The sequence below is a fragment of the Verrucomicrobiota bacterium JB022 genome, from assembly GCA_030673845.1.
Classification (GTDB): Bacteria; Verrucomicrobiota; Verrucomicrobiia; order Opitutales; family Oceanipulchritudinaceae; genus WOUP01.
Genome location: JAUTCQ010000015.1, coordinates 342481 through 400151 on the forward strand (window position 1 = coordinate 342481; position 57671 = coordinate 400151).

The 57671-nt window shown below is 63.7% G+C and carries 30 protein-coding genes (2 of these 30 only partly in view); 21 read left to right on the forward strand and 9 right to left on the reverse strand.

From position 1 onward, the window contains the following. From pdxA to Q7P63_12060, 6 genes are all read right to left on the reverse strand, one after another. Positions 1-204 carry the 5' portion of a 4-hydroxythreonine-4-phosphate dehydrogenase PdxA gene (gene pdxA / locus Q7P63_12035; protein ID MDP0500816.1) on the reverse strand. The gene continues 792 nt to the left of window position 1, outside the view, so 204 of the gene's 996 nt are visible here — the first part of the coding sequence; its start codon is at positions 202-204; its stop codon lies beyond the left edge, outside the window. Continuing rightward, positions 201-1349: a four-carbon acid sugar kinase family protein gene (locus Q7P63_12040; GenBank protein ID MDP0500817.1), complete on the reverse strand. Its 1149-nt coding sequence runs from the start codon at positions 1347-1349 to the stop codon at positions 201-203. The genes pdxA and Q7P63_12040 overlap by 4 nt, the downstream gene beginning before the upstream one ends. Then, entirely contained in the window at positions 1346-2260 is a 915-nt protein-coding gene (locus Q7P63_12045) for a dihydrodipicolinate synthase family protein (GenBank protein ID MDP0500818.1), read from the reverse strand. The genes Q7P63_12040 and Q7P63_12045 overlap by 4 nt, the downstream gene beginning before the upstream one ends. Next, positions 2257-3414 (reverse strand): iron-containing alcohol dehydrogenase, encoded by a 1158-nt coding sequence (locus Q7P63_12050; GenBank protein ID MDP0500819.1) that lies wholly within the window; start codon positions 3412-3414, stop codon positions 2257-2259. Before Q7P63_12050 ends, Q7P63_12045 begins: the two co-directional genes overlap by 4 nt. Positions 3415-3420: 6 nt before the next feature. Then, positions 3421-4974 carry a sodium/solute symporter gene (locus tag Q7P63_12055; protein MDP0500820.1) on the reverse strand — a complete coding sequence of 518 codons (1554 nt, stop codon included), beginning with the start codon at positions 4972-4974 and terminating at the stop codon, positions 3421-3423. Between the two features lie 171 nt (positions 4975-5145). Next, positions 5146-6228, reverse strand: a complete 1083-nt coding sequence (locus Q7P63_12060) for a LacI family DNA-binding transcriptional regulator (protein ID MDP0500821.1) — start codon at positions 6226-6228, stop codon at positions 5146-5148. Between the two features lie 402 nt (positions 6229-6630). Here Q7P63_12060 and Q7P63_12065 point away from each other — a divergent pair, with 402 nt between their 5' ends. The 16 genes from Q7P63_12065 to Q7P63_12140 all read left to right on the forward strand — a co-directional run bounded on the left by Q7P63_12065 (position 6631) and on the right by Q7P63_12140 (position 38253). Continuing rightward, positions 6631-8073 (forward strand): polysaccharide lyase, encoded by a 1443-nt coding sequence (locus Q7P63_12065; protein ID MDP0500822.1) that lies wholly within the window; start codon positions 6631-6633, stop codon positions 8071-8073. Continuing rightward, positions 8070-9626, forward strand: coding sequence for a trehalase family glycosidase (locus Q7P63_12070; protein MDP0500823.1), 1557 nt, complete (start codon positions 8070-8072; stop codon positions 9624-9626). The genes Q7P63_12065 and Q7P63_12070 overlap by 4 nt, the downstream gene beginning before the upstream one ends. After that, the gene (locus Q7P63_12075; protein ID MDP0500824.1) at positions 9623-12580 is read left to right on the forward strand and encodes a DUF6298 domain-containing protein; all 2958 of its coding nucleotides are present in this window, start codon (positions 9623-9625) and stop codon (positions 12578-12580) included. Before Q7P63_12070 ends, Q7P63_12075 begins: the two co-directional genes overlap by 4 nt. A gap of 13 nt (positions 12581-12593) precedes the next feature. After that, positions 12594-14198, forward strand: coding sequence for a DUF5060 domain-containing protein (locus Q7P63_12080; protein ID MDP0500825.1), 1605 nt, complete (start codon positions 12594-12596; stop codon positions 14196-14198). 22 nt (positions 14199-14220) lie between these two features. Next, on the forward strand, positions 14221-15141 hold the full coding sequence (locus Q7P63_12085) for a dihydrodipicolinate synthase family protein (GenBank protein ID MDP0500826.1): 921 nt from the start codon (positions 14221-14223) through the stop codon (positions 15139-15141). Positions 15142-15162: 21 nt separating this feature from the next. Further along, the gene (locus Q7P63_12090) at positions 15163-16662 is read left to right on the forward strand and encodes a sodium:solute symporter (protein ID MDP0500827.1); all 1500 of its coding nucleotides are present in this window, start codon (positions 15163-15165) and stop codon (positions 16660-16662) included. Between the two features lie 236 nt (positions 16663-16898). Continuing rightward, complete coding sequence (locus tag Q7P63_12095) at positions 16899-18164, forward strand: acetylxylan esterase (GenBank protein ID MDP0500828.1); 1266 nt, start codon at positions 16899-16901, stop codon at positions 18162-18164. 13 nt (positions 18165-18177) lie between these two features. Next, positions 18178-21381, forward strand: a complete 3204-nt coding sequence (locus Q7P63_12100; protein ID MDP0500829.1) for a family 78 glycoside hydrolase catalytic domain — start codon at positions 18178-18180, stop codon at positions 21379-21381. Positions 21382-21390: 9 nt separating this feature from the next. Beyond that, positions 21391-24912, forward strand: coding sequence for a glycoside hydrolase family 88 protein (locus Q7P63_12105; GenBank protein ID MDP0500830.1), 3522 nt, complete (start codon positions 21391-21393; stop codon positions 24910-24912). A 10-nt stretch (positions 24913-24922) separates the two neighbouring features. Further along, positions 24923-28918 (forward strand): exo-alpha-sialidase, encoded by a 3996-nt coding sequence (locus Q7P63_12110; GenBank protein ID MDP0500831.1) that lies wholly within the window; start codon positions 24923-24925, stop codon positions 28916-28918. An 82-nt stretch (positions 28919-29000) separates the two neighbouring features. Continuing rightward, complete coding sequence (locus Q7P63_12115) at positions 29001-30077, forward strand: Gfo/Idh/MocA family oxidoreductase (GenBank protein MDP0500832.1); 1077 nt, start codon at positions 29001-29003, stop codon at positions 30075-30077. Positions 30078-30194: 117 nt separating this feature from the next. Then, positions 30195-30974: an L-rhamnose mutarotase gene (locus Q7P63_12120; GenBank protein ID MDP0500833.1), complete on the forward strand. Its 780-nt coding sequence runs from the start codon at positions 30195-30197 to the stop codon at positions 30972-30974. A gap of 1 nt (position 30975) precedes the next feature. After that, on the forward strand, positions 30976-32634 hold the full coding sequence (locus tag Q7P63_12125; protein MDP0500834.1) for a sodium/solute symporter: 1659 nt from the start codon (positions 30976-30978) through the stop codon (positions 32632-32634). Positions 32635-32825: 191 nt separating this feature from the next. Continuing rightward, positions 32826-34088 (forward strand): hypothetical protein, encoded by a 1263-nt coding sequence (locus Q7P63_12130; protein ID MDP0500835.1) that lies wholly within the window; start codon positions 32826-32828, stop codon positions 34086-34088. Between the two features lie 341 nt (positions 34089-34429). Further along, positions 34430-35983 carry a family 43 glycosylhydrolase gene (locus Q7P63_12135; GenBank protein ID MDP0500836.1) on the forward strand — a complete coding sequence of 518 codons (1554 nt, stop codon included), beginning with the start codon at positions 34430-34432 and terminating at the stop codon, positions 35981-35983. A gap of 14 nt (positions 35984-35997) precedes the next feature. Next, positions 35998-38253 (forward strand): sodium:solute symporter family protein, encoded by a 2256-nt coding sequence (locus Q7P63_12140; protein MDP0500837.1) that lies wholly within the window; start codon positions 35998-36000, stop codon positions 38251-38253. A 62-nt stretch (positions 38254-38315) separates the two neighbouring features. Here the strand turns inward: Q7P63_12140 and Q7P63_12145 are convergent, their stop codons facing one another. The 3 genes from Q7P63_12145 to Q7P63_12155 form a co-directional block, all read right to left on the reverse strand. Continuing rightward, entirely contained in the window at positions 38316-39692 is a 1377-nt protein-coding gene (locus tag Q7P63_12145) for a VWA domain-containing protein (GenBank protein ID MDP0500838.1), read from the reverse strand. Positions 39693-39837: 145 nt separating this feature from the next. Further along, positions 39838-42618, reverse strand: a complete 2781-nt coding sequence (locus tag Q7P63_12150) for a sialate O-acetylesterase (protein MDP0500839.1) — start codon at positions 42616-42618, stop codon at positions 39838-39840. A 27-nt stretch (positions 42619-42645) separates the two neighbouring features. Continuing rightward, positions 42646-45051, reverse strand: coding sequence for a glycoside hydrolase family 2 TIM barrel-domain containing protein (locus Q7P63_12155; GenBank protein ID MDP0500840.1), 2406 nt, complete (start codon positions 45049-45051; stop codon positions 42646-42648). A 303-nt stretch (positions 45052-45354) separates the two neighbouring features. Here Q7P63_12155 and Q7P63_12160 point away from each other — a divergent pair, with 303 nt between their 5' ends. The 5 genes in view from Q7P63_12160 to Q7P63_12180 are tightly spaced (at most 22 nt apart) and all read left to right on the forward strand, a layout consistent with a single transcriptional unit that may run on beyond the window. Beyond that, entirely contained in the window at positions 45355-49752 is a 4398-nt protein-coding gene (locus tag Q7P63_12160) for a glycosyl hydrolase (GenBank protein ID MDP0500841.1), read from the forward strand. Positions 49753-49771: 19 nt separating this feature from the next. After that, the gene (locus tag Q7P63_12165) at positions 49772-52165 is read left to right on the forward strand and encodes a glycoside hydrolase family 95 protein (GenBank protein ID MDP0500842.1); all 2394 of its coding nucleotides are present in this window, start codon (positions 49772-49774) and stop codon (positions 52163-52165) included. Beyond that, the gene (locus Q7P63_12170; GenBank protein MDP0500843.1) at positions 52162-55569 is read left to right on the forward strand and encodes a glycoside hydrolase family 2 TIM barrel-domain containing protein; all 3408 of its coding nucleotides are present in this window, start codon (positions 52162-52164) and stop codon (positions 55567-55569) included. Before Q7P63_12165 ends, Q7P63_12170 begins: the two co-directional genes overlap by 4 nt. 18 nt (positions 55570-55587) lie before the next feature. After that, positions 55588-57258, forward strand: a complete 1671-nt coding sequence (locus Q7P63_12175) for a DUF5060 domain-containing protein (protein MDP0500844.1) — start codon at positions 55588-55590, stop codon at positions 57256-57258. 22 nt (positions 57259-57280) lie between these two features. Further along, positions 57281-57671 carry the start of a hypothetical protein gene (locus tag Q7P63_12180; protein MDP0500845.1) on the forward strand. Its footprint extends 1733 nt past the window's final position, so the window shows 391 of its 2124 coding nt (coding positions 1-391); its start codon is at positions 57281-57283; its stop codon lies beyond the right edge, outside the window.

The following is a 57671-nucleotide window of genomic DNA, read 5'->3' on the forward strand; positions in this document are numbered from 1 at the left end:
GCTGAAGTCGGTAATGGCGCGGATCTCGGCCTTGCAGCCGGTATAGCCGGCGGCGGCGCGCAGGGTCTGGGCATCGCCCACCACCACCGGGCGGCAGATGGCGAGGATCTCGGGATCCACGAGGGCTTTGGTGATCAATTCGGGACCGGTGCCGGCGGGGTCTCCCATCGTCACGGCCAGGATCGGCTTGTTTTCAGGCTTCATGCGCGTAGCAGCTGGGTATTTAACGTCTCAGGCCAGGCATAGCTGCCCGGCTTGAGGGTTACAATAAAATGGGAAGCGGATTTCGGGGCGAGGCTGACGACGCCCGGCGCCCAGCTGCCCGCCATTTCGAGCTGGTGCCACTGGAGGCGGTCGAGAATCGCGGCCGCCGTCGAGCCTCCGGCGATCACGAGGTGCTGGAAGGCCCACTCGCGGTAAAGGTGCGCCACGGCCCCGCTGAGGACTTCCGCCGCGCGTTGGGCGAGGGAATCGGAGGCAACCCCGCGAGCGTCGGCGGCGATCACCACTGTCTGTCGCTTTTCGAGCAGGGAGGCGATACCTGCCAGAATCGGCGGTGCGGGGTCTGCACCCACGGGCAGCGGGAAAAACTTCGCGCCCCGGCTGATCGCCAGCTCGCGCCACGCATGCGTCGCATCCGCAATCGAGCCCAGCACGATGAGGGCAGGGGAGGGCACGGTGGGGGGCGGTACGACGACCGGAGGCCGGCAGCCCTGTTGGCGCAGCAGTGCGGCAAAAAACTCGGCCCCGCCTGCCGCCAGCGTCTGGGCGTCGACTTCGCGAGCCCACGCGGTCACGTCGGCACTCGTGGCGGTTTCGCCCACGACGAGGCCCTCGCGCGCGGCGCGGCCTGGTTGCCCGAGGTGGACCGGGTGCGGGCCGAAGCGCTGCAGCAGCTCCGTCACCTGGGCTGTCGTCGCCGGGTGGCGCGGGTCACGGGCAAAAGGCGTCTGGTGCAGCGGCACGCCGTCGACCAGGTAGGTGCCGTCGATGATCTGGCGGCGCAGTCCCGGGTTGGCGGGCACCAGCAAGGTGCGCTCGCGGCCCAGCCACGCGGCCATGGCCGCACACTCTTCGGCCACCGCGCCGCGCAGCACGGAGTCGGTCTTTTTATACCAGAGCGCTCCGGGGTGCGGGCTCAAGCCATCGAGCATCGCCCCCAGGCGTCGGGTGGCCTCGTCCGGAGCGTCGAGGCGGGTATCGGTGTCGCCCACCACCAGGTCGGCAGTGGGGTCGAGGCGGGGCTCCGGACCCCGCACGACGAGGGATCGCAGGCCATGCGCCTGCCCGATCGCGGCGATTTCGGCCGCGCCGGTCAAGTCGTCGGCCACGGCGATCACGCGGCTCATACAGGGTTCGGGCACTGGCGGCGGGCGGCAAGGGCCTGCACGACAGTGTCACGCTCGGCTCCTTCGAGGGTCAGGAGCGGCGGCAAAACGTAGGGTTGGCACAGGCCGTCGACGCACATGGCTGCCTTGAGGGCGGCGAGCGACTGGCCGAGGGTGCGGTTTTCCTGATAGACGAGGCTCAGGTGGTCGAGCTGGTCCTGGCAGGCCTTGGCGCCTTCCCAGTCGCCCTGGGCGGCGAGCGTCTCCAACTGGTGCCACAGGGCCGGCTCAAGATTGCCGGAGCTGGGGACCAGGCCGTCGAATCCGGCCTTGAGGGCCTCGACGGAAAGACGCGCGGCGCCCATGAAGACCGAGAAGTCGTCACGTTGAGCCAACGGTGCCACCAGCTCCAGGCGCCCGGGCGTCGCCTCGGAGTCCTTGAAGCCGATGATGCACTTTTCGGAGGCGAGCGCCTCGACCACCTCGACGGGGATCGACATGCGCGTGGCCTGCGGGATGTTGTAGATCATGATCGGCCCGTCGATCTCCTGGCAGAGCAGGCGGAAGTAGGCGATCATCTCGTCTGGCTTCAGCAGGTAATAGGACGGCAGGTGCGCCACGACCGCGTCGACCCCTTGCTTGAGGTATTCGCGGGCGGCAGCGATCGACTCGAGCACGCAGTTTTCGCCGATCCCGGCAAAGACGGGCACGCGGCCTTCGGCGGCCTGCACGGCGATCGCCACCAGCTCGCGGCGCATCCGGCCGGGGATCGAGGCGGCTTCGCCCGTCGTGCCGAGCACAAAAGCGCCGAGCTTGTTCTGGGCCAGGCGGTCGACCAGGCGGGCGGCGGCTTCGCCGTCGAGTTCGCGGTCGGCCGTGAATGGGCTGATCATGGGCACCACGGTGCCTCGGATTTTTTCGGAACGGGTCATTCCATGGCCTTTTGGTAAATCATGGCAGCGTCCTCCACCGTCAGCGGGCGGGGGTTGTTGCGGAGTAAGCGGGTAACGGTCATCGCGGATTCGGCCATGCGAGGGATGGCGTCGGCCGGGACACCGATTTCGGAAAGGCGACGGGGTATCTGGCAGGCTGCGCACAGCTCTTCGAGCGCCACGATGCCGGCTTCGGCGGTGGCGGCGTCGCTGCCCTGGTCTTCCACGCCGAGCGCGCGGGCGATGTCCGCATAGCGTTTGGGGGCCGCCGGGAGGTTGAAGCGCAGCACGTGCGGCAGCAGGAACGCGTTGGAGAGGCCGTGTGCGATGTGGAACTCGCCGCCCAACGGGTAGGCGAGGGCGTGCACGGCGGCGGTATTGACCGGGCCGAGGCACATGCCGCCGTAGAGGCTGCCGAGCGAGACGGCGGTGCGGGCGGCGAGGTCGTCCCCTTGCTCAAAGGCGCGGCGGATGTTGGCCCCGATCAGGCGCACGCCCTCCAGCGCGTAGATGTCGACCATCGGGTGCGCGTGCAGGTTGGCGTAGGCTTCGATACAGTGGACCAGGGCGTCGATGCCGGTGGTGGCGGTCAACGCGGGCGGCAGGCTCAGCGTCAGCTCCGGGTCGACGAAGGCGGCGTCGGGCACGAGCCAGGGGCTCACGACGCCCTTTTTCAGGTGCTCGCTCTCGTCGAGCAGGATGGCGTTGGGCGAGACTTCGCTGCCGGTGCCGGAAGTGGTGGGCAGGCACACGAGGCGCTTGTTGCGGCCCTTGAGGTTGCCGATGCCGAAGGCTTCCTTCACCGGTTGCGGGTTGTCGGCCATCGCTGCGATCAGCTTGGCGATGTCGAGTACGCTGCCGCCGCCGAGGCCGACCACCGTATCGGCATGGCTCTCCTGGGCGCGCTGGCGCAGGCGTTCAAAGGTGGCGACGTCGGGCTCCGGGGGGGCATCTTCGATCACCGTCACGCTCATCCCGGCGGCTTCGAGGGCTTCCTTCACGGGATCGGCCAGGGAGCGGATGAACGAGTTGGTGATAAGGAGGACGGAGCGCGTCTGGTGTCGCTGGAGGTAGGCTGGCAAGTCTTTGCGGCAGCCCGCCCCGAAGGCGAGGTGGCCGACTTGCAACAGCGTGAGAGGAGAGATCGTTTCCATAGGAAATCAGGCCGCCGTTTCGCTTTGGGGGCGTCGACGGAAGGTGTATTGCTCGATGTCGTCGGGGCGGTAGCCGCCCGCAATGAGGCTGACGATGTAGCCCACCCCGAAGAGGATGATGTGCCCGAAAATGCCGATCAGGATCGGGTTCCAGGTAAAGTTGAGGCCGAGGTCCATAATGCGGCTCTCACCGCCCTGCGTCAGGATGCCCCAGCCGGTAAAGATCATGCAGGCCACGATGCCGGCGTAGCAGCCCGTGCGGGTCGCCTTGCGGGTGAGGAAGCCGAGCAGGAAGAGCCCCAGCGTGCCGCCGGAGAGGATCGCAGCGATGACGACCCCGCGCTCCATGATGGAGGCGATGCCTTCCTTGGGCACCAGCAGCAGGGCGACGCCGGCGGAGATGAGGCCCGCGATGGCCACCATCAGGCGCCCGTAGAGCAGTTGCTCGCGGTCCGACATCTCTTTGCGGAAAAAGCCGATGTAATCGCTCGTGATCACGGTCGCGATGCTGTTGAGGTCGGCGCTGATGGACGACATCGAGGCGGCGAGGATCGCGGCGAGGATCAGGCCCACGATGCCTGCCGTCATCTCGGTAACGATGAAGTAGGGCACCACGTCGTCGGCCAAGGCAGGGGCCGGGTGCCCGGTGAGGTGGTAATAGCCCCACAGGCAGGCGCCGATAAACATGAAGACCGCCCAGACGGGGATGCAGAGGAAGGCGTTCCAAAGCGCGCCACGGCTGGCCTCGCGGTCGGTCGATGCGATGAGGTAGCGCTGCACCATATGCTGGTCGGCAATGTAGCGTCGGCCCCAGTTGATCGCGTAGGCGAGCATGAAGAGCCACTGCGTCGTCAGCGCCGGATCGGTCAGAGACTGGAGGGTAAAGCTGAAGTCGCCCAGGTTGAGCTTGCCGCCTTCCCAGGCCGCCTGCACCACTGCGCCGGGAGGCCCGGCCTCGGGGGCCAACAGGAGGCGCGCGAGGATCAGCACCGCTGCGCCGATAAAGATGCCGCCCTGCAGCACGCTCGTCCACACCACTGCCTTCATGCCGCCGATCATGGTGTAGAGGATCGTGAAGATACCGATGCTCAGGATCACGTAGCGAATGTCCCAGCCGGTCATCACGCGCACGGCTACGGCGGTCGTGACCAGCGTCAGGCCCAGATCGAAGATCCGGTCGCAAAGAAAGCCGAAAGAGGAGTAGAACTTGCCGCCCAGCCCGAAGCGTTTGCCGATGTATTCGTAGGCGCTCAGGCCCACGGTGTGCCGGTAGAAGGGCACGATGTATTTGGCCACCACGATGAGCACCAGCGGCAGCATCATGTTGCCGAGCAGGAGGATCAGGCCCTTCTGGAAGGTGGTGCCGGGCAGGCCGACGATGGTGCCGCTGCCGATGATCGTCGCCATCAACGTCATGGCCACGGCCCAGGCGGGCATGGTGCGCCCGGCGATAAAATAATCCGCAGAGCTTTTGGAGCCGCGGGAGGCCCACAGGCTCAGGCCGGCTACGATAATCGCGTAGCCGATGATGACAAGATAGTCTAGGGTTCCGAGGGACACAGGTGGATTGGGGGCTTAAGGGGTAACGCTGACAGGGGGTAACACAGATCCTGTGCAGCTCTCATGCAATGTTATTTCATGAAAAGATAAAGACAAAATCCTGTATTTCATGAAAAAATAAGGCCCGCGCGAAGGCGGACCTGAAGCGGGGCTGACGGGCGCAAATGAACCCTACAACTGCGCGACGGACTCGCGTTCTACCAATGAAGGTGAAACCAGAATGCGAAAACTGAGGTTTTCCTGAGGGTGACGTATCCGCCACAGCAACTGATCGACTGCGCGCTGCCCGACGACTTCGGGGTGCACGTCGATCGTCGTCAACCCGGGGCGCAGGTCCATCAGCAGCGGCATCTCGTTGTTGCAGGAGATCACGCTCACGTCTTTACCCACCTGCAGGCTCCGGCGCTCGAGGGCGGAGTAAAGCTGCACCGCGGTGCGGTCCGACGGGACGAAAATGGCGGTGGCGCGACGCTCGGCGGGCACGTTCATCCACTGGTCGACCAAGGTCTCCACGTGCTCCTGCGAAGTGGTCGCCGGCAGGGGCCAGGAGATGAGCGGCGGCGGCTCGACTTCGAGGGCGCTGGTCTCGAGGCTCAGCCGCTCGGCGGCCACGAAAAAGCTTTGCTTCAGTTTCTCGAATTGCGACTGCCCCGGCTTGGGGTTGAGGAAGCAGACGCGGCGGTGCCCCTTGGCGTGCAAGTGCCTCGCTACCAAGCGGCCGGCGGCATCGGTGTCGAAGTTGCAATGGTCGCCCCGGGCGTTGGGCAGGCGGCCCATCAGCCACACGTGAGGGTAGCTGTAGACGTGCCGCAGCAGGTCGTTTTCTTCAGGGTTGGGCAGGGCACCCTGGTTGGGCCCCTTGATGATGACCCCTTCGACGCGATTTTCGGCCAGAAAGGGCGGGATACGGTCCCCTTCCGGGATGTTGCTGAGCATCAGATTGCGGCCGATTTCGGAGAGGGCGACTTCGATGCCGTGTACGGCAGAGCTCACGACCGGGAGCTGTGCCAGGGTGTCTTGCATGCCGAAGAAAATCACACCGATGTTGCCCACCTCGCTATGGTGAGCGCTGCGGGTGCGTTTGCGCTGCCGCACATAACCCAATTTGGCGGCAGCCTCGTTGACGCGACGCCGGATGTCGATGTTGACGTCGGGGTGCTTGTTAAAGACTCGAGAGACTGTTCCGGTAGCGACGCCGGCGGCCTTTGCAACCTCTGTAATGGTCGCCCGCGGCTTGGAGTTGGGTTTGTTCATCGTGTGAAAGCAGAGGGGCGGGGTTGGCCCCGGATTATGGTTGACAAGGGAGTTAAATGAAAAAGGCTGAAATCTCTGTTATTTCATATGAAATTATAATCCCTGTTATCAGCGAGTTCGGCTACTTTTGGTCGATGCACAATCGTTCTTGGGGCAGAGGGGGTAAAGGAGCGATTCCTGACGTGGGCGATGCAACATGATCACGAAGTCGTTGTCAATTGCGCGCCTAGGGTTATTTCAACCTTCTCTTTTATAGATACTTAGGGCGATGGCAAGCTCCAGTTTCATCAGATTTCATCAGACAGTCCGTTATCCCCTCGACCTGTGCCGCTTTCTCTGTAAAGTGCCGGATTCCCCTTGAGGGCCGCGCTTTTCTGGCCCATTTCTAACCAACTGGTTTTCATGAAGTTCACCCCAATCTCCCAACTATCGCCCCGACGTTTCATCCCCTGGGCGCTTTGCGGCCTGCTGGGGCCGGTCGCCTGCTATGCCCTGCCTGCCTTCCCCGGTGCGGAAGGTGCCGGTGCGGAGACCATCGGCGGGCGTTGGGGTCGCGTCGTCTACGTGACCAACCTTCAGGACAGCGGTCCTGGCAGCCTCCGCGCGGCCCTCGAGATGGGTGGCGAGCGTACCATCCTCTTCAAGGTGGGTGGCCGCATCCACCTCGAATCCCCGATCGAAGTCGTCAACCCTTACGTGACTATCGCCGGACAGACGGCTCCGGGCGACGGCATCACGATCAGCGGCGAGACGATCCACATCAACACCGAGGAAGTGATCATCCGCTACCTGCGCTTTCGGCGCGGGACGCTTGAGCGTCGCGACGACAACCTCGGCGGCTACCCGATCCGCAACATCATCATCGACCATTGCTCCTTCAGCTGGGGCCTCGATGAAAACGTCTCGTTTTACCGCTACACGCGCGAAAACGAAGACGGCACCCGCGAAAAGCTGCCGACCGAAAACGTGACCATCCAGTGGTCCATCTCCAGCGAGGCGCTCGACGAGTTCAACCACGCCTTCGGGGCCACCTGGGGCGGCAAGAACGCCTCCTTCCACCACAACCTCTTTGCCAGCAACACCGCGCGCAACCCGAGCATCGGGTGGGGGCAGAACGTGGACATCCGCAACAACGTGCTTTTCAACTGGCGCCATCGCTCGATCGACGGCGGCAGCGGCGCAGCCACGGTCAACGTGGTCAACAACTACTTCAAGCCCGGCCCCGCCACCGGCGACGGCCCGATCCAATACCGGGTCGCTCGCCCGCAGCACCTCGACAAGCATTACGAGACGAATGAGCCCGGCGGCTGGTTCGTCGACGGCAACCATGTCGTCGGCTACCCGGAGGTGACGGCCGACAACTGGGCCGGTGGGGTGCAGCTCGACGACGACGAGCTGGGCGGCAAGACGCTCGAAGACGTGCGCGCCAGCCAGCCCTACGACATCGCTCCGGTGACGACCCACTCGGCCGAAGAGGCCTACGAGCTCGTCCTCGCCCACGCGGGAGCCACACTGCCGCGGCGCGACGTAGTCGACCGGCGCATCGCCCAGGAAGTGCGCGCTGGCCAGCCCACCCACGGCAACGGCATCATCAAGCGCATCGACGACGTCGGCGGCTGGCCGGAGTTCCGGGGTGGCCTGCCCCCGGTCGATACCGACCTCGACGGCATGCCCGACGCCTGGGAACGCCGTTACGGCCTCGACCCCGAAGACCCCGCCGACGGCGTCCGCGATGCCGATGGCGACGGTTACACCAACCTCGAAGAATACCTCAACGGCACCAACCCCCTGGAAGCGGTCGACTACAGCGACCCTGCCAACAACGTATCCAGCCTGCCCCGATGAAGCTCCGCCCCCTCACTTTGACCGCCGCTGCCTGCGCCACCCTGCCGGCAGCCTCCTGGGCCAACGACCGCCTCGCCGTGCTCGAAGCGGACGATTACGCCCGCCACGTGGAATTCTTTAACCAGATGGAGCCGGAGCGGGTCGTGAACCTCATCCCCAACTCCGAGTCGTGGGAATGGATGGAGGCGGAGATCCCGTTCTTCACCTGCCCCGATGCCGATCTGGAAGAGATCTACTACTTCCGCTGGTGGGCCCTGCGCAAGCACCTCAAGGAAGTCGGCCCCTACAAGGCCTACACCGAATTCATCGAGCTGGAGACCAATGCCTGGTTCATCCCGCCGGAGCGCACCATCGCCAGCGCGCTCGGCCACCACTTCATGGAGACCCGCTGGCTGCAGAACCAGGAAAACGACGACAGCTATCTCGATTACTGGATGCAGGGTAAGGACGGCGAGCCGCAGGGCCACTTCCACCGCTACAGCAGCTGGTTGATGGACGCCCTTTGGCAGCGTGCCGAGGCCACCGGCGATTTCGAGTTCCTGCTCGACCGTTTCGACCTGCTCAACGCCGATTATGCGCGCTGGGAAGAGGAGAAGCGCCGTCCCGACGGGCTCTTCTGGCAGTACGATGTGTGGGACGCGATGGAGGAATCCATCAGCGGCAGCCGCCACCAGCAAAACGTGCGCCCGACCATCAACAGCTACATGTTCGGCAATGCCGTCGCCATGGAAAAGCTCTCGAAGCTGGCAGGCGACAACGAGCAGGCCGAGGTCTACGCCGCCAAAGCCCGCGAGCTGCGCAACCTCGTGCAGGAACATCTCTGGAATCCGGAGAACAAGTTCTTCGAAGTCGTCTACCCCGATGGTGAATTCGCCGACGCACGCGAGGCCATCGGTTTCATCCCCTGGTATTTCAACCTCCCCGAGCCCGGCCAAGGCTATGAAGTGGCTTGGGAGCAACTGACCGATCCGCTCGGCTTCTGGGCTCCCTACGGCCTCACTACTGCCGAACGCCGCCACCCGCGCTTCCGCTCCTACGCCATCGGCACCTGCGAGTGGGACGGCGCGTTGTGGCCCTACGCGACCAGCCAGACGCTCGTCGCACTGGCCAACGTGCTCCGCAACTACCCGGATACGCCCGTCTCGGCTCACGACTACTACGACGCCTTCGTCACCTACACCCGCTCCCAGCGTTATGCCGGGCTGCCCTACATCGGCGAGTATCAGGACGAGACTTCCGGGCAGTGGCTGAAGGGCCGTGCGCCGCGCAGCTATTACTACCACCACTCGACCTACGCCGATCTGCTGATCACGGGCCTCGTGGGCATGCAACCGCAGGCCGATGGCTCGCTCGTGGTCGATCCGCTCCTGCCCGAAGGCACGTGGAACTGGTTTGCGCTCGACGGCGTGCCTTACCACGACCACCAGGTCACCATCATTTGGGACGCCGACGGCAGCCAGTTCGGCCAAGGCGCCGGCTTCCAGGTGCTTATCGACGGCGAACAGGTCGCCCACGCAGAGGAATTGCAACGTTTGGAAATCAAGCTTCCATGAATCGAACGCTCGCCATATTCGCCTCCCTCGCCGCCGCCGTCTCCTTGACGGCCAAGCAGGTCGACGAGGTTATCCATATGGCGCCGGAAGGCCACTTGACCTACGACGCCGATGAACAGGGAAATCGGGTGCCCGATTTCTCCCATGCCGGCTATCAGGGTGGGGGTGTGCCCTTGCCACAGGTCGAGACGGTCTACGTGATCGAGCCACAGGAAGGGGACGACGGGGCGCGGATCCAGGCCGCCCTCGATGCGCTGGCCCAGCGTGAGCCTCAAAAAAGCGGCTTACGGGGGGCCGTCCAGCTGGCGAATGGCGAGTTTCAGGTTTCCGGGCAGCTCCGCATCGAAGCCAGCGGCATCGTGCTGCGCGGCTCTGGCGATACCACGATCGTGGCCGCCGGTGACGACCGGCGCACGCTGATCACCGCCATCGGCGGCAAGGACCGTCAGCTGCAAGGCGAGGCGGTTCAGATTGTGGACGACTACGTGCCCGTCGGCAGCTACCGCGTCACGCTTCCGGCTGGCACCGGGCTGCAGGTGGGCGACCGCGTCGTCCTGACGCGCCCGAGCACGAAGGCGTGGATCGAAGCCGTCGAGATGCACGAGCCGCCCGCCCGCTTGCCCTACCAGTGGCGGCCGGGCGAGTGGGACATGTGGTGGGACCGCACCGTGGTTCAGATCGAGGGCAATACTGCGACTTTCGACGCGCCCATTACCACCGCGCTCGAGCAGCGCTTCGGCGGCGCCACCGTGCAACGCTACACATGGCCGACCCGCCTCGAAAATGTGGGCGTGGAACACCTCAACCTCGTCTCCGAGTTCGACGCCTCCAACCCCCACGACGAGGAACACGCCTGGATCGCGATCGAGCTGGACAACGTCGAAAACGCCTGGGTGGCAGGCATCTCCGCGCGGCACTTTGTCAGCTCGCTGGTCGAAATCGGCTTCGGCGCGCGCGCGATCACGGTGCAGGATTGCGTGTCGTACGATCCGGTGTCGGAGCTGGCCGGTTATCGCCGGCTGACGTACCACACCAGCGGCCAACAGACGCTTTTCCTGCGTTGCGAGGCCCACGAGGGCATTCACGATTTTACGGCTGGCTACCTGAATACCGGCCCCAACGCCTTTGTGGACTCTACCGCGCACCATGCGGAGGGCTTTAGCGGCTCGGTCGGCAGCTGGGCCTCCGGCGTGCTCTTCGAGAACGTGATCGTCGACGGCAACGCCCTCCGCCTGTCCAACCTCGGCATCTGGAATCAGGGGGTCGGGTGGGCGCTGGCCAACTCCATGGCCTGGCGTTCGCGCGCCTCTGTGATGGACATCAGCTCGCCCCCCACCGCCACCAACTGGGGCCTGGGCGTCTGGGGCCAATTTGAAGGCAATGGCGTCTGGATGAGCACGAGCGAGGTGACGGCCAACCCGATGAGCCTCTACCGCGCGCAGCTCAACGACCGTATTGGCAAGGCCGCCTTGCATGCGCTGAGGCCGCTGCCGGTGTATCCTGTTCCCGCCCGCTTTGAAACCGCGCCCGCCCCGCAACCGGAGGCTCCCATCGCCACTCCCGGGATGCAGCTCAACGATCAGGGTTGGTTGACTGTGGACGGCCAGCTGTTGACCGGGCGCGAGCAGGGCCTGCAGTGGTGGCGCGGCAGCCTCGTGCCACAACGTGCGAAGAAGATTTCGCAGCCTTCCATCACGCGCTTTGCCCCCGGTCGCACCGGGCTGGGGTTGACGGACGACCTTTCCGCCGTCGCTGCCCAGATGCAGGAGCGCGGCCTCGTCGTGGCCCGCCATCACTACGGCCTGTGGTACGACCGCCGTCGTGACGATCACGAGATGACGCGCCGCATCAATGCTGAAGTCTGGCCGCCTTTCTACGAGCTGCCTTGGGCTCGTACCGGCACCGGAGAGTCGTGGAACCGCATTTCGCAGTACGACCTCACGAAGTTCAACCCGTGGTATTTCCGCCGCCTGCGCGAGTTTGCCCAAGAGGCGCAACGGCACGAGCTGGTCCTGATCAGCGAGATGTATTTCCAGCACAACCTCATCGAATCGGGCGCCCACTGGGTCGACTTCCCGTGGCGCGAGGTCAACTCCGTGCAGGAGACCGGCTGGCCTGAACCGCCGCCCTACGATGGCGACACCCTCGTCAGCGCTCCCCGCTTTTACGACACGAGCATCCCCGAGATCGCCGAGTGGCACCGCCTCTACATCCGCAAGTGCCTCGACAACCTCGCGGACCAGCCCAACGTCATTCACACCGTCAGCGCCGAATACACCGGCCCGCTGCACTTCGTGGAGTTCTGGCTGGATGTGATTGCAGAGTGGGAAGCGGAGACGGGCAAGCACCCGCTCATCGCGCTCTCGACGCCCAAGGACGTGCAGGACGCTATCCTCGAAGACCCGAAGCGCAGCCCGTTGATCGACCTCGTCGACTTCACCTACTGGTTTGTGGACCGCAACGGCGACCTCTTCGCGCCCGATGGCGGGCAAAACCTCGCGCCGCGCCAGCACCTGCGCCAGTGGGACGGCAGCCGCGCCGACGGCAAGTCGATTGCCCGCATGGTGGCCGATTACCGCGCGCGCTACCCGCACCTCGGTATCATCACCGGGCACGGCGAGTACGAAGGCTGGTCGTTTGTGGCCGCCGGGGGCTCGCTGGCTCCGCTGCCCAGGCAGACCTCGCCGGAGCTTCTTGCAAGCCTCGCCATGATGAAACCGCTGAAGGCCGAAAAGGTCGCCTGGACGCTCAGCGAGGGGCAGAACGCCTTCTTTTATTACACTACGGGCGATGAACCAGCCGTGATTGACTTGCGCAATGCTTCAGGGAACTTCACCGTCCATTTCATGGATTTGCAGACCGGGCAGCCAAAGTCGGAAACCGAGCAAGTGAAGGGCGGCAAGCTGTACAAGCCCCGCTCCAACGGCCCCGCCGCCTTCTGGATCACCCGCTAACGATCATTTTCCCATGCGCAGTTGCTTCTTCTTCCTCGCCCTGTTGGGCAGCCACCTGACGGCCTGGGCGGTCACGGCTCCATCTTCCGTGGAGCAGTGGGACGTCTACGAGATCGAGCTGGAGGGGCCGTCCGACGGCAACCCCTTCGCCGAAGTCCGCCTCACCGGCACCTTTTCCGACGGCGAACAATCGACCGAAGTGGCCGGCTTTTACGACGGCGACGGCGTCTACCGCATCCGCTTCATGCCGCCCAAGCCGGGTAACTGGACTTTCCAGACTCGCAGCAATCGGACCGATTTGACCAACCAGCAGGGTGCCTTTGAGGTAACGCCTGCGCAGGGCGACAATCACGGGCCGATCCACGTCGCCTACACCTACCACTTTGCCTACGCCGACGGCACGCCCTACAAGCCCATCGGCACCACCAGCTACAGCTGGACGCACCGCACCGAAGAGATGCAGGAGCGCACGCTGAAGACCCTCGCCGAGGCGCCCTTCAACAAGCTGCGCATGGGTGTGTTCCCGCAGGCCCACGGGGCGGATTACATGCCGCCGACGCGCTTCCCCTTTGCGGGCGAGCCGCACAACTGGGACTTCGAGCGCCCCAACCCGGAGTTTTTCCAGCATCTGGAGCAGCGCATCGGTCAGCTGCGCGACATGGGCATCGTGTGCGACCTGATCCTCTTTTACCCCTACGGTGAAGGTCGCTGGGGGCTGGATCGCCTCGAAAAGCCCGAAGACGAGCAGTTCCTGCGCTACCTCGTGGCCCGCCTCGCCGCTTACCGCAACATTTGGTGGTCGATCGGCAACGAATACGATTTCTTCCGCACCAAGACGATGGAAGACTGGGATCGCTACTTCCAGGTCGTCATGGCCGCCGACCCCTACGGGCACCCGCGCTCCATCCACAACGGCTTTGTGCTCTACGATAACAACAAGCCGTGGGTGACGCACGCCAGCATCCAGAACGGCGCGGCCGTCGAGCACTCCCGCAGCGCGCAGCTCTACCGCGACGTGTGGCGCAAGCCCATCGTGTACGATGAGGTGAAATACGAGGGCGACCACGACAAGCGCTGGGCCCAGCTTTCCGGCGAAGAGCTCGTACATCGCTTCTGGTCGGGCACCGTGGCGGGCACCTATGTCGGCCACAGCGAGTATTTTCAGGCCCCGCACGACATCGTGTGGCTGGGGCAGGGCGGCGAACTGAAGGGCACCAGCCCCGAGCGCATCACCTTCCTCCGCCAGATCCTCGAAGACAGCCCCAAGGAGGGCATCAACCCGGCCGACAAGTGGCAGGATTCGCGCATCGGCGGCAAGGCGGGCGAATACTACCTCGTCTACTTCGGCAAGGAAACGCCCACCGAATGGGCCTTCCAGCTGCCCAAGAACGGCCTGACCGACGGCATGGAGTTCCAGGTGGAGGTGATCGATACCTGGGGGATGACCATCAAGCCCGTCGATAAGCCCTTTGTGACCAAGAAGAACGGCATGTATTCCTACGTGGCCGAAGGCAACCGCAAGGTGAAGCTGCCTGGGAAGGAACACATGGCCCTGCGCATCCGCTACGTCGGCGGCGCCGAATCTCCCGGTGCCAACCTCGCACCGCTCGAGCCCTAACCCCTTTTAGTCCCCTGTATCCATGAAACCCAACTTTCCCTCCGAAGGTATTCTCGTCGCGTTGGCGCTGCCGACCGACGCCCAAGGCGCGTTGTGCGCCGACGCCATCCGGCAGCACTTGCAGTGGCTGCGTGGCGTCGGCATCCACGGCGCGTTGGCGCTCGGCAGCACCGGCGAGTTCTCCTTCTTCAGCCTGGAAGAGCGCAAGCGCATCCTCGCCTTTACCGCCGAGGCGGCCGCGCCCCTGCCGGTGATCGCCAATGTGAGCGACATCAACCCGAAAGTCGCTTGCGAGCTGGCCAAGACGGCTCGTGACGAAGGCCTGGCGGGCGTCGCCGTGATGCCGCCGTCGTTCTACCCCGTCTCCGCTGCCGACCAACTGGCGTTCTTCCTCAAGGTGGCCGAAGCCGCCGCCCCGCTGCCGGTGATGCTCTACAACTTCCCGGAGCTGGCCTGCAACCGCATCGCCATCGAGACGGTGGAAGCCTTTGCCGACCGCGCCAACATGAAGGGCTACAAGCAAAGCGGCCGTGAGTTCAGCTACCACAGCGAGCTGATCGCGATGGGCAAGGAAAAGGGCTTCGGCGTCTTCTCCGGGGCCGATACGCGCCTGCCCGAGGTCTTCCAGCTCGGCGCCGCCGGCTGCATCGGCGGTCTCGTCAACATGGTGCCCGAGCTGATGCTGGAGCAGTTCCGCGTCTACAAGCAAGGCCAGCCCGGCGAACTCGAACCGACCGCCTCCCGCATGAAGGAAGTCGGCCAGATCATCGACCGCCTCACGTTCCCGATCAACGTGCCCGCCGGCCTCGCCGCGCGCGGTTTCGAGCCGGGCGTGCCCAAGTCGATCGTTTCGGCCCAGTCGCAGGAAATCTTCGACGGCATCGTCAAAGACCTGCGCGCCAAGTTCGTCGAGTGGGGCCTGCCGCTCTACCAAGCCAAGTAATCCCCGCTCCTGCTCCTGCCCATGGGTTCCCATTTCACATTCCTCGATCTCGGCGTTCTGGTGGTCTATTTTGCGGCCATCATGGGCGTCGGCCTGTTCTTCATGTTCCGCGAGCGTTCGGTGGAGAGTTACACCGCCGCCAGTCGCAGCATGTCGGGCTGGCTCACGGGGCTGTCGATCCTGGGGACCTATGTCAGCAGCATCAGCTTCCTCGCGCTGCCGGGCAAAGCGTTCGCCGAAAACTGGAACCCTTACGTTTTCAGTCTGTCGCTGTTCATCGCGACGCCCATTGCGGTCTGGTTTTTCCTGCCGTATTACCGCCGCTCGCACTACGTCTCGGCCTACCATCACCTGGAAGACCGTTTCGGGGCCTGGGCGCGCGTCTACGCCAGCATTTGCTATCTCCTTACCCAGCTCGCCCGCATGGGCACGGTCATGTATCTCATGGCCCTGCCGCTGAAGGAGCTGCTGGGTTGGGACATCTACACCGTGATCGTCGTGACGGGCGTGGCCGTGACGGCCTACACCTTCATGGGCGGTATCACAGCGGTCATCTGGACCGATGCGATACAGACGGTGATCCTGATTGTGGGCGCGCTCGCCTGTGCCGCCGTCATGGTGTTCAGCCTGCCGGATGGCCCGGGCCAGGTCTTCACGCTTGCGGCAGAGCACGACAAGTTCAGCCTCGGCGACTACGGCCCCGGCCTTACGACTACCACCTTCTGGGTCACGCTGATCTACGGGTTCTTCATCAACCTGAACAACTTCGGCATCGACCAAAGCTACGTGCAGCGCTACATCGCCGCGAAGTCGGACAAGGAAGCGCGCCGCAGTATCTGGCTGGGTGGCCTGATGTATATTCCCGTTTCGGCCATCTTTTTCTTCATCGGCACCGCCCTCTTTGCCTACTACACGGCTTTTCCAGAGGCGCTGCCAGGCGACTACCAGGGCAACCCCGACCGGGTCTTCCCTTGGTTCATCGTGTCGGCCCTGCCGCCCGGCATCACCGGCCTGTTGATCGCCGCGATTTTCGCCGCCGCCATGAGCACGCTCTCCACGAGCCTCAATTCGGCCGCCACCATCGTGCTCAGCGACTACTACCAGCGCTTCTTTAACCGCGAGGCCAATGAGCGCCAGTCGATGCGCTTTGTGCTCATCACCACCATCGTGTTCGGCGCCGCCGGCACGCTCATGGCCTTGAGCATGACGCAGGTGAAGAACGCCCTCGATGCCTGGTGGGGCTACGCCAGCATCTTCAGTGGCGGCATGCTCGGGCTCTTCCTGCTCAGCATCCTAGCCCGGCGCGCCAACGCCACGGCGGCACTCGTCGGCACCATCGTGGGCCTGATCCTGATCCTGTGGATGAGCCTGTCGCCCAAGATGGGCTGGCTCGGCGAAGGCCTGCAAAGCCCGTTCCACAACTACCTGGTGATCGTCTTCGGCACCACCACGATCCTGCTGGTCGGCTTCCTCTGCGCCCAGTTCGCCTTCGGCCGTCGCCAAACCCCGCACCAGCCGTAACGCCCCATCCCCCTTTCATGTATTCGCGCCTGCCAGCCCAACTTCGATCCAGCTTACGTAATCGCCCAGCACGCTCTGGAGTGCGGCGCTTTGCGCCGATTTCATTCCTGAAGCAGGCTACTTTTGGTTGTCGCGGATTGGATTCACCGGCCGGAGCCCGCCCGCAAACCAGATCGGCGCGAAGCGCCGCACTCCCAGAACGCGCTAGGCAGATGTGCGTTGTTTCTTTTAGTTCGGTGCTAGCCCTGACTTCCCTTGCCGTTCTTGCCGGTTGCTCGCGTTCGGAAACGCCGAACGCCGAGCCCGAGACCCTCACTTGGGCACCGACGGAGCTGCTCCCGCCCGCTCCCGGGAACGGCCCGATGCTGGCCCAACGCACTTATCTGACCCCGGAGCAGGGCGCGGTGGTGCTCGATGCTGCGATTGCCGAATTTCCGAACCGCGAACGTTGGAGCGCCTATGCCGCGCACGTGCGCCAGCGCATCCAGGAGGGCGCGAACCTCAGCCCATTGCCCGAGCGCACGCCCTTGAATCCGATCCGTCGCGACCGCCGCGAATACGACGGCTACGCGGTGGAAAACGTGGCCTTCGAGTCGATTCCCGGCTACTGGGTCACGGGTAATCTTTATCTGCCGCTCGATCGCGAACCGCCCTACGCGGCGGTCGTCAACCCGCACGGCCACTCCAGCCCGCCCGACGGTCCCGAAGGCTGGATCAAGCATGGCCGCTTCAAGGAAGACGTGCAGCGCCGCGCCGCCTCGCTGGCCAAGATGGGGGCGGTGGCCTTCACCATCGACATGGTGGGCTATGGCGATTCGACCCTCTTTCTCGGCCCCGACGGCCACCGCCACGGCGTCTCCATGACCCTGCAGGCCTGGAACGGCATGCGTGCGATCGACTTCCTCACGTCGCTGCCCGAGGTGGACCCCCAGCGCATCGGCGTCACCGGCCACTCCGGCGGTGGCACGCAGACTTTTGTGCTCACCGCGCTGGACGAGCGGGTGGCGGTATCGGTGCCGGTCGCAATGGTGTCGTCGTATTTCTTCGGCGGTTGCCCCTGTGAGAGCGGTTTGCCCATCCACCGCAGCGCAGACCACTTTGCCAGCAACGCGATGATTGCCGCCCTGGCTGCGCCACGCCCGCTGAAGCTGATCTCCGACGGCGGCGACTGGTCGCAATACACCCCGCTGGTCGAGTATCCCTTTGCCCGCACCATCTACAGCTACTATGATGCGGCCGATCAGGTGGCCTACCACCACCTGCCCGACGAGGGGCATAATTACAACTTTTCCAAGCGCCTGGCGATGTATCCCTTTATGGCCGAGCATCTCCAGCTCGACCTCAGCGCCATTCAGGCCCCCGACGGCTCGATCGACGAATCGTTCGTGACCGTGGAAGATCCCGCCCTCATGCACGCTCTACATGAGGACGATGCGTTCCTCGAGCGTGCGCTACGGACGCCCGAGGCCATCCAGCAAGAGTTAGAATCCCTTCAGCGTTAAGCATCTCCCCGACATGAAACTCCCCTTTCTGATCCCCGCGTCTGCCGCGGCGAGCGTGGTCTTCCTCGCGTCGCCTGCTCTGGCCCTGGAGCCGTATGCCCTGACTGCCGAAGCGATGCGCAACCCGCTCGGCCTCGATGCCTCGCCTACGCTCAGCTGGAAGCTGAAGAGCGATACCCGTGGTGATCGCCAGACCGCTTACCAGGTGCTCGTCGCCTCCAGTGCCGACAAGCTGGCCGCCGACGAAGGCGATTTGTGGGACTCGGGCCAGAAGGAAGGCGAAGACCAGATTTTTGTGCGCTACCGTGGGTCCAGCATCGGCAGCGGTCAGGAAGCATTCTGGAAAGTGCGTGTGTGGGATGCCGACGGCGAACCCGGCGACTGGAGCGAAACGGCCACCTGGACGATGGGCCTCAAGTCGCAAAACGATTGGGAAGCCTCCTGGATCGCCAGCCCCGAGTGGCTGAAATACGACCGCCCGCACCTGGGCTACCGCTCGCAACCGGCGGACGACGTCAACACGCCCAAGTGGATCCAGCTCGACCTGGGCAAGACCTACACGATCGACCAGATCAAGCTGCACGGCCTGCGCCACACCGTCTCCGAGCGTCTCGGCCTGCCGCAGGCATACGTGATCGAGCTGGCGAACAAGCCCGATTTTTCCGACGCCAAGGTGGTTGCGGACACCCGCGACGCGCCCATCAACATGTGGATTTCGCGCCACACCATCCCGGTGGAGCAGGTCAAGGGGCGTTACTTCCGCCTCAAGGCCCCCGTGCTGCGTGAGTTGAACGACGAAATCTGCCTCGCCTTCAGCCAGATCGAAGTCAATTCCAAGGGCCAGAACGTCGCCATCGGGGCCAAGGTCACGGCCTCCGACAGCCTTGAAGAAGGCCCGTGGAGCGCTTCGGCAGTGGTCGACGGCAAGGGCCTCTCCAGCGCCTTCCCGCTGGCGACCGAAACGGTGATCGCGCGCGAAGACTTCCAGGTGCGCCCGCAGCTCAAGCGTGCCGTCGTTTTCGTCTCCGGCCAAGGCCAGTACACGCTCGAGATCAACGGCGAGCGGGTGGGGGACTACGCCATCACCCCGGGTTGGACGGACGCCGAGAAGACGGTGCTCTACGATACTTTTGACGTCACGGACCTTGTGAAGAGCGGCGCCAACGCGATGGGGCTCACGCTTTCGAGCGGCATGTACAACGTCGCCGAGCCAGAAGGCCGCTACACCAAGCTGGTGGGCCGTTACCGCCCGCTGACCGCCATCCTGCAGCTCCAGCTGGAATACGAAGACGGCTCAAAGGAAGTCGTCACCACCAACGACGATTGGGCGGTGCGCTCCGGCCCGACGACTTACAGCCACATGTATGGCGGCGAAGTCTACGACGCCCGCCTCGAGCCCGCAGGCTGGACGCAGCCCGGTTTCAAGGAAGACAGCTCGTGGCAGGCCGCCGCAGAGACCAAGGGCCCCGGCGGTAAGCTGCGTGGCGCTTCCTACGCCGCCCCGGCGGTCAAGGTGATCGAGACATTGGAGCCCGTCGCCCAAAAGGAACTGGAGCCCGGCAAGGTCGTCTACGATCTCGGCCAGAATGCCGCCCTCATGGTGCGCGTGAAGGTCAAGGGCCCCGCCGGCTCCATGGTGCGCGTCGAGCCCTCCGAGCTGGTGCACGAAGACGGCCGCATCGACCCCGGCAGCACCCGCGCGGGCCTCGCAAGCTGGGATTACATCCTCGACGGCAAGGGCGAGGAAAGCTGGCAGGCCAACTATTTCTACCACGGCGCCCGTTACCTGCAGGTCACGACCACCCCGGCCAAGGAGGGTGGGGCGATGCCTGAAGTGATCGAAATCGAGGGCCTGGTGACGCACGGCAGCGCGGAGCCGGTCGGCGAGTTCGCCACCTCCAGCGAGCTGTGGACCAAGACGCGCGAGCTGATCCGCTGGGCCCAGCGCAGCAACATGGTCAGCGTGTTGACCGACTGCCCGCACCGCGAACGCCTCGGCTGGCTGGAGCAATACCACCTCAACGGCCCATCGCTGCGCTACGAGTTCGACGTCACCTCGCTCTACCGCAAGACCTTTGGGGATATGGCCGACGCGCAGACCGAGCGTGGCCTGGTGCCGAGCACCTCACCCGAGTTTGTGGTGATGCCCGGAGACTTCCGCGATTCGCCGGAGTGGGGCAGCTCCCTCGTCCTCGCCGCCTGGCAGCAGTATCTCTACACCGGCGACGAAACGGCGTTCAAGGCCCAGTACAACCAGATGCAGGCCTACGAGGCTTATCTCGCGAGCAAGGCCGAGGGCCACATCCTCGACCACGGCCTGGGCGACTGGTACGACATCGGACCGGGCGCGCCGGGTTACGGCAAGCTGACCCCGCGTGCGTTGACCGCCACCGCGATTTACTACGAGCTGTGCCGCGAATTGGGCAAGATCTCGCAGATCCGCGGCCGCGTGGGTGAAGCTACCGCCTACGCCGAGCGCGCCGAGCACATCCGCAAGGCCTTCAACGACAAGTTCTTCAACGCCGATACGGGCAGCTACGCCACCGGCAGCCAGACGGCCAACGCGATGCCTTACGCCCTCGGTATGGTGCCCAAAGGTCGCGAAGCCGATGTATTTGCCGCCATCGTCAAGTCCATCGAGGCCAGCGACTACAGCATCACCGCTGGCGACGTGGGCCACCGCTACCTGCTGCGCGCACTCGCCCTCGGCAACCGCCCGGATCTCGTCTACAAGATCCACCACCGCACCGACGTGCCCGGCTACGGCTGGCAGGTGGAGCATGGCAAGACGAGCCTCACCGAGGCCTGGGACGGCGGTTCCAGCCAAAACCATTTCATGCTCGGCCACCTCAACGAGTGGTTCTACCGCAGCCTGGTCGGCATCGCGCCCGACCCCGAGGCCCCCGGCTTCAAGCATATCATCATCCGCCCCGAGCCGGTCGAGGAGCTGAGCTGGGCGGAAGCGACCCACGACGGCCCTTACGGCCCCATCCATGTGCGCTGGGAACAGGCCGCCGACACCTTCACGCTCGACGTGGAAGTGCCGCCCGGCTCCACCGCCACCGTCCACCTGCCCAAGCGCGGCGACACGCTGCTCGAAGGCGGCAAGCCCCTCGCGCAGGTCCAGGGCGTGACCCTCGCGAATCAAGATGCGGAGACCGCCACCCTCGAGGTGGGTTCCGGCCACTACACCTTCGTTTCCACCTCCCGACGCTAGATTTTTCTTATGCGCTACCTCTTGTCCTTCCTCTGCGCCAGCAGCGCCCTGCAAGCGGCCCCCCAGGCCGATTCGCAGGACCTGCGCCTCTGGTATGAACAACCGGCAGCCGTCTGGACGGAAGCCTTGCCCGTGGGTAACGGCAGCCTCGGCGCCATGATCCATGGCCGCACCGACGTCGAGCTCGTCCAGTTCAACGAAGACACCCTCTGGAGCGGCGTCCCGCACAGCTACGCCCACGAGGGCGCGGCCCAATACGTCGACGACCTGCGCCAGCTGCTCGAACAGGGCCAGCAGGACGAGGCCGAAGCACTCGCCAACGACAAGTTCATGAGCGTGCCGCTGCGCCTGCCCATGTATCAGGCCTTCGGCAACCTCGAGATCGACTTCGGCCACGATGGCAAGGTCAGCGACTACCTGCGCGACCTCGACCTCGAGACGGCCATCGCTTCGGTCAACTACCGCACCGCAGGCGTTCGCTACACCCGCCACGCCTTTTCCAGCTACCCGGACAACGTTATCGTCCAGCGTTTTACGGCAGACAAGAAGGGCCGGATCAGCTTCACGCTGCGCTTCACCACGCCGCACGAGCAGTTCCAGGTCGAAGCCCAAGGCAGCGACAGCCTGCTGCTGACCGGCAACGTCGGCCCCGACAAGCGCCACGTCGAGATCGGCAACGAGCACGAGGGCATGGCCTTCGCCGCCCGCGTCAAGGTGCTGGCCGAAGGCGGCAAAGTGACCACCGAGGGCGACACGCTGACGGTCTCCAAGGCCAATGCGGTGACGATCCTGCTCAGTGGAGACACCAATTTCACCCACTTTGATGAGCTCTCGACCGATCCGGTGGCCGAGACCGCCAAAGTGATCGAAGCCGCCGCCGGCAAGTCTTACGACGCGCTGGCCCGCCGCCACGCGGAAGACTACGAGCCGCTCTTCGACCGCGTCGACATCGAGCTGGGCAACAGCGAGTTCGACACCTGGCCGACCGACAAGCGCCTCTTCCGCGACACGAAGGTCGACGATCCCGGCCTGGCGGAGATTTTCTACCAATATGGCCGTTATCTGCTGATCGCCAGCAGCCGCCCGGGCAGCCAGCCCGCCAACCTGCAGGGCATCTGGAATTACCAGCTCGAACCGGCCTGGGGCAGCAAATACACGCTCAACATCAACGCGGAGATGAACTACTGGCCGGCGGAGGTCGCCAATCTCTCCGAGCTGCACGAGCCCTTCTTCGACATGATCGACGACTTGCAGGTCTCCGGCACCGAAGTCGCGAAAGTGCATTACGACCTGCCCGGCTGGGTCGTCCACCACAACACCGACCTCTGGCGCGGCGCGGCCCCGATCAACAATTCCAACCACGGCATCTGGCCGCTGGGCAGCGGTTGGCTAGTGCAACACCTCTGGGAGCGCTTCCGCTACACCCAGGACATGGACTTCCTGCGCGACCGGGCTTACCCGGCGATGCGCGACGCCGCTCTCTTTTACTCGCACTACCTCGTCGAAGACCCCGAAACGGGCTGGCTGATCAGCGGCCCCTCCAATTCGCCCGAGCACGGCGGTCTCGTGATGGGCCCGACGATGGACCACCAGATCATCCGCAGCCTCTTCGGCTGGGTGATCGAGGCGGAAGAGATCCTCGGCATCGACGACGGCCTCGCCGCTGAAATCGAGCCCCTGCAGGAGCGCATCGCGCCCAACATGATCGGGCGCTATGGCCAGTTGCAGGAGTGGCTCGAAGACGTGGACGACCCGGACAACGAGCACCGCCACGTCTCCCACCTCTGGGGCGTATTCCCAGGGCAGGACATTACCTGGGACGAGCCGGAAATGATGCAGGCCGCCAAGCAGTCGCTGCTCTATCGCGGCAATGGTGGCACCGGCTGGGCTCTCGGCTGGAAGATCTCGCTCTGGGCGCGCTTCCTCGATGGCCCGCACGCCCACCAGATCCTGATGAATCAGCTCAACTACGTGCGCGACACGCCCGATGGCGCTCTGATTCGTCAGGTCGAAGGCGGCGCCGGGGTCTACCCGAACCTCTTCGACGCGCACCCGCCTTTCCAGATCGACGGTAACTTTGCCGCCACCGCCGGCATCTCCGAGATGCTGATGCAAAGCCACCACGAGGTCGGCTACGGTCGCGGCAAGCAGCAGAAGTTCGAGATCGTGCTGCTGCCTGCGCTGCCCGAGCAATTCCACACCGGCTCCGTGCAGGGCCTGCGTGCCCGCGGCGGCATGGAACTCGATTTTGCCTGGCAAGACTCCGAGCTGCAGGAGCTGACCATCCGCTCCGAAAAGGGTGGGGAAGCCCGCCTGCGCTACGGCGATCAGGTCAAGGACGTGGCGCTCAAGGCTGGCGAAGAAAAGACTTTTGGGCCCGGCCTGCACGACATGCGCCCCTACACCGGAGACGCCTCGCCGCTGGAGTTGTCGCAGCGCATGATGACGGACCTCGTCGACCGCTTCCATGAGTGGGTGCCCGAGGGCCGCGACGTGCCCGCGATGTGGGATTACAGCCTCGCGATCGTGGCCCTGGGTGCAGTCGACCTCACGCAGACCACCGGCGACATGAAGTGGCTTGAATATGCCGAGGGCATCGTGGGCGATTGCCTGCAGGCCGACGGCACGATCAAGGGCTACAAGCACGACCACTTCAACATCGACATGGTCAAGCCAGGTAGCCCCGCGCTCGACCTCTACGGCATCACCAAAGACGAGCGCTACCAGCAGATCGTCGAGATCCTGCGTGGCCAGATGCGCGAACACCCCCGCACCAGCGAGGGCGGCTTCTGGCACAAGCAAGTCTACCCGCACCAGATGTGGCTCGACGGCCTCTACATGGGCTCGCCCTTCCTCGCCCAATACGCGAAGGACTTCAACGAGCCGGAGCTGTTCGACGACGTCGTGCAACAGTTTGTGATCATCGACCGGCACGCCTGGGACGCTGAAAAGCAGCTCCACCACCACGCGTGGGACGAGGCGAAGCAGCAGCCCTGGGCCGACCCCGAGACGGGTCTGTCGTCCAACATCTGGGGCCGCTCGGTCGGCTGGTACGGCATGGCGCTGGTCGATGTGCTGGAGTTCCTGCCCGAAGACCACCCCGGCCGCCCGGTGCTGATCGAGATCCTGACCCGCTGGGCGCTCGGCGTGAAGCGCTGGCAAGACCCGGAGACGGGCCTGTGGTGGCAGGTGATGGATCAAGGGGACCGCCCCGGCAATTATCTTGAGGGCACGGCCTCTTCCCAGTTTGTTTATACCCTGGCCAAGGCGCTGAACAACGGTTGGCTGCCCCGCAACGCCTTTACCGGCGTGCTTGAAGACGGTTGGAACGGCATCCACGACCACCTGCTGGAGGTCGATGCCAAGGGCCGCCTCAGCCTCACCCAGTGCTGCCGCGTGGCCGGCCTCAGCGACGATCGCGACGGCTCCTACCGGTATTATCTCAGCGAGCTGGTCATCAGCAACGACCTCAAAGGCGTCGGCCCCTTCATCCGGGCGGGCGTCGAAATGAACACTTATCTCAATCGCTAGCATCTTTCCCATGAACCTCCCCCGTTACAGCACCCTTCTGTCGCTCGCCGTCTGTGGCTTGAGCGCGGTGACTGCCGATGCGTCCGCCCGTGAGGGCCTGCCCGGCATCCCTGATACCCTCTCCCTCAACGGCGAGTGGCGCTTCCATCTCGCTCTCGATCCCAAGGCCGCCGACGAGTATCGCTGGTTCTTTGAAGAGGGCTACGACGTCTCCGGCTGGGAAACGATCAAGGTGCCCTCCAACTGGAACCTCGAAGGCTTCGAGGAGCCGCACTACGTCGACGGCACGGAGTCCGAGGGCTTCTACGTGAAGACCTTCACAGCCCCGGCGAAGACCGAGAAGGACGTGCGCGCACTGCTCGACTTCGACGGCGTGTGGATGTCGACCGAGGCGTGGCTCAACGGCAAGCGCCTGGGCCAGCACGACAGCGGCTTTACCGGCTTTGCCTTCGACGTGAGCGAGCAAATCAAGTGGGGCGAGGAAAACACCCTTTCGGTGCGCGTGCGCCAGCAGATCCAGCCCGACCAGTGGAAGTTTGACGCCAACGACGACTGGGCGCTGGCCGGTATCTACCGCGATGTCGAAATCGAGTTCTCCCCCCGCGAGATGGTGATGTCGCGCGTGGCGGTCGAGACCGACCTCGACGAACTCTACCAGGACGCCCTGCTCAAGACTCGCATCTTCGTCGAGCGCTGGGACAAGAAGGCGGACTTCTTCGCCGTGTCCGAGCCCTTCGAGCTGCGCGCCATCCTCAAAGATGCCGACGGCAAGGAAGTGAAGGTCGAGTCCAAGACCGTCACCATCACGGGTGCCCACCAAGGCAACGACTTCACGCTGGTGATGGACGTCAACGAGCCCAAGAAGTGGACCGCAGAGACGCCCAACCTCTACGAGCTGACGGTCGAACTCGTCCGCGATGGCGAAGTGTGGGACCGCTGGAGCGACCGTATCGGCTTCCGCGAAGTCTCGACCAAGGGCGGCGTGCTGCGCGTCAACGGCCAGGCCGTGAAGCTGCGCGGCGTGGCCCGTCACGACCAGTTCCCCGACACTGGCCGCGCCACGACCAAGGAGCAGTGGCTGCAGGATATCAAGCTGATGAAGGCCGCCAACATCAACGCCGTCCGCACCGCGCACTATCCGCACGCCGAGGGCTTTATACGTCTGGCCGACGAGCACGGCCTCTACGTGATCGAGGAGATCCCGCTGGGCTTCGGGGGCGACCGTTTCTGGAACCCCAGCTTCAACACCGGGATGCTCACCCGCATCCACGAGACGATGAAGCGCGACCTCAATCGCCCGTCCGTCATCGTGTGGTCGTTTGGCAACGAAGACCCGTTCAGCGCGCTGCACCTCGAAGGCCTCAAGGTGATCAAGGGCCTCGACGACACCCGCCCCACGCTGATGCCTTTCCGGGCCGAAAAGGACCTGCCGAAGGAAGTCGACATCCTCGCCCCGCACTATTGGTCGGCGGCGCAGTATGACGAACTGGCCGGCAACTCCACCCGCCCCCTCGTCACGACCGAATACACTCACGCCATCGGGCCGACGGACTTCGGCGAATTTGGCGACCGCTGGGAAGCCATCACCAAGCACCCGGCTGGCGCGGGCGGCATGATCTGGCTCTGGGCCGACCAGGGCCTCCGCCGCAACACCGAAGGCCAGACGGTGCTCGACCCGCTCGAAGACAAGAGCAAGTATACCCGCAAGGGCGCCGAGTTTGTGGCCGACAAGCGCATCGACGAAAACACGATCCTCGACGCCCACGGCAACAACGGGATGGACGGCATCGTCGACGCCGACCGCGTGCCGCAGCGCGACTACTGGGAGACCAAGGCCGTCTACGCCCCCGTCCAGATCGCCGCCGACTGGCTGCCGCTCAACGAACACCGCGGCAACGTGTCGATCCCCGTCTACAACGGCTACGACTTTACCGACCTCTCCGCCGTTTCCATCGAGTGGAAGCTCTTCCGCAACGGTGTCGTGCTCGATTCGGGCACCGAAAACCTGAGCGGCCAGCCGCACACCACCCAGCGCTTCCTGCTGCCGACCACCAAGATCGACTTTGAAAAGGAAGGCGTGCACTACGCGCAGTTCACGATCAAGGGCCCCGACGGCAGCGTTATGGGCAAAAACAGCGTGCGCCTGGGTGAGGGTAAAACGCCTCTGCCGGTGCCTGCCCAAGTCGAAGGTGGCGCGAAGATCGTCCAGGACGGCGACTCGACCCGCCTCGTGGCCGGCGATGTGGAATTCCACTTCAAGGGCGGCGTGATTGAGAAGGCCAAGAAGGCCGGCAACGACATTATCGAAGATTCCGACATCGCCGTCTGGCGCACCGCGACCTGGTCGGAGCGTAATCGCCTCGACAAGATCAAGGAAGCCCCCGACTGGCGCACCTTCCTCCAGCGTCTGGAGCCGATGACCCTCGAAAGCTCCACCGAAGACGTGGCCGACGGCGTGGTCCTGCGCTCCAAGGTGGAATACAAGGCCGACGAAGAGAACCGCGTGGTGGTCGACTACACCTACCACCTGCTCGACAACGGCCAGATGAAGCTCGATTACGCCGTGACGCCGCACCTGACCGTGGTCGATTGGATCCCGGAAGTGGGCGTGACGCTCAAGATCGTCGACGAGCCGCTCAACGCCGAATGGCTGGGCGAAGGGGTCATGGATTCCACCCCCGGCAAATCGGCAGCGACGATCTTCGGCCAGTGGGACGTGGCGCTCTTCAGCCAGGAAGCCCGCGGCACCAAGATGGATGCCAAGTGGGTCAAGGTCTACGACGCGCGTGGCTGGGGCATGTATGCCGAGGGCATGGAAGCCTTCCGCTTTGATGGCGAGCTGGGCAAGGGCAGCGAACTGCGCCTGCTCTCGCAAGTCGCCGGCTCGTGGACCAAAAACGGCCCTGCGGAGCGCCCCGAGCGCAACATCCCGACGACCGACGCGCCGACCTACACGGGCTCCGTCACGTTGACGATGCTCGACCCGAAGGAAGTCAGCGAAGCCGACGCCGCCAAGGTTGCGACCGATAGCCCTGCCGTGCTCGATTCGGAGTTCATCAACCCGAACGCCCCCTACAAGTCCTGCCACGCCTCGACCATCGCCGAAACGAGCGACGGCCACCTCGTGGCGGCCTGGTTTGGCGGCACCAAGGAGCGCAACCCCGACGTCACGATCTGGGTCGCCCGCATGGTCAACGGCCAGTGGGAAAAGGCCAAGGAAGTCGCCACCGGCGAATGGAAGGACGGCAAGCGCTACCCGACCTGGAACCCCGTGCTCTTCCAGCCCAAGAACGGCCCGCTGCAACTCTTTTACAAGATCGGCCCCAGCCCCAGCGAATGGTGGGGCATGGTCATGACGTCCAAGGACGGCGGCAAGACCTGGAGCAAGCCCCGCGAATTGCCGGAAGGCATCCTCGGCCCGATCAAGAACAAGCCGGTTGAGTTGGCCGACGGCACCTGGCTCTCGCCCTCCAGCACCGAGGGTAACGGCTGGCACCTCCACTTCGAGCGCAGCACCGACCAAGGCAAGACCTGGACCAAGACCGAGCAGGTCGAGCGCAATGGCATGGATTCGATCCAGCCCAGCGTGCTCTTCCATCAGGACGGCTCGCTGCAGTCGATCAACCGTACCCGCAACGGCCACCTCTCTACCAGCTGGTCTTACGACCAGGGCAAGACCTGGACCGCCACCACGTTCACCGACCTGCCGACCCCCGGCTCCGGCACCGACGCGGTGACGCTACAGGACGGCCGTCAACTGCTGGTCTACAACCACAGCAGCCCGCCCGCCGAGCGCCCGTCGAAGGGCGTGCGCTACCCGCTCGACGTCGCGATCTCCAAAGACGGCGTGCACTGGGACCGTGTGCTGACCCTCGAATCGGCCCCCCGCTCCGCCGGCTATGCCTACCCGGCGGTGATCCAGGCCGAAGACGGCAAGGTGCACATCACCTACACTTGGGACCGCGACCGCATCAAGCACGTGGTCCTCGACCCGGCCAAACTTTAACGGCCCTTTTCTTTACCTGCGCGCCGACCTCCGAAACACGGGGTCGGCGTTCTCCGTCACAGATGTCTTTCCCCACTCCCTTATGAAGAAACTTGGACTTGGCGTGCTCGGCCTTGGTGAAGGCCGCAGCATTATCTCCGGCTGCCTCAGCAGCGACCGTGTTGAGCTCATCCGCCTGTGCGACCTGAACGAAGACCTCTGCAAGCAGCGGGCGGCCGAGTTCAAGTTCCCGCACTACACCACGTCTTACGACGAGCTGCTGGCCGATCCGAAGATCGACATCATCGGCATCTACACGCCCGACCAGCTCCACGCCCGGCACATCTGTCAGGCGCTCGAAGCCGGCAAGCACGTGATCTGCACCAAGCCGTTTCTCGACAGCCTTGAAAGCGCCCAGCAGGTGCTCGACCTCGTCCGCAAGACCGGCAAGCGCGTCTTCGTCGGCCAGAGCACGCGCTTCTTCGCGCCCTTCACGCGCCAGCATGAACACTTCCAGACGGGAGAATTCGGCGAACTCATCACGATCGAGGCCCAATACCACGCCGACCACCGCTGGTTCCTCAAGAAGCCTTGGGCCACGCGCGACGACTTCAAGTGGCTCTACGGCTGCATCAGCCACCCGGCCGACCTCGTGCGCTGGTATCTCGGCGACATCGAAGAGGTGATGGGCTACGGCACCCTCAGCCCCAACGGCAAAGCCGGTGGACTCGCCCACGAAGACACCTTCCACTTTATCCTCAAGAGCACCTCCGGCCACATCGCGCGGGTCAGCGGTGCCTACTCGGGCCCGACCGTGCCGATCGTGCGCGACAGCGGCATGAGCTGCGTGATTCGGGGCACCGAAGGTGCCAGCCAGGCCGACTACCACGAGCTGCGCTACACCTGGAAGATCGGCGAGCGCAACATCCAGGAGAGCTTCGAGCACCAGATGAACCATTACTTCCGGTTCGAAGGCATCAGCCACCATGCGGGCGAATACCAGAACTACCTCGATTACTTTGCCGACTGCCTCTACAAGGGCGAAGTGCCGAAGCCGGATGTGGAGGAAGGCATCGTGACGATTGCGCTGTTGCAGGCGATGGACGAGTCACTCGCGGCCGGCAAGCCGATCAAGGTCCGCGACATCCTGGCCCGTTACGGCCTCGACAGCCTCGTTTAGGCCGGGGTTTCTTTCACCGAAGGGGACGAAGACAACGAAGAACATGCTTCGTTCCCTTTTATTTCCGTCTGGAGCATACTCTTACTCCTGTTCTTAAATTTTTTGTCTCTCCCCAAGATGTTCAGATCCCTTCTCCCCCTTCTGGTTAGCTTATTCCTGTTCACGCAGGGCTGGGCCTTTTCGCCTTACGAAAACTATCTTGCCACCGGCCGCGACACCCAAGTCGGCCTGCTGGCGCAGATCGAGGAAGGGCAGGGGGATGCGCTGGCGAAGGCCGTCGCCTCACTCGAAGAGGGCAAGCCCGCCCGCCAGTTGAAGAAGGCCGGCATCTCAGGGCTCGCGACCTTTTCGCGGAACATCGAGGGCAAAGACTACGCGGTCATCCGCTTCGTCTACGCGGGCGGTAAAGACTACCTGGGCGCGGCGAAGGCATTTGAGGAAGCGACTGCGCAGGTTGAGTGGCGCAAGATCGTCGCGCCGCACCCCCGTGCGGTCACCTATGGCCGCACCTGGCTGCAAATGGAGTGGATCAACTATATCCGCGGCTACGACGTCGACCGAGAGCCGAGCAACAGCCTGATGATTGGCTGCCGCGTGCGCCCGGAGATGGAGATGCAATACCGCACGCTCCACCAGACGGTCTGGCCCGGGGTGGTCGACCAAGCGGTGCGCGGCAAGATCCGCGACCTTTGCGTCTTCCTTGTGGAGCTGGATGACGACCTCGTCGAGTTTCTCTACCTTGATTACATGGGCGACGATCAGGCGGCGGACGACGCTGCCAACGCGGCCGACCCCATCAACCAGCGTTGGTGGAAGCTGACCGATGCCTGCCAAATGCCGTTTTCCGATGTCGAAGAAGGCATCTGGACGCTGATGAACCCCGTGCCCGCCCAGTAAGATGCTGCCGAACATCACACACATGCTGGCCTTTGCTGGCGGCGACGTGCGCATGGGCTCGCTCGACATGGTGGTCTTCGTCGGCTACCTGCTGGCGTTGGTCGGCATTGGCGCCTGGGTGAGCCTGCGCGAGCGCAAGACGGAGGACTACTTTCTCGGAGGGCGCTCCATGGGGTGGGGCAGCATCGGCTTTTCCATTTTCGGCACCAACATCGGGCCGACCTTCCTCATCGCGACCTGCGGTGCCGGCTACACCACCGGCATGGTCACGGCCAATTTCGAGTGGATGGCCTGGGTCTTCCTTTTCCTGCTCGGCATGGTCTTCGTGCCGTTTTACCTGAAGACGCAGATTTCGACCATGCCGGAGTTCCTCTCCCGGCGCTTCGGCAACGGCTGCTACAGCTTCATGACGTTCTACTCGCTCTTCGGCACCGTCGTGCTGTGGATCGGGGGCACGCTTTACGCCGGTGGCGCTCTGCTCGGGCAGCTGCTCGGCTGGGACACCATGCTCAGCATCTGGGTGTTGGCGGGCTTGGCGACCGTCTTTACCGTGGCGGGCGGCCTCAAGGCGGTCATGGTGACGGACTCCTTCCAGTCGGTGCTGATCATTATCGGCGCGGGCGCATTGGCCATCAGCGGCCTGATGAACCTCGACAGTCTGGCCGACCTGCTCAACGTGCAGGTGCGCGACACGCCGCCCGACCTCACCTGGAAGCTCTTCCACCCCGGCGACTCGCCGACGCCGTGGTATGCGTTCGTGCTCGGTTATCCGGTGCTGTCGCTCTGGTTCTGGTGCTCCGACCAGACGATCGTGCAGCGGGCGCTGGGGGGCAAAAGCCTTGCCCACAGCCAGGCGGGTACGCTCTTTTGCGGCTTCCTCAAGGTTCTCCCGCCCTTCATCTTTCTCCTGCCCGGTATCATTGCCGCCGTACTGATGCCTGGGATCGAGGACGACAAGGAAGTCTTCCTGCTGATGGTCAACAGCTACCTCGGGCCGGGGCTGAAGGGCCTCATCGTGGCCGTGCTGGTGGCGGCAGTCGTCTCGACCCTCAACTCCGGCCTCAATTCGTTCAGCACCGTCTACACGCTCGACATCCACCAGCGCTGGTTTTCCAAAGACCAGAGCCCGCGGCAGACGCGCATCATTGGGATGATCACCACCTTCCTGGCCGGCTTGATGGCAGTGGGCATCGCTGCTTACCTCAAGCATGTGCAGGAGACGGGCGGTATGAACCTCTTCGATTTGTTCCAATCGATCATCGGTTATATGGCCCCACCGGTCTCGACCGTCTTCGTGCTGGGGATCTTCTGGAAGCGGGCAACGGCCAAGGCTGCCCTGACGACCCTCATCGCCGGTTCCGTGCTCTGCCTCGGCCTCGGCCTCACGTCGACGCTCTTTCCCGGGTGGTACCAGAACGCAGAGGGCCAAACCATCCTGCCGCATTTTCTCCTGCAGTCGTTCCTGCTCTTCTGTGTGCTGATGGCCCTCATGGTTATCCTTTCCTTGCTGACACGGCCTTCCGTCGGAGAAAAACCGCTACCTTCCTTGCCTGAAACCTATCGTGGCCAGCGGGGTTTAGGTACCAAGGCCTGGATAGGCTGGGGCGTCCTTGCTGTCGTCATGGTCTTCCTGTACGGCACGTTCCAGCTGGTCCTGTAGTTCATGGTTTCATATGAACGAAACATAATTTCGCTGAATTCTTCATGAAATACTTGTCTTCGTCCGAAAATATCGCTTTGATCAAAGTGTTGCTTTCCCCGCGGGTTCGTGTTAACCCTCATGTCGAAAAATAAGCTTCTGGCGCTTACGGCGCCTTTGAAAACTTACCCCCACTCGTTTTCCCCATCCAGATGAAACACTACCCTAATTTTCGCGCACCTTCTATGAATTGGAGCCGTTTTACTCGAACCGCCGGAACCGTCGCCGCCCTTGCATGTGCCGGCGTCGCCGCCCATGCCCAGCAAGACCCTAACCTCATCGCATACGAGGGCTTTGATTACACTCCCGATTTTCTCGATTTGACCCAAGTCGGCTTACTTGGGGCACCTGCGAATCCGGGCACTGGCTGGCGTCAAACTACATGGGTCCCGCGCCAAAACATTACAGGCGGGAGCAATGCGAATACTGCGGGGGCTCCCGTGAAAACTGGTAGCCTTAGCTACCCGGGCTTGGTGACCTCGGGCAACCATGTCCACCTTACTGGTGAAACGCTTAGCTCTGAGCCAGCTCGCTCTTTGGCTACAACGATCACTGGAGAAGCGGGAACCAGCACATACATTTCATTCCTTGCCCAGCGCGTCGGGGAGCCAGCAGATCCTAGTAGTATCGCCTACGACGACGAGAACACTCCGGATGTCGTTGAAACGTATCCCTATGGCGATAACCTCTACCCACGTGGGGCCTCTGTTCGCATCTACACGAATAAGGGAGGCTATGGCGAAGCATTGGCTGCGGGTGCTTTCTCTAATCGCGAAGTTGATCGTTGGTCTGTTTATGGAAGTGGCTTCCAACCTATCTTTACCGACATTCCTTTTGGTGCCAGCGAGGACGTATCGCTGATTGTTATTCGTATCGATCACGTCGGCGGTCAAGCTGACCCTGACCGGGTTTACATGTGGACGAATCCCACCGTCGGTCTGCCGGAAAACATTCTTACAGCCGATATCGTGATTGAAGGCCTCATGGACGGTGAAAATGCGATTGATTTTTCCCAGATCGAATTCATCAGTCCTTTTGTTGGCAACCGTTCGGCCAAGGTTGGTCCCGATGGGCTGCCTAATACGGCAGATGATCTGATCCTACGGCCGCATGCGGAGTTGCTTTTTGATGAGCTTCGCGTCGGCAAAACCTACGCATCGGTTGTTCCCCACGACGGTTCTACAAACCCGGAGCCTGAGCCGAGCCCGGTGATGCTCCGTTTCACTGATGATCCGAACGTGGTCGAAGTATTGGCGGCCACAGGCGAGAGCGTTCAGCTGGAAGGCTCTGCTAATATGGTGAATTGGACTTCGTTGGAGAGCTTTGCCGGTACTGGCGAGTGGAAGCAAATCAATGTTTCTGCTTACGCGTCGGGCGGTAATAACTTCTTCCGCGCCGTCAGTGTCGGTCAGTAAGGCGCTAGAGGCTTCGTTCTTTCAGCCTCTACGTATGCTTTGAACTTCCATTGCCCGGAGCTCATCCCTCCGGGCAATGCTTTTTCTGACGCCGCCACATGGGGTGGTGTCCATTGTCTTTGAGCGTTTTTACCTGCGTCACGAACGTTTGACTGTGGCGTTCTGGCTGCCGGATCGATCCTTCGCACTTTCGCGAAGGTAGCTCTAGGCGGCCAGAACGGCCAGTCCCGTAAGGGTGAGGCTTGTGCGGCGCGCGGTGACAATCGTGCTGCCGCCGTACAAGTTCTCACCGGGCGGGTGGACTTAGGCTAAAGCGCTTTATTCATGGAAGGGTTACGTCGATGAAAACTCCGTTGCTTCCCGGTCTTCGCTATGGTGATCAAGGCGACGGAACTTACTGCAACCCCATCCTCTTTGCCGACTACTCCGACCCGGATGTCGTAGCGGTGGGGGAGGACTATTACCTCGTAGCCTCCAGCTTCAACTGTACGCCGGGCCTGCCCATCCTGCACTCGCGGGACCTCGTCAACTGGCAGCCGGCAGGTTATGCGATGGAGGCCTTTCCCGACGAGGCTTACGCCCGGCCGCAACACGGCAAAGGCGTCTGGGCTCCGGCGATTCGTCACCACGACGGCCGTTTCTGGGTTGTCTTCGGTGCGCCCGACGAAGGGATCTACGTCACGACGGCGGAGCGGGTGGAAGGCCCGTGGACCCCTCTCCACCACATGGCCGCAGGCAAGGGCCTGATCGACCCATGCCTCTTCTGGGACGACGACGGCAGTGCCTATCTGCTGCGCGCACAGGCTGCCAGCCGCTGCAACGGCGTCAATTCGCTGCTGACGCTGCACCGCATGGCGCCTGATGCGAGCAAGCTGCTCGACGAGGGAGAAGTCATTATCGACGGCAATTTCCACCACCCGATCGTCGAAGGGCCCAAGCTCTACAAGCGCAACGGCTACTACTACATTTTTGCCCCCGCCGGCGGCGTCAAAGGCGGCTGGCAGACGGTTTTCCGCGCGCGCAACCTCTACGGCCCGTGGGAAGACCGTGTCGTGCTGGTCCAAGGCACGACCGCGATCAACGGGCCGCACCAGGGGGCCTGGATCGAGACGCCCCACGGCGAGCATTGGTTCCTGCATTTCCAGGACCGTGGAGCGTATGGTCGGGTGATCCACCTGCAGCCGATGACCTGGGGCGACGACGGCTGGCCGCGCATGGGCGATCCCAATCGCAAGATGCAGCGCGAGCCGGTGCTGCAACACCCGCTGCCCAAAACCTCGCAGCCGACCAAGCCGCAGCGCCTACCCGCCAGTGACGACTTCCCAGGCGGCCAACTAGGCCCACAGTGGCAATGGCTGGCGAACTACCGCCCCGAATGGGCAACGCTGGAGCAGCCGGGGCTTCGCCTCACTACCCAGGGCACGCCCGGCGGCAAGGCCCATTGGCTGGAGGCTGGCAATATCCTCACGCAAAAGCCGCAAGACCCGCGCTTTGCTTTCCGCGTCCACCTCCAGCCCGGTTTCAAGGCCGAAGGGGACCGCGCAGGCATCATCCTGCTCAGTGGTGTTTGCGGGGCAATTTATCTGGAGCAGAGCGCCGGAGGGCTGCGCCTGGTGCAGGCGGTTTTGCCGAGCAAGGATGCTCCCCAGCCGCTTGAGCAAGTGTCGATAAAGTGGCATCAGCCGGAGATTTGGCTGGAACTTACCATGATCGACGGTCAATGCTGGTTTACCTACGGCGATGGGCAGGTGTTTACGCCTTTGGGTGCCGCCATTGTGCCGCAGGATGCGGCCTGGATGGGCGCCCGCCTCGGCCTCTTTGCCCTCAACCCAGATACTGCCGCCAGTGGCGGTTCCGCCCTCGTTTCTCGCGTTTCTTACGACCGTATCCCCTAATCATCAGGCTGACCGTGTTTGGACTTCCCCTTATCGACCTTGTTGTCATTGCGCTGTATTTCGCAGTGATGCTGGCCATTGGCTTCTGGTCTTCGCGCCGGATCTCGAATCAGGAAGATTACTTTCTGGCTGGCCGCCGCTTCGGCAAGCTGGTCCAAACGTTCGCTGCCTTTGGCCAGGCCACCTCGGCTGACAACGCGGTGGGCACTACGACCACCACGTTCAACAACGGTATCGCGGGCATCTGGAGCTCGATGCTCTACCTTTTTGCGACGCCGCTTTATTGGGTTTGCACTCACTGGCCGCGCCGGATGCGCATCCTCACGCTGGGCGATTATTTTGAGGAGCGTTTTAACTCCAAGTCGATGGGTTCGGTCTACGCGCTGATCGGCTCGATTGCCATGATGGCGTTTATCGGCCTCGGCCTCACCGCGATGACGAAGACCATCGTCGCGATTACGCCCAAGGATGCCACCGAGTTTACTGTGGCCCAGCAGGCAGAGTATCGGGCCGCCTACGAACGCGAAGTCAATCGTACGACGGCCATCGGCATGCCGGTGGAAGTGTTGAGCTACGAAGAGCTGGCCGAGCGCGAGCAATTGCTGGCCACTCCCAGCGATCAATTGACGCCCGAGCAGCAGTCGCGCCTGCTCTGGCTCGATGGCCTGAAGCCTGCCGCCGTCATTTCGCACCTTTCGCAAAACGTCCTTATCTGGGTCGTCTGTATCGTCGTGCTGCTTTATGCCACCCTCGGGGGGCTGGAGGCCGCCTTCCTGACCGACATGATCCAAGGCGTCTTCATCATCATCCTTTCGCTGATGCTGATCCCCTTCGCCTGGGCCAAGATCAACGCGGTCTACGGCGGCGAAACGGTGATGGATGCGCTCAGGACGATCCACGACAAGCTGCCCGATTCGTATTTCCAGATCTTTGGTGCCCCGCAGACGCCCGACTTTACGTGGTATTACATCCTCACCCTGTCGATCATGGCGGCGGTGACGGTGGTGACGCAGCCCAACGGGGCCGTTATGGCCGGCTCGGCCAAGGACGAGATCTCGAACCGCGCGGGCACCGTGATCGGTAACTTCCTCAAGCGCTTCTGCATCATCTTCTGGGGTGTGTTCGGCCTCGCCGCCATCGTGCTCTACGAGGGCCGCATCCTGCAGTCCGACATGCTCTGGGGGCACGCCACACACGACTTGCTGGGGCCGTTGAACATCGGCCTCGTGGGCCTGATGATCGCCTGCTTGCTCGCCGCGCTCATGTCGACGGTCGACTGCCTCATGATCACCAGCGCCAGCCTGTTGACCCACAACCTTTACCAGCCGCTTTTCCCCAACCAACCCGCAAAGAACTACGTGTGGGCCGGTCGGATCTTCGGCTTCCTCGTGGTGGTCGGCGGCGCGGCCTTTGCGCTGCAGTTCGACACCATCCTGCAGATCCTCAAGTTTATCTGGGAGGTCAACGTGATGCTCGCCCCGGCCTACTGGCTGGGGATCAAATGGCGTCGCGCCAATCAACCTGCCGCGTGGTCGTCCATTGGGGTGGGTGCGGTGCTCTTCCTTGCTATCCCGGCCCTGCTGCCGATGGCCAACCCCGGCATGCGCTACAGCGAAGACCTCCTGCGCACCACCAACCCGGCCCCGACGGTGATGACCGAAGTGGCCAAGGAGTTCGACGTGCAGCGCCGCGAAGTGGAAATCATGGAATGGGACCGCCTCGACCAAGTGGGCAACGCCCCCGGTGAGCGTCCGCTGATGATCGAAGTCGGCACGCCCTACGAGCACACCTACGTCTTCCCCAAGCGCAGCCTTTTCTGGTCCAAGGGCATCCAGGTTGACAACGAGGGCCGCATCTACGGCGGTGGCCTCTTCAGCACCGAGCTTTGGATCCTTGGCAAGCTAGGCTTCAATCTCGAGAGCAACCCCTACGCGCTCAACGAGACCCTGCGCATCCTCTTCCGCACGCTGCTGCCCTTCGTGATTTTCATCGCGGTGGCGCTGCTGACCAAGCCCGACCCGAAGCCCGTGCTCGACCGCTTCTACGCCAAGATGCGCACCCGTGTCATCCCCGACCCGGTGAAGGACAAGGAAGAGCTCGAAAAGTCGCTGGCCGACCCGCACCGTTACGACCACATCCTCGTCTTCCCCAAATCTCAGTTCGAGATCTACAAGTGGAACCGCGAAGACTGGACCGGCTTCATCTGGTCCGTCATCGGCGTGGGTGTCGTGCTCGTCGTCATTTGGGCCGCCGTGTCCATCGGGCGGTAAGGGCAGTAAATTTCTGCAGTCCCCCCACAGGTGATGCTGCGAGGGGGCTCGCGTATCTTGCCTTAGCGCCGACTGCTGCCGGATGAGCCGCCACGGGTGGGGACGGACTGCTGGTTGGTGACCTGGAAGGGGTTCAGTTCAAAGACTTCAATCGCTTCCGAGCGGCTCATCGTATCGTTCTCGACTTGCTCGGCGCGGGCCTGTGCGGCTTCGGCCTGATCAGCGACGTTGCTGCGCGTGGCGTCGTAACGGCTGTAACCGAGTATATCGATGAAAGAAGAGACCTTGGCGAAGTTGGAGGCGGCCCCGGAGCGGTCACCCTCCCGCAGCATCTTGGCCGCTTCCTGGGTGACGGTCGCGTCGTAATTGGCGACCACTTCACGTTGCAGGTCGAGATTGGCCGAGGCGGCTACGGCATCCAGATCCTGACTGTAGCGGATTTCGATGTCGTCGGTCAGCGTGCGCTTCTGTTCGGCGCGGGAATCGAGATAGGTAACGGTCACTTTCGCGAGCGGCGTCTGCTCTCCATTCTTGCCGGGCGGCAGCTTGAACTCGATCAGCCCAAACTTGTCGTTGCCGCCGTAGAGTTGGTTGATGCGGTAGAAGACTTTCTGGCCGTAGATCTCGCCTTCGCGGCCGACAGTAGAGACCGGTTCGACGCCTTGGGCAAATTCGATTTCCACGACCGCCTCGGTTGCGACCAGGCTCAGCACATCGCCCAGCTCGTGGTCAAAGATCGAGGCGAGCTGCGCGGGCTCTTCTGCGAAGTAGAAGTTGCCTTGCCCTGCCTGGGCGAGGGCGGACAGCGTTGATTCGGAGAAATCGACTCCCAAGCCGACGGACGAGACCGAGATCCCCTCCTTTTCAAAAGCCGCACCCAAAGCGGTGAAATCGTCGGGGGAGGAAGGCCCTTCGTTGGCCAGGCCGTCGGAGATCAGGATCATGCGGTCGAAGAAGTCGCCCTCGGTCTTTTTGCGCAGCTCGGCGGCACCACGGTTGAGGCCGTCGTACATGGCGGTGTTGCCGCTTGGGTAGAGTTCCTTGATTTTCGCCTCGATCTCCCTGCGGTTCTTGATCGGCCCGGCGGCGATCACCGTTTCCGCCCGAGTGTGGTAGGTGATGAGCGAGAATTGGTCATTACGGTCCAGTCGTTGCAGGGCCTCGATCGTCGCCTGCTTTGCATCGTTGAACTTGTTGCCCGCCATTGAGCCAGAGCGGTCGAGCACGATGCAGAGGTTCACGGGTGGACGTTCCGCTTCGCGCTCGACTGCAGTAGGTACCAACTTCACCTGCATTACCCCTCGTTCCTGGCTTTCGGCCGGGTAGAGGCCAAAATCGGTTTTGAGTTCGAGAGCAACTGGGGTGGGCTCATCGGCCAGAAGGGGCGTCGCTGCCGAGAGCAGCCCCGCAAACAGGGGGAGTATTGAAGTCTTCATCATGGGATATACGCGTGGGTGGGGTGGGTTCTTAATAAAAACCTGCGCAATACTCTGCAACCCGTTACTCACGAAAGTTGAGTCCATAAAAAACGCGAAGCCTCTTTCGAGACTTCGCGTCGTGTTGCTGTAAAGCTGAAGCCGTCGTTTACTTCTCGGCCTTGGGCTCGATGATCACGTTTTCGAAGGTGATCTGGCCGGCGTCCTTCACAATGTCGGGGTGGGTGATGTTGGTGAAGGTGCAGTCGCGGAAGTGGATGCCGTCGATGACGCCTTCGGGGATGCCGACGATCGACATGACGCGCGGGCTGCCGTGGCTGGTGACGCGCTCTACGTGCACGTTGCGCACGACGGGCTGGTGCGGGCCCTTGCTGCGGTGGTCATACATGAAGTTGGCGGTGACGACGCCGAGCACGGTCTGGCCGACTTCCACGTCGCGCATGTAGATGTTTTCCACGATGCCGCCGCGCACGGTGTTGGACTTGAAGCGCAGGGCGCGGTCGAGGTGCGGGCTGTCCATCAGGCAGTTTTCGACGAAGACGTTGCGGATGTCGCCGGAGACTTCGCTGCCGAGCACCACGCCGCCATGGCCTTCCTTCATGCGGCAGTTGCGCACGATGATGTTTTCGCTGGCTTTGCCCACGCGGCGCCCGTCGTTGTTCTTGCCCGACTTGATGGCAATGCAGTCGTCCCCGGTGTCGAAGAGCGTCTCTTCGATCAGCACGTCGCGAGAAGACTCGGGGTTGCAACCGTCGTTGTTGGGGCCGTGGCTCTCGATGTGGAGGCCGCGCACGGTCACGTTTTCGCTCAGCACGGGGTGGACGATCCACATGGGCGAGCGTACGATCTTCACGCCCTCGATCAGGACGTTTTTGCAGCGGTAGGGCTGGATGAAGTTAGGGCGCAGGTAAGAGCCGGGCCCGAAGACGCGGTCCTCGACCGGCACGCCGTCGGCCCCCATCTGGAGCAGGCGCTCCTTGCTTTCCTTGCAAATGCCGCCTTCGTATTCGTTCCAGTCCCAGCCCCACCAGGTTTCGGGGGTGGCGCTGCCGTCGAGCGTGCCCTTGCCGGTGATGGCGATGTTTTCCTGCTCAAAGGCGTAGATGAGCGGCGAGATGCCCATGTGCTCGGTGCCCTCGTAGCGGGTGTGGACGAGCGGGAAGTATTTATTCTCGTCGAAGATGAAGCGCAGGGTGGCGCCTTCGCTCACGTGCAGGTTCACGTTGCTGAGCAGGTGCACCGCGCCGGTCATGAAGGTGCCTTCCGGGATCACGACGCGCCCGCCGCCTGCTTCATGCGCGGCTTTGATGGCCTTGCGGATGGCATCGGTGTTGTCGGCCTTGCCGTCGCCCTTGGCACCGTAGTCGGTTACCTTGAAGTCGCGGTTGGGGAAGGTGGGGGCCTGGATGCGTTCGAGGATCTGGGGGACGGCGTCCCAGCCGAGCGTGGCCACGTCGGTGGGCTTGGGGCGCGTCATCTGCACCGGCCAGCTGTCGGTGCGGAAGGGCTGGGCGGGCAGGCCGGCGGAGTTGACGAGGTTGGGCGTAGCCGTCTCGTGCCAGGCAAAGCGGACGGCCTCCGGGTGACGCACGAGCGAGCTGCTGACGACGACGGTGTCCTTGTCGAGCAGGCGGGCTTCGGCGGGTTCGAAGTTGCGGCCCTTGCCCGCGAGCTCGAAGTGGCTCAGGGCATTGCCGCTGTTGCGACGCAGGCCATCGCCCACGTTTTCAAAGTCGATCTGCACCGTGCCGTCGTCCTGCACCTTGAAGTCCTTGAAGGTGGGGCTGTAGGCGAGGATGTCATCGCGGCCGTAGGTTTCCACCATCGCGAGGTTGGCGAGGCGGCGGCCCACTTCTTTCTTGGCCGTGGGGTGGATGTCCTTGGCATCGCCCGCGAGGTCGGTCGTCACGACCGAGCCGGTGTGAGGGAGGTCGATGGAGGCCTGCACCTCCCAGAAGCGGGGCAGGGCTTCCGAGGTCATCCACGTCGGGAAGCTCTCCCATTCGCTGTAGTTGAAGGGGGCGAGCTGCACGAAGTAAAACGGCGCGTCTTCGCGGTCCCAGACCTGGCGCCAGCTCTGCACGAGGGCCTCCAGCTTGGTGGCGTAAATGTCCTCTTCGCCCAGCATGGCATTGGCCTCGCCTTGATACCAGAGGAAGCCGCGCAGGGTGTAGGGGGCGACGGGCGTGATCATGCTCTGGTAGAGCTCGCTGGCCTGCACGCCCTTGACCCACGCGAAGTACCTCTCGCGGAAGAGCTTCTCCAGCTTGGGGGTCGAGGTAAAGGCCTGCTCGGGCATCCATGCCTCAATCATGGTGCCACCAAAGCTGCTGTGGATGATGCCCACCGGCACGTCGAGGTTGTTCAGGATGTCCTGCCCGAAGAAGTAACCCACGGCGGAGAATTCCGACTGCTCCAGCGTCTCGGGCGTGGTCTGCAGCCACTGCATCTGCACGTCGGCGTTCTTCACCTTTCCCTGGCGGGGCACGTGGTAGAGGCGCAGATTCGGGTGGTCTGCCGCAGCGAGTTCGCTCCGGTAATTGTCGGTCGGGCGTTGGCCCTTCTTTTCGCCCAGCGGCTTTTCCATGTTGGATTGGCCGGAGCAGAGCCACACTTCGCCTACCAGAACGTCCTGATAGGTGATCGTGTTGCGGCCACGGATCTCCAGCTCGCGGCCTTCATGGCTGGCCTTGAGCGGCGAGAGGGCGACCGACCACTGGCCGGCGTCGTCGGTCGTGGCAGACTGGCGTTGACCGGCGAACGAGACGGTAACTTTTTCGCCCGGCTCACCTGTGCCCCAGACTTTGACCGGCAGGTCACGCTGAAGCACCATGTGATCGGTGAAGATCGGAGCGGGCGTCACGGCCAGCGCGACAGACTGCCAGAGCAGCGACGCGAGGCCAACGAGGGGAAGGGTGGGGAAACGCATGGTAGAACGTGCGGGAAGGGGGATTTGCTAGAAACTGAGAGTCAGGGTCTGCGGGGAAATTCCCGGGGCTTCGGCGGTGAGCTTTACTTTGCCTTCGCCGGTTGCGCGGACCACGACCAACGCGCGACCCTGGTAGGTCTTGCGCGGGTTGGATTGGTAGGAAGCGGTGTCGGTCACATCGCCGCTGCCGATGCCGATGATCTCGGCCGGGCCCTCGACTCGGTAGGTCACGGGCAGGCTGGCGGTGGGGTTCAGGCGGCCCTCGGCATCCTGTAGGGCCACGTTGACGAAGGCGAGGCGATGGCCGTCGGGGTGGAATTGCGGCATCTCGGCCTGCAGCGCGATCTGCTTGGGCTCACCCGCCGTTTCCAGGACGAAGGTTTCGCCGCCCGCGCGCGCTTCGAGGCGACCCGGCTGGTAGGGCACTGCAAAGGTGGCCTTGAACTGCTCGGCTTCGCTCGTGGGCGCCGTGCCGATGAGGTTGCCGTTGAGGTAGAGGCTCACCTCCGGATGGCGCGAGTAGACTTCCACCTTCATTTCCTGCCCGGCGTATTGAGGCCAGTTCCAGCTCGTTTCGGCGGGCGGGAGCGACCAGAGGGTCTGGTTCCATTCGCCGCCTTCGAGCGGGTGGGGCAGCACGGCCGCGTGCAGCGTCGTGCCCGTGTCCCAGATCACATCGCGGTAGTAGGAGATGGGCTTGCGGGTGCCGATCAGGTCGATGTCGCCGCAATACGCGCCGTGCCAGGGGAAGTGCGTGCCCTCCCAGTGGGCGCGGGCTTCCTCGTTGGGCGGGAAGACGCGACCGATGCCGGCTTCGCCGAGGTAGTCAATCGCGCTCCAGACAAATTCGCCGATGATGTAGGGGTGCTGGTGGATCGCCTGCCAGTTTTCAAAGACCTCGTATTGATACGACTCCGAGGCATACATCACCCGGTTCGGCAGGCGCTCGTGGTCTTCGGCGTGGCGCTGCTGCAGCTCGTAGTTGTAGCCGGCGGCGTCGAGCGCGAAGAAAATACCGTCGAGGCGCGTCCAGTCGCCCGTGTCGCCGAGGCCGTTGAGCCCGATGGTGATGGGGCGGCTGCGGTCGAGCTGGCGGATCACGGCGGCCATGTTGTGCGCGCGCTGGATGCCGTCGTCGTTGCCGCGCTCGTAGACTTCGTTGCCGATGCTCCACATCACGACCGACGGGTGGTGGCGGTCACGCTTGATGAACGCGCGCAGGTCCTGCTCCCAATTCTCGTCGAAGATCACGCCGTAGTCGTGCGCCACCTTCTTGGACTTCCAGCCGTCGAACGACTCGTCGAACACAAGGATGCCCAGGCGGTCGCAGGCTTCGAGGAAGGCGCTGGAGGGCGGGTTGTGGGCCGTGCGCAGGGCATTGTAGCCGGCGTCGCGCAGCAGCTTGGCCTTGCGCCACTCGGCGGCGGCAAAGGCTGCCCCGCCCAGCGGGCCGTTGTCGTGGTGCACGTTACCGCCGTTGAGCAGGTAGGGCTTGCCGTTCAGCTCAAAACCGTTTTGCGAGGAGATGCGGATCGTGCGCAGGCCGATCGTCTGCGAGGTCTCGTCGACCACCTTGCCGCCGCGCAGCACCTGGGCGGTCAGCGTGTAGAGGTGGGGCGATTCGGGCGACCACGGTTTGGGGTGCTTCACCTCCAGCAGGCCACGGGCGACTTGCTGCGGCTTCCACTTCTCCTGATAGGCAGCGTGGGCCACTGCGGCCTCCGTCTTGCCGTCGAGCAGGCGGAAGACGATCTCGTCGCCCTCCTGCAGCAGCGAGCTGTCCGAAATCTGGGCCTCGACATCCACCAGCGCCTGATCGGGCCCCACGTTGCGGGTGCGGGCGTAGAGCGACTCGGGCAGCACGTGGGCGGGGTCGCGCACTTCGAGGCGCACGGGGCGGAAGATGCCCGAACCGCTGTAAAAGCGCGTATTGGGCTGCACGGAGTTGTTGGCGCGCACGAGGATGTGGTTTTCCTGCCCCAGCTTGAGGTGCGGCGTCAAATCAACGCGGAAAGGCGTGTAGCCGTAGGCATGGGTGGCGACCGTCTGGCCGTTGATCCAGACCGTCGTATCCTGAAAGACGCCCTCGAAATAGAGCGCAACCTGCTGGCCTTGCCATGCCTGCGGGGCCTCGAAAGTCGTGCGGTACCAGCCGGTGCCGGTCTCGAAAAAGCCGCCGCCGCCTTCGGTCGCCGCTTCAGGGTCGGGCGTGCTGGCGATGCTCCAGTCGTGCGGGATCGTGACTTTCTGCCACTCGTTTTTGGGGAAGCTGAGCGAGCTGACCGTGCTGCCATTGGCGAGTTCGCCATGGTGGAAGAGCCAGCCATCGGCCAAGGGCAGGCGCTGCTCGGCCTGGAGCGCACCGGCGCTGGCGAGGCTGAGGGTTAATCCGGATCGAATAACTTTTTTGAGGTTAGCAATATGGGGGCGCATGCGAAGGGGCTGAGGGAGGTTGACGGGCCGCTCAAAGTGTGACACCAAGGGAAGGAAAGTCGAATCTTTAGCAAGCGACAAATGATTGAAAGGATAAAATCCTTTTCATGAAATAATAGAACGGGTTGCTGCCTCCATAAACGCAGCTAAATCGACAAGGTAGCGAAAAATCCGGAAATCGTTGACATTATCTCCGGCCCTACCTGATAGATTGTTCATTTCTATTTCATATGAAAAAATCGGGTCTTTGTGCCCGTGAAAAATCCCTTTCCCGATCCCAGCCCTTCTTCCCAACTTCACAGCATGACCCCTTCCTGGAAATCCTGCGCCTCCTGGTGCCTCGGGCTGACGCTTGGCTTTTTGCCCGCGTCGGGCCATGCCGCGCCGGCTCCTTCCCCGGCTTATACCGAACTCCAAACGGCTTTTGACCAACCTCCGCCCGAGGCCCGCTCATGGGCCATCTGGTACTGGCTCAAGGGTGCCGTATCGGCCGAAGGCATCACGGCAGACCTCGAAGCGATGGCCGACAACGGCCTCGGCGGCGCCTACCTCATGCCGCTGCTGAAGGCCGATGAGGAGCCGTTCTGGAGCCCTCCGGTCAAGATCCTCAGCCCCGAATATTGGGCGCTCGTGAAGCACGCCTTTACCGAGGCCGACCGTCTGGGCCTCAAGCTGGGCATTCACATCGGCGCGGGCTTTTCCCTCGCGGGCGGCCCCTGGATCACGCCCGAGATGTCGATGCAGCAGGTCGTCTGGAGCGAGACGCAGGTCGCCGGCGGTCAAACGGTCAATCTTCAGCTCCCACAGCCCCTTACGCGCAAGGATTTTTACCGCGATCTGGGTGTCTACGCCGTGCCCTTGATGGGCGACGAAGCCCCTGGTGCTCCCCGCGTTTCCAGCAGCCTCAAGGGCGACTGGCAGCGCCTGGCCGATCCGGAGAATACCGACCCCATCCGCGCCGAAGACCCTGCCACGGTCACCTATGCCTATGATGAGGCGTGGACGGTGCGCTCGGTGCAGGTGCGCCCGCATGGCAACAACTACCAATCCCTCCGCCTGCGGGTGGAGGCGAGCGACGACGGCGAGCATTTCGAGCTGGTGAAAGAGCTGGAGCCGCCCCGCCACGGCTGGCAAGACAACCTTGGCATCGTCACCTATTCGCTGCCGGCGACCACCGCGCAGTATTTCCGCTTTTCCTTTGACCCCGCCGGCTCCGAGCCGGGCGCGGAAGACCTCGACTGGGCCAAGTGGAGCCCCGTGCTCAAGGTCCGCAGCATGGTGCTCTCCGGCGAGCCCCGCATCGACGGCTATGAAGGCAAGTCGGGCGCGATCTGGCGCATCAGCGACGCCGCCCAGCCCGGCGAACTCGGCAAAGACGCCTTTGTCCGCAAGAACCGCATCGTCGACCTGACCGGCAAAATGGACGCCGAGGGCAAGTTGCGCTGGAAGGCGCCCAAGGGCCGCTGGACGATCCTGCGGATGGGCCACACCAGCACCGGCGCGACCAATTACAACGGAGCCGAAGGGGAGGGTCTCGAAGCCGACAAGTTCAATCCCGAGGCCATCCGCGTGCAGTTCGATAACTGGATTGGTGAGACGCGTCGCCAGGTGGGCCCGGAGCTGATGGACCGCGTGATGCAGCTGGCGCACTCCGACAGTTGGGAAGCCGGCAGCCAGAACTGGTCGCCGCTCTTCGCCCGCGAGTTCGAGCGCCGCCGTGGTTACGATCTGCACCCCTACCTGCCGCTCTTCGCCGGCATCCCGGTGGGCGACATCGAGTTTTCCGAAAAAGTGCTGCACGACGTGCGCGAGACCATTGCCGAGCTGACGGCCGAAGGCTACTTCCGCACCGTCCAGCAACTGGCGCACGAGCACGGCTGGAAGTTCTCCGCCGAGGTCAGCGTGCCCACGATGGTCAGCGATTCGCTGCTCAACTTCCAGTATGTGGACTACCCGATGGGCGAGTTCTGGCTCCGCAGCCCGACGCACGACAAGCCCAACGACATCCTCGACTCGATTTCCGGCGGCCGCATCTACGGCAAGCGCGTCATCCCCGCCGAGTCTTACACCCAGCTGCGCATCGCCTGGGACGAGCACCCCGCGATGCTCAAGACGCTGGGCGACCTCCATTACGCGCTGGGCGTCAACCGCTTCATGTTCCACGTCTCGATGCAAAACCCGTGGGTCGATCGCCAGCCCGGCGTATCGCTCAATGGGGTGGGGCTATTCTTCCAGCGCGGGCAGACGTGGTGGAAGGCCGGCAAGGCCTGGATGGATTACGTGGCCCGGGCGCAAGCCGTCCTCCAGCAGGGCACCCCCGTGGTCGACATGGCCGTTTATACGGGAGACGAAGTGCCCCGCCGCGCCCTCCAGCCCGACCGTCTGGTCGACACGCTGCCCGGCCTCTTCGGCAAGCAACGGGTAGAGGAAGAGCGTGCGCGCCATGTCAACGAGGGCCAGCCGACCATGCTGGAGCCCAAGGGCGTGCGCAGCAGCGCCAACTCCACCCACGCCAAGGACTGGGTCGACCCGCTGCACGGCTACCAGTACGACTCGGTCAACCCCGACGCGCTTCTGCGTCTGGCCAAGGTCGAGGACGGCCGCCTGGTGTTCCCCGGCGGTGCCAGCTACGGCGTGCTCGTGGTGCCGGGCGACCGTGCGATGAACCCGGCCGAGCGCCTTTCCGATGACTCGATCAAACAGATCCAGAACTTTGCCCGCCAAGGCCTGCCCGTGATCTGGGCCGCCGACGAGCGCAAGATCAAGACCGGCCAGCAGGTGCACATCGGCCCGTGGCAGGAGGCGAGCCTCGAAACCCTCGGCCTTGCCCCCGACGTGCTGGTGCAGGAGCTGGACGGCTCTCACGCCAAGGGGATCGCCTGGACCCACCGCAAGGCGGGCGACGTCGACATCTACTTTATCTCCAACCAGACGGAGGACTACCGCCAGTTCCATGCCTCGCTGCGCGAAAACGGTCGCCAGCCGGAGCTGTGGAACGCCGTGACGGGCGAGCGGATGGCCGCGCCCGAGTGGCACTTTGCGGGCGACCGCACGGTCGTCGAGATGCGCCTGCACCCCGCCGAGTCCCGCTTTATCGTGCTGGCCAGGCCGACCGAGGCCAAGGCCGCGCCGGAGGGCTCGCACTACGTCGAGCCGGTGCCGCATCAGCGCCTCGATGGCCCATGGGAGGTCCACTTCCCTGGGATTGCCGAGCCGGTCGTCTACAAGCGCTACCTCGACAGCTGGACGCTGCAGGAAGACCCGGAAGTGAAGCACTTCTCCGGCACCGCCTCCTACCGTCGCGAATTTGAATGGGACCCCGCCCTGACCGAAGGCCGCGTTTGGCTCGACCTCGGCAAGGTCGCCAATATCGCGCAGGTCTATATCAATGACGCGTTCGCGGGCACCGTGTGGACGGCCCCGTGGCAGGTCGAGGTGACAGACCTCCTGAAGCCGGGCACGAACAAGGTTCGCATCGAGGTGACGAACACCTGGGCCAACCGCCTGATCTACGACGAGACTTTGCCCGAAGCCGCGCGCCAGACCTGGACGAACGCGCCCTTCCGCCTCGACGGCGAAGACCTCCTGCCCGCCGGCCTGTTGGGCTCGGTCCTGCTCAAGGTGGAGGTCCCCGGTCGACTGCCGCCGCAGCCGATCATCCCCATTCCGGTCGAGATCACCGAAAACGCCCGCGAAGTCTCCGCCGAAGACATGCAACGCGTCTACGAAGCGGCCAAGACGCCGCACAAGTATGGCGTGATCCTCAAGGGCGAAGAGGGCGAGATGCTCGATTGCCCCAACGTTTTCCGCTACGGCGACAAGTGGTACATGATGTTCGTCGCGATCAAGGACGGCATCGGCTACCAGACTTACCTCGCCGAGAGCGACGACCTGCTCAACTGGAAACGCCTCGGTCGCATCTTCTCGCACCCCGACGGGGGCTGGGACATGTGGCAGGGTGACGGCGGCGTCTCGCTGATCGACTACCAGTGGGGCGGCTCGATGGAGCTGCAGCAGTACGAAGGCAAATATTGGATGTCTTACATCGGCGGCTCGATGCAAGGCTACGAGACCGACCCGCTTTCCGCCGGCCTCGCCTGGACCAAGACGCCGCACCTCGCGCAGGAGTGGACCCGGATGGAGCACAATCCCGTGTTCTCGCCCAACGGGCCATACACCCGCGCTTTCGAGGAGAAGACCGTTTACAAGAGCCACATCCTGCACGACCCGGAGGAGCGCCTCGGCTGGCCGTTCATCATGTATTACAACGGCAAGGAAGAGCGCGGCGGCGGTCACGAGGCCATCGGCATGGCCGTCTCGCGCGATATGAAGACGTGGCACCGCTACGGCGAAAACTACGTCGTCTACGACGGCGAGGGCTCCCGCTGGGCGATCACCGGCGACCCGCAGATCGTGAAGATGGACGACCTCTGGGTCATGTTCTACTTCGGCGCGTTCTGGAAGCCCAAGGCCTTCGACACCTTCGCCGTGTCTTACGATATGGTGAATTGGACGAAGTGGGACGGCCCACACCTGATCGAACCTTCCGAGCCGTGGGACGACAACTTTGCCCACAAACCTTGGTTGTTAAAGCACGATGGCGTGGTGTATCACTTCTATTGCGCGGTGGGTGATCAGGGCCGCGTGATTGCCCTCGCGACTTCCGAAGACCTCGGCACCGCGTCCACTCCCGCCGAATAACAGAATCCCCTTCCTCCCGATGATCCGACCGACTTCCCTTCTTGCTGCCTCCCTCTTTTCCCTGGGGGCCCCCGCCGCCGCGCGGGTGATCTGGCTCGACACCCCCGGCACCGCCCTGACGGAATCGACCCCTATCGGCAACGGTCGGCTCGGGGCGCTGATCTACGGCGGCGTGGGCAGCGAGCGCATCGTGCTCAACGAAGAGGGGATGTGGTCGGGCTCGCCGCAGGATGCCGACCGCGAGAACGCGCACGAGAACCTGCCCAAGATCCGCCAGCTGCTGCTGGAGGGCAAGAACGCGGAGGCCGAAGAACTCGTCAACCAGACCTTCACCGCAGCCGGTGCCGGCTCGGGCCTGGGCACGGGCGCAGACGACCCTTACGGCGCTTATCAGACGGCGGGCAGCCTGTGGCTCGACTTCAAGGGCCAGGACGATTTCTCCGATTATCGCCGCGAGCTGGATCTGGATACCGCCGTGGCGCACGTCCAGTATACGGCGGGCGGCGTCACCTACCAGCGGGAAGCGTTTGTCAGTGCGCCCGATCAGGCGATGGTCATGCACCTGACCGCCAGCGAGCCGGGTGCCTTGAGCTTCGACGTGCGTCTCGACCGCCAGGAGCGTAGCGAGACGGTTGCCGTGGCCCGCAACGAGCTGGAGATGTTCGGCCAGCTCAATGACGGCTATCAGACCGACAAAGGCGTGCGTTATGGCATTCGCGTGCGTGTGGTGCCCACCGGCGGCACGGTTACGTCGAGCGGCAATTCACTTACGGTAACGGACGCCGACAGCGTCTTGATCTACTACACCGCCGCCACCGACATCAAGACGTTCGGCGGTCGGAAGGTCGACGATGCGCGCAAGCAGGCCCAGCGCGATCTCGCCAAGGCCGTGCGGACCTCCTTCGAGCGCCAGAAGCAGGAGCACATCGCCGATTACCAGCGTTACTTCGAGCGTTGCCAACTTGTGCTGCCCGAAACGGCCAGTTCCAAGTTGCCCACGCCCGAGCGCCTGAAGGCCTTCGCCGCGGGCGGTGAAGACCCCGATCTTGCGGCGTTGCTCTTCGACTTCGGTCGCTACCTGCTCATTTCCTCATCCCGCCCCGGTACGCTGCCCGCCAACCTGCAGGGCATCTGGGCCGAGAAGATCCAGACCGCCTGGAACTCCGACTGGCACACCAACATCAATGTGCAGATGAATTACTGGCCGGCGGAGGTCACCAACCTCTCCGAGCTGCACCACCCAATGTTCGAGCTGATCGAGTCGCTGGTCGAGCCGGGCCAGAAGACCGCCCAGGCCTACTACGATGCACGCGGCTGGGTGTCGTTCCTGCTTTCCAACCCGTGGGGCTTCACCTCGCCCGGCGAATCCGCCAGCTGGGGCTCCACGGTCTCCTGCTCGGCCTGGCTCTGCCAACACCTGTGGGATCACTACCTTTATACGGGCGATCAAAAGTTTCTGCGCGAGGTCTACCCGATCCTCAAGGGCTCCGCGCTCTTTTACCTCGATATGCTGATCGAGGATCCCGAGAGCGGCTGGCTCGTCACCGCGCCCTCCAATTCGCCGGAAAACGCCTTTGTGCTGCCGGGGAGCGACAAGCCCTTGCACGTCGTAATGGGACCCACGGCCGACATGCAGCTGCTGCGGTACCTTTTTGCCGCTACTGCCGAGGCCGGTGAAATCCTCGGCCAGGATGCCGAGCTGCAGCGCGAACTGCGCGAAAAGTGGACCCGCCTTGCCCCGACTCGCATCGGGCGCGACGGCCGTGTGATGGAGTGGCTGGAGCCCTACCAGGAATACGATCCTCAGCACCGCCACATCGCGCACCTCTGGGGCCTGTATCCGGGCGACGAAATCCACCCCGCCACCACGCCCGAGCTGGCGCTCGCCGCCCGCAAGACGCTCGACATGCGCGGCGACGGCAGCACCGGTTGGAGCCTCGCCTTCAAGATGGGGATGTGGGCCCGTTTGGGCGACGGCGACCGCGCGCACGTGCTCTTGCGCAACCAGTTGACGCCAGCCCGCCCGCGCACCAAGGACGAGCCTTGGCGCGGCGGTACCTACCCGAACCTTTTCGACGCTCACCCGCCGTTCCAGATCGACGGCAACTTCGGTGCGACCGCTGCCATTGCGGAGATGCTGATGCAGAGCACGGGCGGTTTTGGCGAGATCACCACGATTTACCTCCTGCCGGCCTTGCCCGGTGCCTGGAGCCACGGCTCGGTCAAAGGGCTGCGTTCGCGCGGTGGCTACGAAGTTACCGAACTGGCCTGGGAGCGCGGCCAACTGACCTCCGCCGTGATCCGTGCCCGCGAGACGGGCCCCGTCGTTATCCGCTACGGCGATAACGTGCAGCGCATCATCCTCAAGGCGGGCGAAACCATCAAATTTGGAAAGGATTTGCAGCAGCGATGAGCCGCTCCACGCCGTTATCCCCTCTCGTTTTCTGCTCCCTCGCGCTGGCTGGCACCTGCGCGGCCGTCACGCATAACGCGCCGGATTGGGAAAACCAGCACGTGCTCCAGATCAACCGTGAGCCTGCCCGCGCTACCTTCGTGCCTTTTGCGACGGTCGAGCAGGCGCTTGCTGGCAAGGTCGAGCAGTCGCCCTTTTATCAGTCGCTCGACGGTGACTGGAAGTTCCACTGGGTGGCGCGCCCGGAAGAGCGCCCGACCGATTTTTACCGGACCGACTTCGACGTTTCGGGCTGGGACACCATCCCTGTGCCTTCCAACTGGGAACTGCAGGGCTACGGCACACCCATCTATGTGAGCGCCGGCTTCCCCTTCAAGATCGACCCGCCGCGCGTCACCTCCGAGCCGAAGGAGAAATACACCGCCTATGAAGAGCGCAACCCCGTCGGCTCTTACCGCACCACCTTTACCGTGGCGGACGACTGGGACGAGCGCCAGGTGTTCCTGCATTTTGGGGGCGTGATGAGCGCCTTCTACGTTTGGATCAACGGCGAGCGAGTGGGCTACAGTCAGGGCAGCATGGAGCCCTCCGAGTTCAACATCACCGACTACCTCCAGCCGGGCGAGAACTCTCTCGCAGTCGAAGTCTATCGCTGGTCCGACGGCAGCTACCTCGAAGACCAGGACATGTGGCGCTTCAGCGGCATCTTCCGCAGCGTCTACCTCTACTCGACCGCCGCCGAACGCATCGCCGACTTCACTGTCCGCACCGACCTGGATGAGGACTACCGCGACGCCAAGCTGCAGATCCAGCCCGAGTTGGCCGCCGTCGAGGGCGTGACGCTGGAGGGCTGGACGGTGCAGGCCCAGCTCTACGACGCGCAGGGCAAGCAGGTCCTTACCGAATCGCTTTCGCACGACGCGGCGGAGATCCACAACCCCGACTACAGCGCGGGCATCCTGGTCGACCGCACGCCGCAGCGCGGTCCCCGGATGTTTGGCTGGATGGAGGCCGACATCTCCAACCCCGCCAAGTGGACCGCCGAGACGCCCAACCTTTACCGCCTCGTGTTGACCCTTCACAACCCCGAGGGTGGGGTGGTCGAAGCCGTCGCCAGCGATGTGGGCTTCCGCGAGGTGAAAATCGAGAGCGGGCAGCTCTTCGTCAACGGCCAGCCGGTGCGCCTGCGCGGCGTCAACCGCCACGAGCACGACCCGGAGACGGGCCGCACGATGAGCCTGGAGCGTATGATCGAGGACATCGAGCTGATGAAGCGCGCCAACGTGAACGCCGTCCGCACGGCGCACTACCCCAACGACACCCGCTTTTACGAGCTGTGCGACCGCTACGGCCTCTACGTGATGGACGAGGCCGACATCGAGACGCACGGCCTGCGCGGCTACCTCGCCAGCCAGCCCGACTGGCACGCGGCCTTCCTCGACCGAGCGGTGCGTATGGCCGAGCGCGACAAGAATCACCCCTCGATCATCATATGGTCGATGGGCAACGAGTCGGGCTACGGTCCCAACTTCGCCGCCATTTCTGCCTGGTTGAAGGATTTCGACCCGACGCGTCCGATCCACTACGAAGGCGCGCAAGGCTACGTGCTCGACGTCAATGGCGTCGCGGCCGGCGGCTCCGGTGTCTCCAGCCACGCGCATGAGCCCGGCTATTTCCCGCCGGATCCCGCTACGGTCGACATGGTCAGCCGCTTCTACCCGCGCGTGCGTCAGGAGTATCTGAACCCCGGCATCTCGGATTCGGCCCTCAAGGAGCGTGCCGAGAATGCCCGTTGGGAATACCTGCTCGACCACGTCGACAATCCCGCCAACGACCGCCCGGTGCTGACCAGCGAATACGGCCACTGCATGGGCAACGCAATGGGCAACCTGCAGGAATACTGGGACGAGATCTACTCATCCCCGCAGATGCTCGGCGGCTTTATCTGGGACTGGGTCGACCAGGGCATCTGGAAGACGGCAGAAAACGGTGAACGCTACATCGCCTATGGCGGCGACTTTGGCGACGAGCCCAACCTGAAGGCGTTTTGCCTCAACGGCGTCATTTTCTCCGACCGCTCGCTGACGCCCAAATACTGGGAGCTGCAAAAGGTCTACCAGCCGGTCGCGATTGGTGCCGGGAAAAACCCGCACACGCTTTCGGTCGTCAACCGCCACCACCACCTCAACCTCAACGCCTTCGAAGCACGGTGGACCGTCACCTGCGATGGTGAAGTGGTGGCCGAAGGCACGCTGCCCCGCATCGACCTGGCACCCGGCCAGCAGACCGAGGTGAAGCTGCCGATCCCCGCGATCAAGCAGCCCAAGGCGGGGGCGGACTACTGGGTGCGCGTCAGCTTCCACCAGCCCGAAGCCACCGCGTGGGCCGAGGCCGGTTTCGAGTTTGCCTACGATCAATGGAACCTGGAGGTGAAGACGCCGCGCCCCGAGCGCATCGAGGTCGCCCGCCTGCCCAAGGTGGACCTGCAGGAGGGTGGGGATGTGACGACGATTTCCGGCCCCGGCTTCACCGCCCGCTTCAGCCACGCCATCGGCACGCTCGCCTCGCTGCAATACGATGGCGTCGAGATGCTGCATAGCCCGGAGGATCAGCCTGCCGGCCCGGTGTTGCAGGCTTACCGCGCTTATACGGATAATGACAAGGGCTTCGGCAAGTGGCTGGCCAAAGACTGGTCCAACGCCGGCCTGCCCGACCTGCAGCGCACGGTCGACAGCGTGAAGGTCTCGCGCCTTTCGCCCCAGCTCGTGCGCGTGGAGACGGTTGCGACCAGCCAGGCCGTCAACGGCTCCTTCACCCACCGCGCGACTTACCTCGTGCGTGGCGACGGTACCATCGACGTCGAAAACGAATTTACGCCCCACGGTGAGCTGCCCTACCTCCCGCGCATCGGCGTGGGCCTCGTGATTGCGCCCGAGCTGGAGCAATACGCCTGGTATGGCCACGGCCCGCACGAAAACTACGCCGACCGCATCCAGAGCTCGCCCATGGGCCTTTGGAAGAGCACGGTGGCGGACCAGTATGTGCCATACCCGCGCCCGCAGGAGACCGGCAACAAGGAAGGCGTCGAGTGGCTCGCGCTGACCAATGGCAAGGGCCGCGGGCTGCTCGTGGTGGCCGAAGGTGAGGCGATGGCCGCCACTGCCCTCCATTACCGCATCCGCGACCTCGACGAGGCCCAGCACACCTACGAGCTGGAGCCCCGCGCCGAGACTTACCTTTCTCTCGATGCCCGCATGATGGGCCTCGGCAATAGTAGTTGCGGCCCCGGTGTGCTGATGAAGTATGCTGTGCCGGTCGAGCCCTACAGCCTCCATTTTAGCCTGCGCCCGCTGCTGCGTCCCAATCAGGATGCCGCCCGCGCTGCCCGGGTGACCTACCGTTAACCATCCCCTGTTCCTCCGATGTATCTTCGTTCACCCATCTACTGCCTCGCAGCAGCGACGACGTTTACGGTCGCCTCGCCGCTGATGGCCGCCCTGACGGCGCCCGAATCGGTGCCGCAATACCGCGTCTTCGAGGCGTCGGTCACCAACGACCAGGACTACGACAACAAGTTCACCGATGTGAAGCTCGAAGTCCGCTACCAGTCGCCGGGCGGTGACATGGTCTACTTCTCGGGCTTTTACGACGGCGACGGCGTGGGCGGGGGCGATTTCGACACCGGCAACGTGTGGAAGATGCGCTTCATGCCCGACAAGACGGGCACATGGCAGTATTTCTACCGCTGGAGCGACGGTACGCCCGGCGGCAAGGGCAAGTTTGAAGTGGTCGAGGAAGGTGCCGGCAAGGGCATCATCCAGGCCTACGAAGAAAACCCGCGCTGGTTTGCCTATAACGGCACCGAGCCCGTGTGGCTCAAGTCTTACTACGAGACGGGCCACGGCTCCATCGGCCAGAACTTCGACTGGATCGTGGAAAACGTCTACCAGCCGCTGGTCGATCACGGTTACAACCACCTGCAGATCAACTGGCTGCTCTCGCTCTGCTGCTTCGGCCAGTATTATCTGGATGGGCCCGAGCCCGAAACGCTCGACCTGCTGCTCTACGAAGAAGGCGAAGTCACCACCACGATGAATTTCGACGTGTGGCGCCGCATGGAGCAGCACCTCGGCTGGCTCAACGACCGCGACGTGGGCGTGCACATGTTCCTCGGCTTCGATGGCAGCCGCAACATGAGCAGCGCCTGGACGGCCCTGACCGATGAGGAGAAGGACTTTTACGTGCACTACGTCGTCTCCCGCCTCGCCCCCTATGCCAACATCGCCGGTTGGAACTACGTGTGGGAAGTGCCGGGCGACCGCGAAGACGAAGAGCTGGGCTGGGTGCGCCTCGTCCAGAAATACGACGTCTTCAACCACCTCCGCACCTACGAAGACGAGTTCCCGCGCGAAAATGAGTATCACCGCGAGGAATACACCTTTGCCGCGGTCGAGAACCACCACATCGCCGCCCCGGAGAAGCCGCTCGAGCGCCACCTCTGGCGCGATGCCTGGACGCACCACATGGCCTGTATCCTCGGCTACAAGGGCAAGCCCGTGTTCATGAGCGAGGGCAACTCCCTCTGGCGCCGCTTCTGGCACGACATGGTGGGCGCGACGCGCGACGACCTGCGCCGCTCGGCCTGGGCCTGCGCCACCGCCGGTGCCTCCTTCACCTGGAACGGCCACGCCAAGGAATACGAACTCTACGCCGGTGGCCCCGACGGTCTGCCCTTCAACGACGAGAACGAGTTCAAGGAATCCGAGCGCCATATCCAGATCCTCACCGATGTGATGACAAAGGAAGTGGACTTTTTCCGCATGCACCCGCACGATGAATTGCTCGCCAAGCATCAGGTGCTGCGCGTCTACCTCCTCGCCGAGCCGGGCGAACAGTACCTGGTCTTCGCTCCCGACGGTGAGCAGTTTGCCATCGAGATGGAGCCGGGCGAATATGCCAACAATGTTTGGATCGACTCCAAGACAGGACGTAAGGTGAAGGCGAAGGCCGTGACCAGCAAGAGCCTCGAAGAGCCGGTCGATTTCACCGCGCCGGACAAGAAAACTGACTGGGTCTTGGTCGTTCGCCGTTAGAGACGAGATTCCCCACTTGATCATGAAGCATCCCCTCCCCAAATACGCTTCGATCGCGCTGTTGGCAGCCCTCCCGCTGGGCTGCCTCTCGGTGGCTGCCCACGCGGCGGCCCCGGGCGCGAGCCAGGCTGCGCCAGACGCCAAGGCACAGCTGGCCCAGAAATATCCCAAAGCCAAGGCCGCGTTTGCCCTGATCGACGAGTCGCCGCTGTTGCGCGAAGCGTTGCTCGATCCGGAGTTCTTCGTGCGCCTCGGCAGCGAGCCGGCCATGGAAGATGCGCTGCGCTCCCGCCTCGGGCAGGAGTCGTATCGCCACTTCGGCGAAATGCCGTCGGTCCGCGTCGAAGTGGTGCCGGGGACAAATGTCGACTACCCGTCGATCATCCTCGACTACCAGACGCAGTGGGATCAAT

Bases quoted from the DNA above. Each gene is read 5' to 3' on its own strand.
- Q7P63_12110 (MDP0500831.1), top strand. From the start codon at position 24,923: ATGAACCTCCCCCGTTACAGCACCCTTCTGTCGCTCGCCGTCTGTGGC.
- Q7P63_12065 (MDP0500822.1), top strand. From the start codon at position 6,631: ATGAAGTTCACCCCAATCTCCCAACTATCGCCCCGACGTTTCATCCCC.
- Q7P63_12170 (MDP0500843.1), top strand. From the start codon at position 52,162: ATGAGCCGCTCCACGCCGTTATCCCCTCTCGTTTTCTGCTCCCTCGCG.
- Q7P63_12150 (MDP0500839.1), bottom strand. From the start codon at position 42,618: ATGCGTTTCCCCACCCTTCCCCTCGTTGGCCTCGCGTCGCTGCTCTGG.
- Q7P63_12160 (MDP0500841.1), top strand. From the start codon at position 45,355: ATGACCCCTTCCTGGAAATCCTGCGCCTCCTGGTGCCTCGGGCTGACG.
- Q7P63_12145 (MDP0500838.1), bottom strand. From the start codon at position 39,692: ATGATGAAGACTTCAATACTCCCCCTGTTTGCGGGGCTGCTCTCGGCA.
- Q7P63_12175 (MDP0500844.1), top strand. From the start codon at position 55,588: ATGTATCTTCGTTCACCCATCTACTGCCTCGCAGCAGCGACGACGTTT.
- Q7P63_12075 (MDP0500824.1), top strand. From the start codon at position 9,623: ATGAATCGAACGCTCGCCATATTCGCCTCCCTCGCCGCCGCCGTCTCC.
- Q7P63_12135 (MDP0500836.1), top strand. From the start codon at position 34,430: ATGAAAACTCCGTTGCTTCCCGGTCTTCGCTATGGTGATCAAGGCGAC.
- Q7P63_12130 (MDP0500835.1), top strand. From the start codon at position 32,826: ATGAAACACTACCCTAATTTTCGCGCACCTTCTATGAATTGGAGCCGT.
- Q7P63_12090 (MDP0500827.1), top strand. From the start codon at position 15,163: ATGGGTTCCCATTTCACATTCCTCGATCTCGGCGTTCTGGTGGTCTAT.
- Q7P63_12060 (MDP0500821.1), bottom strand. From the start codon at position 6,228: ATGAACAAACCCAACTCCAAGCCGCGGGCGACCATTACAGAGGTTGCA.
- Q7P63_12080 (MDP0500825.1), top strand. From the start codon at position 12,594: ATGCGCAGTTGCTTCTTCTTCCTCGCCCTGTTGGGCAGCCACCTGACG.
- Q7P63_12155 (MDP0500840.1), bottom strand. From the start codon at position 45,051: ATGCGCCCCCATATTGCTAACCTCAAAAAAGTTATTCGATCCGGATTA.
- Q7P63_12085 (MDP0500826.1), top strand. From the start codon at position 14,221: ATGAAACCCAACTTTCCCTCCGAAGGTATTCTCGTCGCGTTGGCGCTG.
- Q7P63_12165 (MDP0500842.1), top strand. From the start codon at position 49,772: ATGATCCGACCGACTTCCCTTCTTGCTGCCTCCCTCTTTTCCCTGGGG.
- Q7P63_12105 (MDP0500830.1), top strand. From the start codon at position 21,391: ATGCGCTACCTCTTGTCCTTCCTCTGCGCCAGCAGCGCCCTGCAAGCG.
- Q7P63_12100 (MDP0500829.1), top strand. From the start codon at position 18,178: ATGAAACTCCCCTTTCTGATCCCCGCGTCTGCCGCGGCGAGCGTGGTC.
- Q7P63_12070 (MDP0500823.1), top strand. From the start codon at position 8,070: ATGAAGCTCCGCCCCCTCACTTTGACCGCCGCTGCCTGCGCCACCCTG.
- Q7P63_12045 (MDP0500818.1), bottom strand. From the start codon at position 2,260: ATGACCCGTTCCGAAAAAATCCGAGGCACCGTGGTGCCCATGATCAGC.
- Q7P63_12120 (MDP0500833.1), top strand. From the start codon at position 30,195: ATGTTCAGATCCCTTCTCCCCCTTCTGGTTAGCTTATTCCTGTTCACG.
- Q7P63_12125 (MDP0500834.1), top strand. From the start codon at position 30,976: ATGCTGCCGAACATCACACACATGCTGGCCTTTGCTGGCGGCGACGTG.
- Q7P63_12040 (MDP0500817.1), bottom strand. From the start codon at position 1,349: ATGAGCCGCGTGATCGCCGTGGCCGACGACTTGACCGGCGCGGCCGAA.
- Q7P63_12050 (MDP0500819.1), bottom strand. From the start codon at position 3,414: ATGGAAACGATCTCTCCTCTCACGCTGTTGCAAGTCGGCCACCTCGCC.
- Q7P63_12115 (MDP0500832.1), top strand. From the start codon at position 29,001: ATGAAGAAACTTGGACTTGGCGTGCTCGGCCTTGGTGAAGGCCGCAGC.